The sequence below is a fragment of the Bradyrhizobium sp. Mp27 genome (assembly GCF_029953005.1).
GTDB lineage: Bacteria > Pseudomonadota > Alphaproteobacteria > Rhizobiales > Xanthobacteraceae > Bradyrhizobium > Bradyrhizobium barranii.
In genome coordinates this window covers 1-56,740 of sequence record NZ_JASAUS010000052.1, presented here as the reverse complement: position 1 = coordinate 56,740, position 56,740 = coordinate 1, and the positions used below count along the sequence as shown (strand labels likewise).

Here is a 56,740-nt window from a genome sequence, read left to right as displayed (position 1 = left end):
CCGAAAGTCATCGCCGGTGTAAAGTTCATCGACGGAATCGAAGTCATTCCGAACACTGAAAGCCACGCCGCCTGATCAGGCCGCGTCACCCAAAATCAGCCATAGCTCCCGATGTGGTGGGTAGGCTCAAGCAGCTCGCCGATTACTTCGCGGCCCATGGCACCGGCATGGCGCAGGCGCGCGCGGTCGGCACGCTCGCGGGCCTGGTCCAGCGCGAGGCCAATGTGCTCGCCTATATCGACGGCTTCTGGCTGTGCTTCTGGCTCGCGATGGTCGCGCTCGGCGTCGTCGCGCTGATCACCCGGGCGCCACCGGGCCCGTTCACGCCGGCGCCGTTCGGTTTCGCCAAGATGCTGCTGCGCAAATGCGGGGTGCAGGTGAACTGAGAAGTGAATTGAGAGGTGGGCTGACAGGTGAGCCGAGCGGTCTCACCGCATCTGCCGCGCCGGCTCGATCAGCTCGGGCCGCGGTCCCGACAGGCGCTTGTGCATGTGGACCATGAACGCCATGCCGAAGATCGGCGTCGCCAGATTGACGATCGGGATCGAGACGAAGGCCGCGATGAAGAGGCCGGCGGTGAAGATGGTCGCGGCGTTGTCGCGCCGCATCGCCTTGGCTTCCTCCGGCGAGCGGAAGCGCATCGCGGCGAGCTCGAAATATTCGCGCCCGAGCAGCCAGGCGGCGGCGACGAAGAAGATCAGGAATCCGGCACCGGCGAACAGGACCAGCGGCAACGCCACCAGATAGACCACGATCGTCAGCAGCGCGGTCTTGACGCCCTCGTAGATCGCCTGGCTGAACGGCAGCGCGGCGCCCGGCCGCTCGGCGGGATAGTGCTCGCGCTCGACGATGTCGGCGACGTCGTCGACGAACAGGCTCGCCACCAGCGAGGTGATCGCAGGCATCAGGAACACGCCGCCGAACACGACGCCGAGGCCCGCCGTGATCGAGACGATCCAGGCGAGGACCTCGAGCGAGGAATGCCAGCTCGGCCCGAGCAGGCCTTCCAGCCAGACCTCGCCATAGGTCGCAAACCAGCTCAGGAGCCGCTGCAAGCCGATCGCCAGCACGATGATCAGCATCAGTGCAAGCCCGATCGATCGCCACAGGATCGAGCGCATCGGCGGCGAGATCAATTGCGACAGCGCCTTTACGGCGGCATCCAGCATCGGAGTACCTCTCAGAAAAACCACCCGCGAGAGGTAGACATGCCCGGAAGGTTCGACAAGAGGTCGAGCCTTCCGGGACAGATTGCCGCGCCTGGAGCTTGGGTTCTGAGTGAACCAGAACGGAAGCTCCGGGCTCTTGTTTTGAGGCGTCTTCTTGACGCGAGCAGCCGCTTCGCTTGAAAACGCCTAGCTCACCCTGATGACGAGGGCATAGTTCTGCGGCGCGACGGCGATGGAATGAGCGATGACCGATATCACCGCTTCGCCTGCCGGCAAGTTCTCGAAGCTGACCTGCTCGACATTGTTCCTGCGGTCGAAGTCCTTCGAGCCGGCTGGCATGTTGCCATGGCGTTCCTGCTTGTTGGCCACCACGACGAGATCGAGGTCGCTTTGCAGGCCTTCGCCGGGCGGATCGGTCCAGACCAGCGTGACCTTCAGGCGGCTGCTTCCCGCCGGTATTGTGACCGTGTGGTCTTCGCGGTCGCCGGCGTCCAGCTTCTTCTTCTCGTCGAAGAACTGCAGCTCTTCGTTGGCGGCGTGGGGGCCGACCACGGCCTGAACGTCGACCCGGCCGAAGCCCTGGCTGTTGTTCGCGACGGACCCCGCCTCCGACGGATGGTATTGCCCGGCAAGACTGCGCGCTCCGTTGATGATGAGCGCCTTGAGCAGTGCGGCGCTCGGCGACTTCAGTCCCTGGCTTTTCCTCAGGAAGGCCCGGACCACCGCGACGGACCCGGCCACCAGCGGCGTCGCCATGCTGGTGCCGCCCTCGAACATGTAGAGCGGGTCTTGCGAGAGCTTCCATCCCTTCGATTTCGTGGCGCGAGATCGGGTTGACAGAATGAAGGATCCCGGCGCCACGACGTCGGGCTTGATGCGTTCGTCGTTGGTGGGGCCGCGGCTGCTGAACGCCACCATCCCTTCGGGATTGTTGGCCACACGATCGGAGCTGATCGGTGTGGCCGGAAAATCGTCTGGCCATGCCCTGCCGTAGGTCATGGCCTCGTTGGGACGATTGTTCTCGCAGGCGCCGATGGTGAGGCAGTTCTTGGCGGTCCCGGGCGGCGTCACGGAGTTGGGGTCGACCTGGCCATTGCCATCCTTGTCGCTGCCCTCATTTCCGGCGGCGAAGCAGATCAGCATGTCTCGGTGCGCGTAGACGAACGTGTCGAGTTCGTTGGCCTGCGAGTCATACACGCCGAAATTTCCGACGCTGCCCCAGGAGTTGGAATGGATTCGCGCCTTGTCCGTCTTGTAGGGCGGGCCGAACAGCGCATCGAGGCTGTCGGGCAGGCCGCCGAGATTGCCGCCGCTGTCGAGCACGGATTGCAGAACCAGCTTGGCGCCGGGAGCCGTGCCGCGGATCGGCCCGTCGCTTTTCGACACGCCGTCGCCGAGAGCGGAACCCGCGACATGGGTGCCGTGACCATCAGGATCGTCTTTGCGCCCGGGCCGGCCGAGCGCGTAGAGCTTCTTGACGCGCCCCTTGAAAGCCGGGTGCGTGTTCGTGGTCGATCCCTTGTCGAAACCGGTATCGGCGATCGCGATGATCTCGCCCGCGCCATCGCCGCCATTGCTCGGCGTCGCCGCGGGAACGCGAAGAATTCCCCGCGCGATGTTGTTGAGCAGCTTGCGGGGAAAGACCTTCTCGACGCTGCGTACCTCGTCGAGCGCCGCCACGTCGGCAAGACGGCGCATCTTCAGCGTCACACGCACCTTGGCCGTGCCCGGAACGACGTCGTCGAGCTGCACATGCGCCGCTTCCGCGATCTTCTTTGCGGCGGCTTTCACGCCGACATTGCGGTGGAGCATGACGTCGACGGTCACGCTGGTGCGGTCGAGCGCCGCCGGCTTCGCCGCAAGCGCGCGCGCCGCAGCGACGCCTCCGGGTTGGGTGTCCAGGTTGCGCAGTGCCGGCGCGATCTTCACGATGCCCGGGTAGAGGTCTGCCCATGTCACGAACGGCAGTTTGCGCACCTTGTCGAGCCCGGCCGCCGGAAAGTGACAGATGACGGCGCTGCCCGGGACGGCTTCCAGGATCTCGGCGCCGGCCTTGGCGAGCTGCTCTCTGCGCTCGGCGTTGAGCGGCTGGTTGGTCTGCACGATGATGTAGTCGGATTCCTTCGCATTCGCATGATCCAGCGACAGCGCCGCGCGTTCCGCGTGCGGGGCCGAAGGATCGATTGTGATGCCGTTGATCGTGATCTGCGCCATGGCCGTTCCACTTTCCCTGATTGATCGTCCGTGCTTTGTCGTCTGCGCTGGCCGGATCGCTCGGCTCAGGGCTCCGCCGCGATGCTGGCCCAGCAGGTGATGGCGCTACAGACCGTGCTCCAGCGGCCGAACCCCTTGTAGATCTGGGCGGCGATCTGCTCCTGCTGCTGCAGGGTGCCTTCGGCCTTGATCTGCGGATCGGAGACGTTGCGGATCGCGAGCCAGCGCGGTGCCTTGTCGCCCATCTCCTGCGCGACCAGGCCAAGGATGGCATCGCCCATTTCGGAGACGTCGCCGAGCCCCTGGAGATGGAAGTGGTCGTCCGAGGTGTCGAAGCCGAAGAAGTCGGTGGTGACCACGGAGGAGGACAGGCCGCTCGGCTTCACGACGAAGATCTTCGGCGCCCTCGTATTGTCCTTCGGCAATTGCCCGGCATTGGCCTTGAACAGCGTCTTGGCCTGCGCGAACTTCTTCGTCTCGGCGGTTCTGCTGGAAAAATGCTCCTGTGCGAACGGCTGCTTCTTGAACTTCGACAGGCAGTCGAAGCGAACGATCGGACTGACGACGACGTCGCCGACCTCGAATTCCTTGCCGATGCCGCCGGCCGTGCCCGTGGTGATCACGAGACTCGGCTGCACCTCGGTGATGATCTGACGCCAGACGTCGATGTTCGGCAGTTGCGGGCCGTCCTGCGACATGTGCGAATCGGATTTGAAGATCACGACCTTCTTCTTGCCGATCGTGGTGGTCCAGTAGGTGCCGAGCCGTTTCAGTTCCTTGGCCGGACAGCCGTTGCGCATCTTCTTGGAGATGGCCGCGTAATTGTGCGTATAGGGTACGTAATCGTTGCGGGAGTCCTTGCCCGGCGTCAGCACGCGGCTGAGCGCGTGGCCCTCGTCGACGGTCCAGGTCACGACCAGAACGTCAGCGCGCGGCAGCGGTCCTTTGCCGTTGCCCTTCGGCTTCGGCCCGGTTTGCGGCGCCAGCCCTTTCGGCCAGGTAATGTCGGTGAAGCGCGAAAGCCCGGTCGAGGTCGAGAAGGCCATGAACTCGCGGCCCTCGCTCGATTCGGAATCGAAATCGATGATCTCGCGCAGAAAGTCTTCGGTCGTGACCTTCGCGGATTTCTTCGTCGCACCCTTGGCCACACGTTTCACCACGAAGGTGTCGGGCGGGGGCGGCGTCGTGATCGGATCAAAACCGAGATTTCTCTCAACCCATTTGCGGTCAGCACGCATCGCATTGTCTCCGCCAAATTGATTTTCAATCGTCAGATTTTGACAAGCGTCTTCCGTTGGTCGGCCAGACAAGCCAACGGTTGCAATTTTAAATCGAAATCCTTGTCGTCGAATGGTCGTGAATATTGACCGATTCCGTGCCGATCTGAGCCAGTTGGATGTTGCCTCTGCCAAACAAGAGGTTTGCTGAAAAAATATCGCTCAAATGCCTGAACCAATTTGGGCTTGAGATTACACCTATAGTTGAGGTGCGACAATCTGTCTTCCAATCACAAACGGAGGAAGTCATGGCAAGCTCGACCACGCGCGTGACGCTGGCGAACAGCGCACGGAAATTGCCGAAGGGGGCCAAGCTCGTCGGCGCAGCCGACCCCAAGCAGGAAATCGAGATCAGCGTCCGCCTGCGCGCGAAGCGTGCCGACGATGAGCAGGTGATGGCGCTCGGCGCGCAACCGCCGCGCGAGCGCCAGTATCTCTCGCGTGCCGAGTTCGGCGCAGCGATGGGTGCGGACCCCGCCGACGTCGCCAAGATCGACGATTTCGCGCATCACCACGATCTCAACGTCAAGAGCGTGCATCTGGCGTCGCGCACCGTGAAGCTGACCGGGACGGTGAAGGCAATGAGCGCGGCCTTCGGCGTCAAGCTCAACAAGGTCAGATACGAAGGCGCGACCCATCGCATGCGTAAAGGCAGCGTGCAGATCCCGGCCGAGCTCGCAGGTATCGTGGTCGGCGTGCACGGCCTGGACAACCGGCCGGTGGCGCAACCCCACTTCCGCCGCAAGCTGCCGCAGAAGGGCGCAGCCGCACGCGCCGCGCAGGGCGGCAGCTTCTCGGTCGATCAGATCGCCCAGCTCTACAATTTCCCGGGCGGCGAGACCGGCGCCGGCCAGTGCATCGCCATCATCGAGCTCAACGACATCGACCAGAAGGGTCATCCCACGGGCGCCGGCTACAAAACGTCAGACCTGCGCACCTTCTTCAAGAAGGCGGGCATCCCGATGCCGAAGATCGCACCTGCGAGCGTCGACGGCGGCGCCAACAAGCCCGGCCATTCCGACGCCGACGGCGAGGTCGTGCTCGACATCGAGGTGGCCGGTGCGATCGCACCCGGCGCCAGGATCGTGGTCTATTTCGCGCCCAACACCACCAACGGCTTCATCGATGCGGTCAAGGCCGCCGTCCACGACACCGCGCGAAAACCTTCGGTGATCTCGATCAGCTGGGGCGGGCCGGAAGACCAGGAAGGCTCGCAGCAATTTGTCGACGGCCTGAACGAGGCGATCCGCGACGCCGCCGCGATGGGCGTCACCGTCTGCGTTGCCTCGGGCGACAATGGTTCGGCCGACATGGGCGCGGACTGGGACGGCAAGCCGCATGCAGATTTCCCGGCCTCGAGCCCGTTTGCACTCGCCTGCGGCGGCACCAATCTGAAGGCGCCGAACGGAGATATCAACGAGGTCGTCTGGAACGGCGGGCCGCAGGGCGGCGCAGGCGGCGGCGGTGTCAGCGTCGTTCCCGCGGCCGCAATACCAGGCCCAGGCCCATGTGCCGAAATCACCGACGCATCACAATGGCCGCGGGGTGCCCGATGTTGCCGGCGATGCCGATCCCGCGACCGGCTACCAGATCTTCCTCAACGGTGTCGGCACCACCATCGGCGGCACAAGTGCCGTGGCGCCGCTGATGGCGGGGTTGATCGCCCGCATCAACGAGGCGACGACGAAGAAATTCGGCAAGACCGTCGGCTTCATCAACCCGCTGATCTACGCCGCACACACGCAAGGCGTGTTCCGCGACATCACGGTCGGCAGCAATGACATCACCGGCGATCTGCACGGCATGTACAAGGCCGGCCCCGGCTGGGACGCCTGCTCCGGCCTCGGCGTCCCCAACGGCGAAGCGCTGCAGAATTTGCTCTCGGCGTGAGGTTGTCTTCGCCTCTCCCCGCGTGCGGGGAGAGGCCGGATCGCATCGAAAGATGCGATCCGGGTGAGGGGGAGTCTCCGCGAGTCCAACTGGTACCGCCCCCGCGGAGGCTCCCCCTCACCCCGACCCTCTCCCCGCAAGCGGGGCGAGGGAGAAGAACTACTCGTGCCGGTGCCCGTGCTTGCGCGCCTTCGCCTGCTTCCCTTCACCGGTCGGGATCATCACCACACGGCCGTAGCGGACGCCGCGTTCGGCGATGATGTGGTCGGCGAAATGCCTGACCTCGCCGGCGTCGCCGCGCAGCGCCGTCATCTCCATGCAATTGTTGTCGTCGAGATGGACGTGCAGGGTGGCCAGCGCGAGGTCGTGGTGGCCGTGGAATTCCTGCACGAGGCGCTTCGAGAGATCACGCGCGGCGTGGTCGTAGACGTAGACGAGGCCGGCGACGCAGGGGCCCGTCTGCGCGGTGTCCTCGGTGCTCTGTTGCAGGCCGGCGCGTGCGAGGTCGCGGATGATCTCGGAGCGGTTCTGGTAGCCGCGCGCTTCCGCCGCCGCGTCGATCTCCGCCAAAAGATCGTCCTCGATGGTGATCGTAATCCGCTGCATCAGGTCTCCTCCACGCGTACCGCCGAATGGACCCGTTCTACACGGATTTCGCGCCCCTCACAGCCGGGTCCCGCGCAGCCGCAGCGCATTCCCGACCACGCTCACCGAGGACAGCGCCATCGCCGCCGCGGCGATGATCGGCGACAGCAGGATGCCGAACGTGGGGTAGAGGATGCCGGCCGCGATCGGAATGCCGGCAGCGTTGTAGATGAAGGCGAAGAACAGGTTTTGCCGGATATTGCTCATGGTCGCCTGCGACAGTCTTCGCGCACGCACGATGCCGGTGAGGTCACCGCCCAGCAGGGTGACGCCGGCACTCTCCATCGCCACGTCCGTGCCGGTGCCCATGGCGATGCCGACCTCGGCGGCCGCCAGTGCAGGCGCGTCGTTGACACCGTCGCCCGCCATCGCGACGCTGCGCCCGGTCTTTTGCAGCTTCGTCACCACCGCGCTCTTCTGGTCCGGCAGAACCTCGGCCTCGACCTCGGCGATACCGAGCCGGCGCGCCACCGCTTCCGCCGTCGTGCGATTGTCGCCGGTCAGCATGATGACCTTGATGCCTTCATCGGCCAGTGCCCTCAGCGCTTCCGGGGTCGAGGCCTTGACCGGATCGGCGATCGCGAACAGGCCGGCCAGCTTGCCGTCGACGGCCATGTTGATCACGGTGGCGCCGTCCTGGCGCATCCGTTCGGCCTCGGCATCGAGCGCCCCGGTGTCGATACCGATCGACCCCAGGTATCTTGCGTTGCCGAGCACGATGCTCTTGCCGTCGATTTTTCCGGTCGCGCCCTTGCCCGTCGGCGAGTCGAACTGTTCGACCTGAGCGAGGGTGAGTTGCTTCTCCTTCGCGGCGCGCACGATGGCGTCGGCCAAAGGATGCTCGCTGGCGCGCTCGACGCTGGCGGCAATGCGGAGGATGTCGTCTTCCGCAAAACCGGCAGCCGGAACGATTGCAACCACCTTGGGCTTACCCTCGGTCAGCGTGCCGGTCTTGTCGACCACCAGCGTGTCGATCTTCTCCATCCGCTCCAGCGCCTCGGCGTTCTTGATCAGGACGCCTGCCTGCGCGCCGCGACCGACGCCGACCATGATCGACATCGGGGTCGCCAGGCCGAGCGCACAGGGGCAGGCGATGATCAGCACGCTGACGGCAGCAACGAGTCCGAACGCCAGCCGTGGCTCCGGCCCGAACCAGGCCCAGGCGGCAAAGGCGGCGATGGCGACGGCGATCACGGTCGGCACGAACCAGCCCGCGACCTGATCGGCCAGCCGCTGGATCGGCGCGCGCGAGCGCTGCGCGTCCGCGACCATCTGCACGATCTGCGACAGCAGCGTCTCGCGCCCGACCTTGTCGGCGCGCATGATGAAGCCGCCGGACTGGTTGAGCGTGCCGGCGATCACTTTCGCACCTGGCTCCTTGGTCACCGGCATGGATTCGCCGGTGACGAGGGATTCGTCGAGCGCGGAGCGTCCCTCCAGAATGATGCCATCGACCGGCACCTTCTCGCCGGGACGGACGCGCAAATGGTCGCCGGCGTGGAGCGTATCGATCTCGACCTCGTGCTCGCCGCCATCGGCATCGACGCGGCGCGCGGTTTTCGGCGCAAGCTGCAACAGCGCCTTGATCGCACCCGACGTCGCGTCACGGGCGCGCAGCTCCAGCACCTGGCCGAGCAGCACCAGCACGGTGATCACAGCGGCGGGCTCGAAATAGACGGCAACGGCGCCATCATGACTGCGGAAGGTCGCCGGGAAAATCTGCGGCGCGACAGTCGCGACCACGCTGTAGACATAGGCGACGCCCGTGCCCATCGCGATCAGCGTGAACATGTTGAGGTTGCGGGTGACCAGAGACTGCCAACCGCGGACGAAGAACGGCCAGCCGGCCCACAGCACGGCGGGCGTGGTGACGACGAGCTGGATCCAGTTCGACAGCGCCGGATCGATCCAGTCGTGAGGGCCGGCGAGATGGCCGCCCATCTCCAGCACCACCGCCGGCAGCGCCAGCGCGCCACCGATCCAGAACCGCCGCGTCATGTCGGCAAGCTCGGGATTGGGTCCCGTCTCCAGGCTCGCGACCTCCGGCTCCAGCGCCATGCCGCAGATCGGGCAGCTGCCGGGTCCGACCTGACGGATCTCCGGATGCATCGGGCAGGTGTAGATCGTGCCTGCGGGCATCTCCGGTTCGGGCGCCTTCTCTCTGGCGAGATACTTTGCGGGATCGGCGGCGAATTTGGTGCGGCAGCCGGCCGAGCAGAAGTGGAAGGTCTCGCCGTGATGTGTGTGGTGATGCTTTGAGGTCGCGGGATCGACCGTCATGCCGCAGACGGGATCGAGGACCTTGGTCGCGGCGGCGCCATGGTCATGCGCGCGATGCAGGGCATGATCGCCGTGGCCGCCGCAGCAGGAGGACGCCGCGGGCTTGTCGGTCGGCGGAGCAGCCTTGGGGGCGGTCTCGGGAGCAGCGTTGGCGGAACAGCCGCATCCGGAAGATGTTTCCGACGTGTGATGGTGCCCGTGGTCGGCGTCGTTCATTGCCATGCTCCGGCCTTGCAACATATACCCTAGGGGGGTATATAGAGCGCATGCGCAAGGACATCAAGGCATCCGTCGGAAAACGTCTTGGCCGGATCGAGGGTCAGGTTCGCGGCCTCTCGAAAATGGTCGAGGAGGACCGCTACTGCATCGACATCGTGACGCAGATCTCGGCCGTGCGTGCCGCGCTGCGCCGGGTCGAGGAAGAGGTTCTGAAAGATCACGTCGCCCATTGCGTCGAACACGCGATCGCGAGCGGCGACAAGGCCGATCAGCGCGAGAAGATCGCGGAGCTGATGGCGGTGATCGGGCGGGCGGAACGGTAGGCTCTCACCATCGTCATTGCTCGGCTACGCTCGCAATGACGGTTGTAGATGCGAGATCGCACCACGCCCACAGGTGTCGTCCCTGCGAACGCAGGGACCCGTAACCCCAGGGAGGGGTTTGGCGAAGACTTGAAGTCGATCGCGGGTCGGCACGAAGACTGCCTGCACTCGACGGATTACGCGGTATGGGTCCCCGCGTTCGCGGGGACGACAGCGGGGCTACGCCGCCATCTCCAGCGCGCGTCCCCGCGCGCGGTATATCGCCAGTTCGTTCAGCAGCACAAAATGCTCGGAGCAGGTGGCGCCCATCTCCGCGGGCTGCGCGCTCACTTCTTCAGCCGGAACTTCAGTCGGCGCTTCTTCGTCAACCGTCTCAGGAACGAGCGGCGGCGCACTGAGCGTTTCTGGAAACACACTGAATGTGCCCGCTACCTCCTCGAGCGGCTTCTGCTTGTCGGCCCAGTGCAGCGCTGTGTAGTCGAAGCCGTGCACGATGGTGGGTTTGACGACTTCGAAATAGGGCGAGATGTCGAAGTCGCGGGGCATGTAGAGCGAGGAATCGCGGATGTGCAGGATCTCGCGGCGGGCGGCGCGGCTGCCGGCCTTGGTGATCTTCGGCAGGATCGGATAGCGCACGGCATCGAAGGCCTGCGCGATCAGCGCCGAGCAGATGATTTTTGTCGGATCGCCCGAGCCGATCGAGATCATGCGCCGCCGCCAGCGTTGCGGGATCGGCAGCGGGAACAGGAAGCGCATCAGATCGACGATGTTCTTGGTGTCGTAGCCGAAGCCAATGCGGTTGATCGCATAGCGGCAGACCGTGGTGCGGTCCTCATTGGACAGCCCGACCGGGCGGCAGACGCGGGTGTGATACGGGAAATATTTCGACAGCGGCGCCGAGGTGACGCCCTCGCCGATATTGGCCTCGATCAGCACATGGGGCTCGCCGTTCGGCTCCGTGGCGCCCTCGACCGGACCGACATAGAGCGCGGCATGGGACCAGGTCGACTGCGTCAGATATTTGATGATGCCGGAGATACGGTTGTTGCCCTCGACCAGCAGCACGTCGCCGGGCTCGATGACGCCGCGCAGGTGCTCCGGGTCGCTCGGCGTGAACGGCTCGTAGCCCGGCACCTCCTTCGAGAGGTACGCGGCAATCAACTTGCCGACTGAGTCCAGGACCGTCCCCATTTCAAACTCCCCCCACGGCCTTTTCCGGCCGTCTTTTTCCCTTCTCTATCATGGTCGAAACGTGTTGCAATTCGGTTCATCACTCTGTGAGATCAAGCACGATTGATTCACCATGATGGTTGCCGTGCAACACCAGATGCAGCAAGGTTCGCGGGCTGTTCCCATTCGCCGCAAGTTCCCGGAAACCATGACATGACAATCACGCGCCGCAGCTTCCTATCGGCGTCGGCGGCTCTTGCCGCGATGCCGGTCCTGCGCGCGACTGCCGCACCCCTGCCGCGCGAGGCTGACATCGTCGTGATCGGTGCGGGAGCGGCCGGAATTGCCGCGGCGCGGCGCATCATGGCCGCCAACCGCAAGGTCGTGGTGGTGGAAGCGGCATCCCAGATCGGCGGCCGCTGTATCACGGACAGCACGACCTTCGACGTGCCGTTCGATCGCGGCGCGCGCTGGATGCACAATCCCGAGACCAATCCGATGATCCGGCTGGCGCGCAGTGCCGGGCTCGACGTGCTGCCGGCACCGACCGGCCAGAAGATGCGTATCGGCCGCCGCAATGCGCGCGCGGGCGAGACCGAACAGTTCCTGGCGGCGCTGGTGCGCGCCAACCGCGCCATCGACGATGCCGGGCGCGGCAAGCTCGATACGGCCTGCGCCTCGGTGCTGCCGAAGGACCTCGGCGACTGGGCCGGTGCGGCCGAATTCGTGCTCGGTGCGAGCTTTGCGGGCAAAGACCTCAAGGACCTCTCGGCGATCGACAAGGCGCGTGCGCAGGACCGCAACACCGCGATCGCCTGCCGCCAAGGCCTGGGGACCCTGATCACCAGGCTCGGCGAACAGGCGCCCGTGGCGCTGGCGACGCCGGTCAGCAGGATTGTCTGGAGCAATCGCGACGTCAGCGTGGAGACGCCATCCGGCAGGATCGCCGCGCGCGCCGCCATCGTCACGGTCTCGACCAACGTGCTGACATCGGGCGCGATCAAGTTCGGGCCTGATATTCCCAAGCGCACGCTCGATGCCGCGTCGAAGCTCACGCTCGGCAGCCACGATCGCATCGTGCTGCAACTGCCGGGTAACCCGCTGGGGCTCTCGCGCGACGACATCCTCATCGAGCAGAGCAATTCGACGCGCACGGCGCTGATGCTCGCCAATATCGGCGGCTCGTCACTGTGTTCGATCGATGTCGGCGGCTCGTTCGGCCGCGATCTCTCCGAGCAGGGCGAGAAGGCGATGGTCGCCTTCGCCAGGGAGTGGATCACGAAGCTGTTCGGCAGCGAGGCTGCGGCCGCCGTGCAGAAGACCACCGCGACGCGCTGGAATGCCTCGCCTTTCGTGATGGGCGCGATGTCGGCGGCCTCGCCCGGCGGCCAGCTCTCGCGAAAAATCCTGACCGAGCCGATCGGCAACCTGTTCCTCGCCGGCGAAGCCACGCACGAGACGCTGTGGGGCACCGTCGACGGCGCCTGGGAAAGCGGCGAGCGCGCGGCGGATGCGGCCTTGCGCAAGATCGGCGCGCTCAAGGACGAGTCGGCCGACGTGCCGACGCAGTCGACGAAGAAGCGCCGCGCGCCGCGACAGCAGGGCAATTAAGTCGCCAAACACTCCGCTGTCGTCCCTGCGAACGCAGGGACCCATAACCACGGGGAGTGGTTTGGCGAAAGCTAGCAGTTAGGGGTCCTTGGTCGGTACTGCCACCTGCGCTTATCGACAAATCACGCGGTATGGGTCCTTGCGTTCGCAGGGACGACAGCGGAGATTGTTACCGCAAAATCCCGTCCAGCAACGGCAGCCCCGCGATCACCGCCATCGCGATCAGAACGTAGCAAATCGCGCGAAACACTTTTTCGCTGGCGCGGCCGAACAGCGACGCACCGAACGCGACGCCTATCGCATAGACCGGGCCGACGATCAGCGACAGCACCAGCGATTCGCGTGAGATCAGTCCGGTCGTCGCGTAGCTGACCATCGAGAAGAAATCCGACGCGCCGAAGAACAGCACGACATTGGCGCGCGCGACGATCGGCGCGATGGGGCGGCCGAGCCAGTAGCCGACGATCGGCGGGCCGCCAGTCTGCGCCAGACCGCTACAGAAGCCCGAGAGGCTGCCGATGCCGACCGAGAGCCAGGCGTGGTCCTTGCCGCGATAGCGCCAGCCCGACAGCAGCAGCAGCAACAGCGCAGCGACGAAGCAGGAGATGATCCAGCGCGTGGTGACGGGCTCGAGCACGCTGAGGAAATAAGTGCCTACCGGCACGCCGACCAGCGCGCCCAGCACGATCACCGCGGTGGCCTTGCGGTCCGCCTTCCGCCATGCGTCGGGCAGCAGCGGCAGGGCCGCGACGAAATCGATCACGAGGAGCAGCGCGGCAACGAGACGCGGCGCCGCGATGCTGCTCGCCAGCGGCATGAAGATCAGCGCCGAGCCGAAGCCGGAGAAGCCGCGCGCGGTGCCCGAAACGAAAGCGACGGCGCAGAGCGCCATCGCAATGGTGAGGTTGACGTCCTTCGGAAGAAAATCCGCAAGGATCATCCGCGCAAGACGCCGCCGGTCTTCTTCGCGACTTCCGCCACGATCTTCCCGGCGACGGCCTCGATCTCCTGATCGGTCAGCGTCTTCTCACGCGGCTGGATCGTCACGGCGATCGCGATCGACTTCTTGCCGTCATCGATGCCCTTGCCCTCGTAGACGTCGAAGACATTCACGCCGGTGATCAGCTTCTTGTCGACGCCTTGCGCGGCGCGAACGATGTCGCCGGCCTTGACGGTGCGGTCGACAATGAAGGCGAAGTCGCGCGACACAGGCTGGAAGGCCGACAACTCGATCAGGGGCTTGGCGCGGGTCGGCTTCTTCTTCGCCTCGGGGATGCGGTCGAGGATCACCTCGAACACCATCAGCGGGCCGTCGGCGCCGAGCGTCTCGAGCGCGCGCGGATGCATCTCGCCGAAATAGCCGAGCACGTTCTGCGGGCCGATCTGGATCGTGCCCGAGCGACCCGGATGCAGCCAGGCTGGTCCGCCCGCGACGATCTGCAGCGCCTGCATCGGCGCACCGGCAACGGCAAGCACCGCGAGCGCGTCGGCCTTGGCGTCGAACAATTCGGCCTGCGCCGAACCCGACCAGTGCCGTCCCAGACCTTCGGACGAGGCAAAGCCGCGGCGCACGCCGCTGGCGGCCATGAACTGATCCTGCGGGCGGTCGCCTTTGAACAGCTGGCCGACCTCGAACAGCGCGACGTCGCCGAAGCCGCGATCGGCGTTGGCCTGCGCCGCTGCGATCAGGCCCGCCAACAGCGTCGGCCGCATGTCGGAGAGATCCGAGGCGATCGGGTTTGCCACTTCGAGCTCGCGCTGGCCGCCGCCGAACAAGGTTGCCGCAGACTTCGTGATGAAGGACCAGGTCACCGCTTCGATGATGCCGCGGCTCGCCAGTGCGCGCCTGGCGCGACGGGTGCGCAGCTGGAGCGGCGTCAGCACCGGCTTGCGCGCGTCCTCGCCGCGCTCGAACGGCGTCATCGGCACCTTGTCGACGCCGTAGATGCGTACGATCTCCTCGACGATGTCGGCCTTGCCATGCACATCGGTGCGCCACGAGGGCACCGCGACCTTCACCACCGGACCCGGGCCGGCCATCATGAAGCCGAGATGGGTCAGGATACGCTTCATCTCCGGCTGCGGCACCTCGATGCCGGAGAGCCGCTTGACCTCGGTAACAGGAAAATCGATCACGCGGTCGTCGCCGAAGGCCTTTCCGACCACGACGTTCTCGGACGGCGCGCCGCCGCACGTCTCCATCACCAGCTTGGTCGCGAGCTCGAGCCCCGGCACCATGAAGGCCGGATCGACGCCGCGCTCGAAGCGGTAGCGCGCGTCCGAATTGATGCCGAGCTTGCGGCCGGTCTGGGCGATGTTGATCTCGTTCCACAGCGCCGATTCGATCAGCACGTCGGTGGTGTTCTCGTCGCAGCCCGAGGCCTCGCCGCCCATGATGCCGGCGAGCGATTCGACGCCGTGCTCATCCGCGATCACGCAGATGGCGGGATCGAGATTGTAGGTGCGGCCGTCGAGCGCCAGCAGCGTCTCGCCATCGCGGGCGCGGCGCACCACGAGATTGCCCTTCACCTTCTTGGCGTCGAACACGTGCAGCGGGCGCGCGCGGTCGTAGGTCATGAAGTTGGTGATGTCGACCAGCGCGTTGATCGGACGCAACCCGATCGCGGTCAGCCGCTTCTGCAGCCATTCCGGCGACGGCCCGTTCTTCACCCCGCGCACGAGGCGCAGCGCGAAGCCCGGACACAGCGTGGCGTCCTCGACCGTGACCTTCACGGGGCACGGGAATTCGCCCTTGATCGGCTTGATCGTGGGGTCCTTGAACTTGCCCATGTCGGCGGCGGCGAGATCGCGGGCGATGCCGTGCACGCCGGTGCAGTCCTGCCGGTTCGGCGTCAAATTGATCTCGATCACGGGATCGCCGAGGGCGGCCCATTCGGCGTAACCAGCGCCGATCGGCGCATCTGCCGGCAATTCCATGATGCCGTCATGGTCGTTGGAGATCTGGAGCTCGGCCGCCGAGCACAGCATGCCGCGGCTCTCGACGCCGCGGATGGTGCCGACACCGAGCGTGATGTCTTTGCCGGGAATGTAGGTGCCCGGCGGCGAGAACACGCTGACCAGACCCGTGCGCGCATTCGGCGCGCCGCACACGACCTGCACCGGTGCGCCACCATCGCCGGTGTCGACCATGCAGACGCGCAGGCGATCCGCATTCGGATGCTGCTCGGCCGAGATCACCTTCGCGATGGTGAACGGCTTCAGCGCCTTCGCCTTGTCCTCGATGTTCTCGACCTCGAGCCCGATCATGGTGAGCTTGTCGGCGAGCTTTTCCAGGGGCTCGTCGGTGTCGAGATGATCCTTCAGCCAGGAGAGGGTGAATTTCACGAGCTCAGTCCTCCCGCAAGCGTCGGCACTTCGAGCGGCTTGAAGCCGTAATGGGACAGCCAGCGGACGTCGCTGTCGAACAGCTGGCGCAAATCGGCGATGCCGTATTTCAGCATGGCGATGCGGTCGATGCCCATGCCCCAGGCAAAGCCTTGGTACTCGTCGGGATCGATCCCGCAGGCGCGCAGCACGTTCGGATGCACCATGCCGCAGCCGAGAATCTCGAGCCAGTCCTCGCCCTCGCCGAACCGGATCTCGCCCTTGTCGCGGCGGCACTGGATGTCGACTTCCAGCGACGGCTCGGTGAACGGGAAGAACGACGGCCGGAAGCGCATGTTGATGTGGTCGACCTCGAAGAACGCCTTGCAGAACTCGTGCAGGATCCATTTGAGGTGGCCGAGATGCGAGTGCTTGTCGATGACGAGGCCTTCGACCTGGTGGAATTGCGGCGTGTGGGTCGCGTCCGAATCGATGCGGTAGGTGCGGCCCGGGCAGATCACGCGGATCGGCGGCTTCTGGCTCAGCATGGTGCGCACCTGCACCGGCGAGGTGTGGGTTCGCAGCAGCATGCGCGAGCCGTCCTCCTTCGGATGGAAGAAGAAGGTGTCGTGCATCTCACGGGCGGGATGGCCTTCCGGGAAATTCAGCTTGGTGAAGTTGTAGTCGTCGGTCTCAATGTCGGGACCTTCCGCGACCGAGAATCCCATGTCGGCGAAGATCGTCGTCAACTCGTCCCAGACCTGGCTCAGCGGATGGATGCGGCCGGCTTCAGTCGGCGCATCGCGCAGCGGCAGGGTGACGTCGATGGTCTCGGATGCGAGCCGCGCATCGAGCGCCGCCGACTTCAGCACGTCGCGCCGCACGGCAAGGGCCTGGGTAACCTCGTCCTTGGCCTGGTTGATCGCGGCGCCTTGCGTCTTGCGCTCGTCCGGCGACATCTTGCCGAGCGTTGCAAGCAAGGCCGAGATCGAGCCCTTCTTGCCGAGGGACGCGACGCGGACGGCTTCGAGGGCGGCTTCGTCCCCGGCAGCACTGATCTGCGCGAGGATGGATTGGACGAGACTGGCGAGGTCGGACACGGTCGGATCCTTTCAAAACGCTGCCGGTTGTGGCCGCAGCCGGGCCGGAACGTCAAGCCGTATAGCCGTCGTAAATGCAGGGCATTTGAACCCTATAGGCATGGCTCGCACCAACCTGAAGTCGAGGGAGAAGACGATGCGTTTACGATCCTGGGTGGTCGGCTTGAGCTTGGTTCTCTTGGGGAGCGCGGCTCACGCCGCGGAGGAATGCCCGGCCAAATCGACGTCGATGGATGACATCATCGCGGTCCTGAACGCGGCGCCGAGCTGCGACCGTGCCATGACGCTGTTCGATGCTTGCGCATACGGCGCCAGCGGCGACGTGCAATTCGGCGAAGCGGTCGAGAAGAAGTGCGAGGCCGATTTTGTCGGCCGGCTGAGAACGCCGCAGAAGCTCAGCTATCAGCGCGAGTTGCGGGTCTGCGACCGGAAGTACCGGAACAAGTCCGGCACCATGTATATCTCGGCCACGGCCTTTTGCCGGGCGGAGGTCGCCCTGCGTTACTCGCGACGTGCGCTGAAGGCCGGCGGAGCCGGCCGTTAGTGCTGGGCTTGCTCTGAAGCAGCCGCTTAGGCGGCCAGCGCAGCCTTGGCCTTCTCGGCGATCGCCTGGAACGACGCGGGCTCGTGGATCGCGAGATCCGACAGCACCTTGCGGTCCACGGTGATGCCCGACTTGGCGAGACCGTCGATAAATCGGCTGTAGGTCAGGCCGAACGGACGCACGGCGGCGTTGAGACGCTGGATCCAGAGCGCGCGGAAAGTCCGCTTCTTGCGCTTGCGATCACGGAACGCGTACTGCTGGGCCTTCTCCACGGCCGGCTTGGCGGCGCGGATGGTGTTCTTGCGGCGGCCATAGAAACCCTTGGCGGCCTTGTAGACTTTTTTGTGCTTGGCGTGGGCGGTCACACCGCGTTTGACGCGAGACATGACAAAATCCTTCAGAGATGACTTGGTTTTCGGATCGCCGCGCGAGCGCGGCGGAGGTGGCAATGATCTTCGACGATCTTGGACGCGATCAGGCGTTCGGCAAGAAGTACTTCTTGACGTTGTCGCCGTCGGTCTTGAACAGCACGCGAGTGCCGCGCAGCTGACGGATCTGCTTCTTCGTCCGCTTGATCATGCCGTGACGCTTGCCGCGCTGGGCGTGCATCACTTTGCCGGTGGCAGTCACCTTGAAGCGCTTTTTGGCGCCCGATTTGGTCTTCAGCTTGGGCATTTGGCTCTCCTAATGGCCACAGAAATCCGCCCGCGAAGGCGGCTGGCCGTCAAAAATGCTCGTTAGAGCGTTGATTGTGCTCAGGTTTTACGAACAAGCGCGAAACCCGCACGGACACCGCCACGGCAGCCCTTACTCAGCCGGGCGATGAAGGCTGGGCTTATGACAGAGGACAAGCCAAATGGCAACGCTGAACCGCTGAAACCTGCCCGGCGACTATTTGGAGTTACTACCCATATGTCCAAGCCGTGTCGCCTGGAGCAAGACCAAAATGGCCCATTTTCCCGGATCGCTTTCGTCCTTGACGGACCTCGCCCGCCCGCGCCGCCTGGCGCTGCTTGCCGTGCTGGCCACGGCCGCGCTGCCCTCGACCGCCGACGCCCGCGTCGGCAGCTATGACGGCATCTGGAACGTCACTTTCGCCACCACGCGAGGCAATTGCAGCTCCGGTTACCGCGTCCCCTTCACCGTCACCGGCGGCCGGGTGTCGTCCGCCGGCGGCGGCCGGGTCTCCGGCACGGTCCGTCGCGGCGGCGCCGTCGCAGTCCAGGTCTCGGTCGGCGCGTCCCACGCCAGTGGAGGCGGCCGGCTCGGCGGGCTGGCCGGTGCAGGCTCCTGGAGCGGCGTCATTTCCGGCGACCGGTGCAGCGGCACCTGGCAGGCGACCCGGTCCTGATACACAAACGGCCCGCCGGAAATCCGGACGGGCCGTTGAATTCTCAGTCCTGAAAAGCGCAGTCCTGAAAAGCGGACGTCAGCGCGGCGCCAGCACCATGACGACCTGACGGCCCTCGAACCTGGCATCCTGCTCGACCTTGGCGAGCTCGGCGACGTCGTTCTTGATCTTGTCCAGAAGCTTGGTGCCGATCTCCTGGTGCGCCATCTCGCGGCCGCGATAGCGCAACGTGATCTTGACCTTGTCGCCCTCTTCGAAGAACCGCTGCATCGCGCGCATCTTCACGTCGTAATCGTGGTCGTCGATCATCGGGCGGAGCTTGATCTCCTTGATCTCGACGATCTTCTGTCGCTTGCGGGCTTCGGCGGCCTTTTTCTGGGCGGAATATTTGTACTTCCCGTAGTCCATGATCTTGCAGACGGGAGGGCTGACATTCGGCGAAATCTCGACCAGATCCATGCCAGCTTCCTGGGCCATGCGGATGGCCATGACGGTTTCGACCGTGCCCTTGTTGTCACCGGTCTGGTCGATCAGCTGGATTTGCGCATTGCGAATATCATCATTGATGCGCGGCCCGTCTTTGCTGGCAACGGGCGGGGCTTTATTGGGACGGCGAATGGGTGGTTCTCCAAAATTGTGAAAGAGGCGGCTAGTCTGAAGGAAGATGCGTTTGCGGGCAAGCAAGTCGCGTGCGGGAAGCGAAAAAGCCTCAAATGCGAGGCATTTTGGTCACGCCCATGGGCACGCTGCAGGACATAGACACCTTGCTTCTGTTCCGCAAGCGTCCCAAAGGGCAATAGCGATGCTGGGCTGGGCCTCGGAACGCATCCAGACAGTTCAAACCGAACAACCAGAGTAAACGTTCCATGAGCAATGCAATTCCCGAAGCCGTGCTCGGCTTCATCGATGTGGGCGAGGGCCCGTCCGCACGCAGGATCGCGGTACGCAGCCGCGCCGGTCGAGGACCCGGACTGGTCTGGCTCGGCGGGTTCAAGTCGGACATGCAGGGCAGCAAGGCCGTGGCGCTGGATGCCTGGGCCGCGGACCACGGCCGCGCCGCGGTCCGGTTCGACTACTCCGGCCATGGCGAATCCGGCGGCGATTTCGCCGATGGAACCATCGGAAGCTGGCTCGAGGACAGCGTGGCGGTGTTCGAGCGGTTCTGCGACGGCCCGCAGGTTCTGATCGGTTCCTCCATGGGCGGCTGGATGGCGCTGCTGCTCGCGCGCGAGATCAGGAAGCGGGCCAGTAAAGCGTCGCTTGCGGGTCTGGTGCTGATCGCGCCGGCGCCCGACTTCACCGAGGAGCTGATGTGGGTGAATTTTTCCGCCGCGGTGAAGAAGGAAATCGAGACCAAGGGCTTCTGGCTGCGGCCGTCGGACTATGGCGATGGCTCGCCCTATCCGATCACGCGGAATCTGATCGAGGAGGGCCGCAATCATCTCGTGCTCGGCAGCGCCATCGATCTCGGCTGTCCCGTCCGCATCCTCCAGGGCGCGCAGGATCCGGATGTGCCCTGGCAGCACGCCTTCGCGCTGACGCATCGCCTGCCGGCCGACGACGTGGTGCTGACCATGATCCAGGACGGCGATCACCGCCTCTCCCGTCCGCAGGACATCGCCCGCATTCTTGCCGCGGTGGCCGAGATCGGGTGAGAGTTTTCTTCCTTCCCCCTTGTGGGGGAAGGTGGCGCGAAGCGCCGGATGAGGGGTTGTCTTTGCACGTCCGAATGTGAGTTGGACTCACGGAGACAGACCCCTCACCCAAGTGAATGCGTGTCAACGAGCGGAGCTGCCCTCTCACAAGGGGAGAGGGCACAACAAAGAAACACTGGGAGGCAAATACAATGACCGCCACTGCCATGCTGCGCACCTTTTGCGACGCCGTCGAACAGCGTAACGGAAAAGCTTTCGCGGATCTGTTCACCGAGGACGGCGTCTATCACGATGTCTTCTACGGCGCTTTCGAAGGCCGCTCCAAGATCGCAGCGATGGTCGACGACTGGTTCTATCGCACGGCGACCGATTTCCGCTGGGACATGCATGATCCCGTAACCGACGGCACCACGCTCTATGCGCGCTACACTTTCAGCTATCACTCGACCTTGGCCGAAGCGAACGGCGCGCGGGCGATGTTCGAGGGCGTCGCGATCATGACGCTGCGCGATGGCAGGATCGTGAGCTATCACGAGGTCGCCAACACCGCGCCGGCGTTCGTCGATCTGAAGTTTGCGCCGGAACGGATCGCGAAGATCGTCGGCAAGCAGGGCGCCGAGCTGAAGGCGCGGCCGGAGATGAAGCGGCATCTGGGCTAGCTACATCCCCACTGTCATTCCGGGGCGCGACGAAGTCGCGAGCCCGGAATCCATAACCACGATCGGGAGTATGGATTCCGGGCTCGTGCTTCGCACGCCCCGGAATGACAGCGGGAGCTACCGCTTCGACGGATTCGCCATCGGCTTGCGCTGCGCCAGTGCTGCGACCGTGGCGGTGCCGATCGGACCCTGCTCGTCGTAGAGCCAGCATTCGCCGATCGCGACACCGTCGGTCGCCTGGTGATTGACCACGTCGAAGCCGATCCAGTTCGTCACCGGCAGCCGATGCAGATAGATCGTCACGTCGCTGTTGATGTAGCCGAGCCCCTTGTCGCCGGCGTTCGCAAAGGGGCTTGCGAAATCGGCGCCGACAGCGACATGCACGAACGGCGTCATCGGCACGCCGGCCACGAGCTCGCGCACCTCGCTCATCCAGAGCCGGCGCGGGCCGAGCGAGCCCATATGGCCGACGATCGGTCGCGTCGTCCATTTGCCGTGCATGCCGAGCCTGGGATCGGTCGGCTTGGGAATGTCGTCCGGCTTCGGCACGTCCCAATTCGGCGGCGACCAGACGTTGCCGTCCGGATTCTGCGTTTTGCGCAGCAGCTGGCACGAGGCACGCGCCATGCTGATGCCGCCGGAGACAAATTCGGCCTCGACCACGCGAATGCGGAGTCCGTCGCGCACCAGCCGCGTCGTGACCTCGATCGGCTTGTCGATGGTCGGCAGCCGAAACATGTCGACCGTGAGCCGCGCCGGGACGAATTCGGGGCCGGAATGGCGCTCCTCGATGGCGAAGCCGAGCAGTCCGACGATGACGCGTCCGTGCAGCGATTTCGGATCCCAGGGACCGTTGGCCACTTCCGTCGGATGGAATGTATCGCCGTCGCGGGTGAAGAAAGGCATGTTTGTCATGACGCGCGACTTTGAGGAAACGCGTGAGGAAATCAAGGTCCTCAATCCTTAGGGTGCGGGTCAGACGCAGAGCGCTGTCGCCACAACAACGCTGTCATCGCCCGACTTGATCGGGCGATCCAGTATTCCGAAGCGGTCGTGAGTGAACCGATGGGCCGCAGCGTACTGGATGCCCCGGTCAAGCCGGGGCATGACACCGAGAATTAGGAAGCGGCCTGCCACTCCTCACGCACGCTGTCGTCGTGCTCGTTGCTCGCCGTCGCGGACTTCATTGCATCAAACTCTCTGCGCGACACCAACTGCTCCAGCGCCCACACCGCCGCCCCACGCACCAACGGGCTCGGATCATCCAGCAGCAGCCGTACCTCCGTCGCCAGCATCGCCTCACCGGAATTACCAATCGCGATCAGCACGTTCCGCAAAAAACGGTCGCGGCCGATGCGCTTCACCGGCGACTTCGTGAACAGCGCGCGAAACGATGCATCGTCGAGCCGTGCGAGTTCGGCGAGATCAGGCGCGCGCAATTCTTCGCGCGCGGCGAGCTTTGCCTCGCGTCCCTCCTGCGCGAACTTGTTCCAGGGACAGGCCGCAAGGCAATCGTCGCAACCATAGATGCGATTGCCGATGGCCTTGCGAAACTCGCGCGGGATCGGTCCCTTGTTCTCGATGGTGAGATACGAGATGCAGCGCCGCGCATCGAGCTTGTAGGGCGCCGGAAACGCCGACGTCGGGCAGATATCGAGGCACGCCTGGCACGAGCCGCAATGATCGATCTCGGCGTCGTCGCACGGCAGCTCGAGCGTCGTGTAGATCGCACCGAGGAATAGCCAGGAGCCGAACTCGCGCGAGACGAGATTGGTGTGCTTGCCCTGCCAGCCGAGATGCGCGGCCTGCGCCAACGGCTTCTCCATCACCGCCGCGGTGTCGACAAACACCTTGACGTCCGATGGCGCGGTCGCCACCAGCCAGCGCGCCAATGCCTTCAGACGCTTCTTGATGAGATCGTGATAGTCGTCGCCCTGTGCATAGACCGAGATCGCCGCGCGCGTACGCTGCTGCAGGATCGCGAGCGGATCCTGGTCGGGCCCGTAATTGACGCCGAGCATGATGACGCTGCGCACGTCCTGCCATAGCCCGCGTGGATCGACGCGGCGCTCGGGGTGTGCTGCAAGCCAGTCCATGTCGCCATGGCCGCCCGAGGCGATGAATTCGAGAAAATGCTTTCCGGCGCTTTCGATCGTGCCGGATGCGGTGATGCCGACGCAATCGAAGCCGAGCGCGCGTGCCTCGTTTGCAAGCGCCGCCTTCAGTTCGGTCGGATCCGAGTTCAGAAGTCGAGGTCCACGTAGGTCCGCGATGCCGGCACGCCCGCCAGCCATTCGCTCAGCAGCGGACGGAACGACGGGCGGGATTTCACCCGCGCGTACCACGCCTTTGCTGCGTCGTCCTCGCTCCATGGCACGTCGCCCAGATAGTCGATCGCCGAGAGATGCGCCGCGGCGGCGAGATCCGCGTAGGTGAGCCGGTCGCCGGCGAGGAAGTTCCGCGTCTGCGCCAGCCAGCCGATATAGGCCAGATGATAGCGCACGTTGGCCTTGGCGGCTCGCATCACGTCGGCCGAGGGCGCGCCGCCGCCGTTCTCCTCGCTCATGAAGCGCTTGTAGATGCGCTCGGTGACCAGAGGATGCGAGACCTCCTCGAAGAACTTTTCGTTGAACCAGGCCATCAGCCGGCGCACCTCGATGCGCTCGGCGACCGTTTCCGGCATCAGGCGCTTCGGTCCCATGTCGGCGCCATAGGCCTCGTCGACATATTCGGCGATGATCGCCGCGCCCGGTATGGGCGATTGTTCCTTGTCCACCAGGACCGGCGTGGTGCCGGCCGCGTTGAGCAGCAGAAACGCCTCGCGCCGCTCCCAGCTGCGCTCTTCGACCAGCCGCAGTTCGAGCCCGTATTCTCCCGCGATCAGGCGGATGAAACGCGAATGCGGGCAGAACGGATGATGAAACAGCGTAAACATGAAGCCTTTGACTATTTGATGGTGATTAAGAATCCATCAATGTTTGTGCGGCGCCACACTAGTTCTTCAAAACCGCGAAGCAAGGGTGCGATGCCGCATTTTGCGATTGCGGCAAAGAGGCGAATAGGCGAGAAGAGCCCCGCTTTTCCAGCGGAAATGGACCGTAAATATGTCAGACGCAATACGGGCAGTGATCCTCGGCATCATCGAGGGTGTGACCGAGTTCCTTCCCGTGTCCTCGACCGGCCACCTTCTGCTCGCGGAGCGCTTCTTCCATCTCGGCGAAGGCGCGTTCTGGGATTCGTTTACCGTTCTGATCCAGCTCGGTGCCATCCTTGCGATCGTCGTGCTGTACTTCAGGAAATTGTGGGACGTCGCGATCGGCATGTTCACCGGCGACGCCTATGCGCGCCGCTTCGTGATCGGCGTGCTGGTGGCGTTCCTGCCTGCGGTCATCGTCGGTCTCGTCGCCGGCAAATATATCAAGAGCCTGCTGTTCAATCCGTGGGTCGTGTGCTTCTCGCTGATCGTCGGCGGCGCCATCCTGCTGTGGGTCGATCGGCTGAATCTCAAGGCGCGCGAGCATGACGCCACCCGCTTTCCGCTGCTGATGTATCTCTATATCGGCATTGCGCAGTGCGTGGCGATGATCCCGGGCGTGTCGCGCTCCGGCGCCAGCATCGTCGCCGCGATGTTTCTGGGCGCCGACAAGCGCGCGGCGGCGGAGTTCTCGTTCTTCCTCGCCATCCCCACCATGATCGGCGCGTTTGCCTACGATTTCTACAAGAACCGCTCCGAGATGACGATGGACCACATGGGCGTCGTCGCGATCGGCTTCGTGGTGTCGTTCATCACCGCGATCATCGTGGTGAAGACGTTCTTGAGCTACGTCACCCGCCACGGCTTCGTGTTGTTTGCCTGGTGGCGCGTGATCGTCGGCACGCTCGGACTGATCGCGCTGGCGCTCGGCCGTTAACCTCTCGAAAACTCACTGACGCGCCTCAACGCAATATAAGCTTTTGATCGGTAGGCAGTTTCCAGAGCAGGGCGGCGCACGCCCGGCACAGGAGCAGAGCCATGACCCTCGTCAGCGGCTGGGGGCGTTTCCCGGTCGTCGATAGCGAGCTGCTGCGGCCGCGGTCGTTCGAGGCCGTGGGCGAAGCCGTGGTGACGGGCTCCGTGGCTCGGGGCAACGGCCGCGCCTATGGCGATGCCGCGATCGGCGCCATCAGAAGCATCGCGATGACGGGGTTCGATCGGGTCAGGTCGTTCGATCCCGTGACCGGACGCATCCGCCTCGAAGCCGGCGTGCTGCTGTCGGACCTGATCGACACCTTTGGTCCGCGCGGTTTCCTGCCCTTCGTCGTGCCGGGTACGCGCTTCGTCTCGGTCGGCGGCGCCATCGCTGCCGACGTCCATGGCAAGAACCATCATTGCGAGGGCGGTTTCGGCCGCTATGTCGACAGCATTTTGCTGCGCACCGGGCAGGGCGAGACCATCGAGGCCTCGCGCGAGCAGAATTCCGATGCCTTCTTCGCGACGGTCGGCGGCATGGGCCTCACCGGGGTGATCCTGGAGGCGACGATGCGGCTACGACCGGTCGAAACGGGGTGGATCCGCGAGCGGGTGATCTCCGCATCCGATCTCGATGCCGCGATGCGCGCGCTCGATGCGGGCGATTCCGCGACCTATTCGGTGGCCTGGATCGATTGTGCCGCACGCGGCGGCGATCTCGGCCGCTCGCTGATCTATCTCGGCGAGCACGCGAGGACAGACGAACTTGCCGACGGCGCCGGTGCGTTTCCCGCCGGCAAAAATCCCGGCCTCGCGGTGCCCGTCGACCTGCCGTCGATGACGCTGAACCGCTACAGCATCCGCGCCTTCAACGAGCTCTACTACCGCATGGGTGCAAGGCGCGCCGGGGGCAGTCATGTGGTCTCGCTCTATCCGTATTTCTTCCCGCTCGACAGCCTCAGTGACTGGAACCGCATCTACGGCCGGCGCGGCTTTCTCCAGCATCAATGCGTGATCCCGGAGCTGGGCGCCCGCGCCGTGCTCGGCGAGATCCTCGATCGCGTCGCCCGGCGCGGCGATGCCTCCTTCCTCGCGGTGCTCAAGAAACTCGGCCAGGGCGACGGCATCCTGTCGTTCCCGCTGCCCGGCTACACGCTGGCGCTGGATTTCCCGGTGAAGGGCGACATCCTGAATTTCCTCGACGAGATCGACCACCTGGTCGTCGCCGCCGGCGGCCGGCTTTATCTGGCCAAGGATGCACGCCAGTCGCGCGCCACGTTCGAGGCCGGCTATCCGGCCTTGCGGCGCTTCAACGCGATCCGCAAATCGCTCGATCCCACCGGGACTATCCGCTCGAAACTTTCACAACGCCTGTTCGATGAGGTTTAAGCCGTGACGTCACGCAAGTCCGCAATTGTGCTCGGTGGCTCCTCCGATATCGGCCGCGCGGCCGCGCGCGCCTTTGCCAAGGCCGGATACGATGTCGCCCTCGCGGGTCGTGACGTCGCCGCACTGGAGCCTGACGCCGCCGATCTGCGCGCGCGCTACAATGTCGAGGTTGGCCTTCACACATTCGATGTGCTCGATACCGCTTCGTTCGAGGGCTTTGTGAGCGGCCTTGCTGCGTTGCCTGATGTCGTCATCTCGATCGTCGGCCTGTTGGGCGTGCAGCAAAATGCCGAGAGCGATCTCGCGCACGCCACCACGATCATGCGCTCGAACTACGAGGGCCCGTCGCTGATTCTCGGCCTGTTCGCGGAGAAATTTTTGGCACGCGGCAGCGGGACGCTCGTCGGCGTCTCGTCCGTCGCCGGCGATCGCGGCCGTGCCTCCAATTATGTCTACGGTTCGGCGAAGGCAGGCTTCTCCGCCTTCCTGTCGGGCCTGCGCGCCCGCGCTAGCCGCAGCGGCGTCCATGTCGTCACCGTAAAACCCGGCTTCGTCCGCACGAAAATGACGGAAGGCATGAAGCTGATCGGCCCGCTCACCGTCGAGGCGCCGGTCGTCGGCGATGCGATCCTTGCTGCCGTCGAGAAGAAGACCGACGTCGTCTATGTCAGCGGCAAATGGCGTCTCGTGATGCTCATCATCAAGACGCTGCCGGAAGCGATGTTCAAGAAGCTGAAGTTTTGAGGCGGTTGCGACCCGCACCACAGTCTCGTCATGCCCGGCCTTGTGCCGGGCATCCACGTTCTTGGTGGCCGCGGTGAGAAGACGTGGATGGCCGGGTCAAGCCCGGCCATGACGCTGCGGAAACCTCAAACGCTCATTCGCTGGAACTGGCCCTGCGGGCGGAAACGCCAGAGATATTGCGGGGCGATCGCCTCCAGCGAATCCGCGGCAATGCCGAGGCCTTCCAGCGTCAGCCCCGCCGCCTTGGCCGCGTCCGACACGACATTGTCGTGCTCGAGCAGCGTGACCTGGTCCGGCGTAAGCTTCAGCGCACCCGGCGCGAATTGCAGGAAGTTGGCCTGGAAGCGAGCAAGGCCGAACGACAGCGGGACCACCGCCCGCTTGCGGTCGGTGATGGCCAAAATGGCCTCGATGATCTCGCGCATGGTCAGCACTTCCGGCCCGCCGAGCTCGTAGGTCGCGCCCGCCTTGGCCTTGCCGTCGACGGCATCGGCGATCGCGGTGGCGACGTCGCCGACATAGACCGGCTGCATCCTGGTCTCGCCGCCGATCAGCGGCAGCACCGGCGACATCCGCGCCAGCGCGGCAAAGCGGTTGGTGAACTGGTCCTCGGGGCCGAACATCACGGAGGGGCGGAAGATGGTGGCCGAGGGCACCGCGGCCAGCACCGCCGCTTCGCCGGCCGCCTTGGCCTTGGCATAGCGCGAGGGCGATTCCGCATCGGCGCCGATCGCGGAGACATGCACCAGGCGCGCGCCGGCGGCGGCCGCCGCCTTGGCGACGGTCTCGGCGCCCCTGGCCTGGACGGCGTCAAAGCTCTGCGCGCCGCCCTCGGTGAGGATGCCGACCAGATTGATCACGATATGCGAATCACGCAGCGCCGCCTCGACCGAGGCCGGATAGCGCAGATTCGCCTGCACGGTGTGGACCTGCCCGACCTTGCCGGAGGGCTGGAGGTACCCGGCCAGTTCCGGCCGGCGCACCGCGACCCGGACCCGGTAGTCCCGCCGGCACAGCGCGCGGACGACATTCCGGCCCAAAAACCCCGATCCGCCGAAAACCGTGACGAGAGTTTCCAGATTCGATGCCATGGGATCCATTCCTGGGGTCCATTCCTGCGGAAAGAGTGCGTGTTATCAGGCTTGTATCGGGCCGGTTTGCGATGCGCAATCCGCATCCCCGCGTAGGTGCCAAGCAGCATTTGACAACCGCGTCACCGAACCGTAGTAACCGCCTCCGTGCCCCAAACGGCATGCCCAGGTGGTGGAATTGGTAGACGCGCTGGCTTCAGGTGCCAGTGGCTTAACGGCCGTGAAGGTTCGAGTCCTTTCCTGGGCACCAGCTTTTTCTGGATATCCAGCATTTCCAGATAGATAAATCGCATCCTTGTGTTGCGTGCCCCTTGCCTGTGCAACGAAGGGCTGTGGCCCCGCCGATGCGCCGGAGGGGTCTCTCTCTTGGTCATTCCTGCAGCGCATTCCGGCCGGATTGTCGGCGCCTGCCATCACGGACCTGACGCGTACTTCGGATCCATCCTTGTCGGGCGCGTCGAGATGCGCCCCGACGCGGCACGCGCAATTGTACCGGGAGCGCCGTGGCTCGTGCCCCGATGCCGATGATTCTCAAATCACGCCCGGTGTGAGGCGAGTCACTTTGAGCGCCAATCGCGAGCGGGGGGCGTCCCTTCGCCTGTGACGACCCCTCACCCAAGATTGTCTCTCGACTCAGCGCGGACTTCAGCGATCGCTCATGCAATGTCAGCGCGCATCATTCGTATCGATCGCGAGTTCGTCACTCGCGACGCGTGTGACGTCACCCATCCGGCAATCATCTGCTCGATGTTTCGCCGTTTCCAATTCGCACGACAATCTGCGGAGCCGAACGGCTGATAACAATGATGTTGACGGCGATTGACCGCTTGTTGCGGTAACACGAGCGCGAAGCTGCGTGCACGGCCGCTCCTGCAGATTATGCAACTCAGGTCTGTGATTGATGTCCGGCGCAAAACTCGGATAGCCTTCGGGAAGGCCTAACCCTGACAGGGAGTGTGCTTCGTTGAAGAATGATCAAGCGCCAAAGCTTCTTCGACGCGACTTGCTTCGGCTGACGATTGTCGGTGCCGGTGCGTTGAGTGCCGGCCAGTTGTTGCCGGCGGCGGCTTCCGCAAAGCCCGTTGATCTCGATCAGAAGCGGAAGGCTCGCTATCGACCTGATTCCCAGGAAGTCAGGAATTTCTATCGCGTCAACAGCTATCCCGCTCGATAGGAGACTTCCGTGCTGACCAGGAAGTCCGAACGTCGTCCGGAGCGTGCCAGGCTTTTCGATGCGGCGGCCGACGGAGCATCGGCGAAGCTGGACCGGCGAACGTTTCTGAAGCGCTCTGGAGTGACGGCCGGCGCATTGGCCGCGGTGGGTGAACTCGCGCTGCACAGCGTGCGCAAGGCCGAAGCCGGTCCGCCGCCGCCTGTCGGCGCAACGGTCACGACCCGCAAGAACGTCTGCACGCACTGCTCGGTCGGTTGCTCGGTGATCGCCAAGGTCGCCAACGGCGTATGGATCGGGCAGGAGCCCGACTACGACAGTCCGATCAATCGCGGCTCGCATTGCTGCAAGGGTGCGGCAGTTCGCGACGACGTGTTGAACGAACGACGCCTGCGTTACCCCGTCAAACTCGTCAACGGACAGTGGACGCGCATCTCCTGGGAGACGGCGATCGACGAGATCGGCGACAAGCTGCTGGATATCCGCCAGAAGGCGGGGCCCGACTCGGTCTATTGGCTTGGCTCCGCCAAGTTCACCAACGAGGCCGCTTATCTCAATCGCAAGCTTGCGGCGTTCTGGGGCACCAATAATTCCGATCACCAGGCGCGGATCTGCCACTCCACGACGGTCACCGGTGTAGCCAATACCTGGGGCTACGGCGCGATGACCAACAGCTACAACGACATCCGCAACGCCAAGACCATCCTGTTGATGGGTGGCAATCCGGCCGAGGCCCATCCGGTTTCCCTGCAGCACATTCTTGAAGGCAAGGAGCTCAACCGCGCCAACATGATCGTGGTCGATCCCCGAATGACGCGGACCGCTGCGCACGCGACCGAATATGTCCGGGTTCGCCCCGGCACGCATATCGCCACGATCTACGGCATGCTGTGGCACATTTTCGAGAATGGCTGGGAGGACAAGGAATTCCTCGCTCAGCGCGTCTACGGCCTGGATGAGGTCCGGAAGCAGGTTGCGAAGTGGCCGCCCAAGGAGGTCGAGCGCGTGACCGGCTTGCCGGAGGCGCAGGTCAAGCACCTTGCCGAACTGTTCGCCAAACAGAAGCCGTCCACGCTGATCTGGGCGATGGGGCAGACCCAGTTCACCACCGGCACTGCCAATGTCCGCGCCAGCTGCCTGTTGCTGCTCGCCACCGGCAACATGGGGCTGCCCGGCGCAGGCGCCAACATTTTCCGCGGCCACACCAACGTGCAGGGTGCAACCGATCTCGGTCTCGATGTCACATCGCTCCCGCTGTACTACGGTCTTGCCGAGGAGGCTTGGCGGCATTGGTGCCGGGTATGGGAGGTCGACTACGACTGGATGAAGTCGCGCTTCCCCGACAAGAAGCTGATGGAAACGCCGGGCATTCCGAGCACGCGCTGGTTCGACGCAACCTTGTTGCCAAAGAATCAGATCAGCCAGCCCAATCCGGTGCAGGCCATGTTCATCATGGGGCATGGCGTCAACACCATCACGCGGATGCCGGAAGCGGTGAAGGGCATCGAGAAGCTCGAACTGCTGGTGGTCTGCGATCCCTATCCGACCGCATGGTCGGTGCTGTCGGAGCGCAAGAACGGCACTTACCTCCTGCCGGCCTGCACGAGTTTCGAGATGGAGGGTTCGCGCACCAACTCGAACCGCTCCCTGCAATGGGGCGAAAAGATCGTCGAGCCGGTCTTCGAATCGAAGAACGACTACGACACCATGTACCTGTTCGCCCGCAAGTTCGGATTTGCCGACCTGATGTTCAAGAACATCAAGGTCGAGAACGGCGCCGTCTCGGCGGAGGACATCCTGCGCGAGATCAACCGCGGCGGCTGGTCGACGGGCTATTGCGGCCAGTCGCCGGAGCGGCTCAAGGCCCACATGAGAAACCAGCACAAGTTCGATCTGGTGACGTTGCGGGCGCCGAAAGACGATCCGGAGGTTGGTGGAGATTATTACGGCCTGCCATGGCCGTGCTGGGGCACGCCCGAGTACAGGCATCCGGGCACGCCGATCCTCTACAACACCAATCTTTCGGTGAAGGAGGGCGGTGGCACCTTCCGGGCGCGGTTCGGAGTCGAGCGCGTCGTGAAGCGCAAGGTGATGGAGAACGGGCAGGAGGTGGAGCGGGAAGATCACGATAATCTTCTTGCCGAGGGCTCGTACTCCGTCGGTTCGGAGATCAAGGACGGGTATCCCGAGTTCACCCTTGGCGTGCTGAAGAAGCTCGGCTGGGACAAGGACCTCACGGCGCAAGAACGCGAGGTGATCGAGCGCATCAATCCGGCCGATCCCGACAAGGTGTCATGGTCGACCGATCTGTCCGGCGGCATCCAGCGCGTCGCGATCGAACACGGGTGTTCGCCTTACGGAAACGCCAAGGCCCGCATGATCGCGTGGAATCTTCCCGATCCGGTTCCGGTGCATCGCGAGCCGATCTACACGCCGCGTCCCGACCTTGTCGCCGACTATCCGACCTTGCCGGACGCGAAGCAATTCCGCGTGCCCAATATCGGCTTCTCCGTACAGAAGGCCGCCGTCGATCGCGCGATCTCGAAGCAGTTCCCGCTGATCCTGAGCTCGGGCCGTTTGGTTGAATACGAAGGCGGTGGCGAGGAAACGCGGTCCAACAGATGGCTCGCCGAACTGAAGCAGCACATGTACGTCGAGATCAACCCGGCGGACGCAGCCGAGCGCGGCATCGTCGATGGCGGCTGGGTTTGGGTGACCGGTGCAGAGAACAGTTCGCGGGCTCGGATGAAGGCGCTGGTGACTGAACGCGTCGGCAAGGGCGTTGCCTGGATGCCGTTCCATTTCGCCGGCTGGTACGAGGGCGCCGATCTCCGGGCGAAATATCCGGCGGGAGCCGATCCCATCGTGCTCGGCGAGAGCAACAACACGCTGACGACCTATGGCTATGATCCTGCCACCGGCATGCAGGAGCCGAAAGCCACGCTGTGTCAGATCAGGGCCGCATGAGAGGTTAGACCAATGGCACGCATGAAATTCCTGTGCGATGCGGACCGTTGCATCGACTGCAATGCCTGTGTGACCGCCTGCAAGAACGAGAACGAAGTGCCTTGGGGCATCAATCGGCGGCGCGTCGTCACGATCAATGACGGCAAGCCGGGCGAGCGGTCGGTGTCGATGGCCTGCATGCACTGTACCGATGCGCCTTGCGCGTCGGTGTGTCCGGTCAAGTGCATCTATCCGACCGATGACGGCATCGTCCTGCACGACAAGGATCTGTGCATCGGCTGCGGCTATTGCTTCTATGCCTGTCCATTCGGGGCGCCGCAATATCCCCAGGTCGGGAATTTCGGCTCGCGCGGCAAGATGGACAAGTGCACCTATTGCGCGGGCGGCGGCGGACCGGAGGCACCGGGCAGCGCCGAAGAATATGCGAAATACGGCTCGAACCGCTTCGGCGAAGGCAAGCTGCCGATGTGCGCCGAGATGTGCTCGACCAAGTCGCTGCTCGCAGGCGATGGCGACATCATCGCCCAGATCTACGAGGAGCGCGTCGAGAAGCGCGGCTACGGCTCCGGAGCCTGGGGCTGGACAACCGCCTATCACGAGGACGTCAAGTCATAAGGGACCTGCGCTTACCGCGACGATCAGGGACGAAGATTGGGTATCCGTCATGACGGCTTTCGCACGCATTCGCTTCGCAGCGCTGTTGTTGATGCTGTTCGGTCTCACGACAGCCCCGGTGCTCGCCCAGAAGCTCGGTCCCGACGGGGCGCCCAATCCGACCGCCAGTGTGGCCAATCAGAAGACGCTTCTCGAGCAGGCGCCGCGCATCCAGGGCCGGATCGACATTCCGGATGTCAAAGCCAGCGTGCTGATGCAGCCGGCGGGACGGACCTGGGATTATTTCCACGAGGTCCTGCTGCACTGGGGTGGGGCGGTGGTGATCGTCGGCATGCTTGCGGTGCTCGCGCTTGCCTATCTGATCATGGGGCGGCTTTGCATCGAAGCGGGGCGCTCCGGCCAGACGATCGTCCGTTTCAAGGCTTTCGAGCGGTTCGCGCATTGGCTGACAGCGGTTTCTTTCGTGCTGCTCGGGTTGACCGGCCTGAACATCACCTTCGGCAAGGTCCTGCTGCTGCCCCTCGTCGGCCCGGATCTATTCTCGGACATCTCCCAGGTCGCGAAGTACGTGCACAATTTCACGAGCTTCGCCTTCGTGGCGGGCCTCGTTCTGATCACGGTGCTGTTCTTCCGGGACAATCTGTTCAAGCGAGTCGATATTGACTGGGTCAAGCAGGGCGGCGGCTTCATCAAGTCGAAGCATGCGCCTGCAGGCCGCTTCAATCTCGGTGAGAAATTGGTCTATTGGCTGTCGGTCGCAGCCGGCCTCCTGGTCTCCGCATCGGGATTCGTGCTGCTGTTTCCCTTCTACGGCACCAACATTGCCGACATGCAGATCGCCCAGGTCGCCCACGCCGTCATCGCGATCCTTTTCATCGCGCTGATCCTGGGACACATCTATATCGGCACGCTCGGCATGGAAGGCGCGTTCGAAGCCATGGGTACCGGCGAGGTCGATATCAATTGGGCGAGAGAGCATCACGACCGCTGGCTCGCCGAAAAGCTCGAAGCGGAAGGCCGGCAAGCGTCGGCCACGCCGGCCGAATAGCGCGATCGCGCTCGGACCAACCTGAACCGGGCAATTCAGTTGGAGCGGCCGACCGGGTCGCGCTTCCCGTCCCGGTCACGCAGGTAATCGTCCGTGGTGCGGACGGTCGGGCCTGGTGCGCCGTAAGATTCAAAACCTTGTTCGGCCACGAAGCCGACGCGGCAGTCGGCGCACATCTTGATGGCGTCGAGCCGCTGCGCCGAGCCCGAATACATCCAGTGCTGGCCTTCGAGCTTCGCGACCACACGCTCGATGCTGCTCTTGACGCCGAATGGCTTGCCGCAGCGGATACAGCAAAATGGCTCCTCTTCCTTGAGAACCCGGGTTGGCGCCCGACTGGCACGGAAGTCGATCTGCGGAACCAGGGTGATGACGTTTTCCGGGCACGTCGTCCGGCACAGGCCGCACTGAACGCAGGAGTCTTCGACAAAACGCAACGCCGGGCGCTCGGGGTCGTCGCGCAGGGCACTCGTGGGACAGACCGACACGCAGGACAGGCAAAGCGTGCAACCGGCCGCGTCGACCTCGACTGCGCCAAACGGCGCCCCCTCGGGCAACGGAATGACATCGACGGGTGCAGGCGCCGCGCGGTGCAGTTCGGCCAGCGCGAAGCGCAGCACGTCGCGCTTGCCGCCCACGGCGCGGAAGCTCGCAGGGCGCGGAGTGGGCGCATCGGCCGGCGCGGTACGGAGCGCTTCGATCAGACCGTCCGGATCGTCGGTCGCGATGACGGAAAGCCGGGCCGGGCCGAAGCCGAGCCCGGCAAGGATCGGATCGGCGAGCGCGATCGTCCGCGTCAATCCGGAGACGTCGTGGCGCGGCTTGGCCCGCAGCAGGAAACGCACCGCCGACACGCCATAGGCAAAAGCCGCGGTGATGCTCTCCAACCCGATTTGCGTGACCTCGTTGACCGCGAACGGCAGCACGTTTGCAGGCAAGCCGTCGCCGAACCGCGATAGCGCGTCGATCAGCGGCCCGCCGTGGCTTTCGTCATGGACGAGGACAACGGCCCTCTCGCCGCCCGCCTGACGGTATGCGAGCAGCATGGCACGCAGCTTTCTGACCAGCGCGTCTTCCGCCGGCAGCGCATAGGACGCGGCGCCGGTGGGACAGGCCGTCGCGCATTGGCCGCAGCCCGCGCAGATGTCGGCGTCGATCGCCACATAGTTGCCGGCAGGTGTGATCGCGCCGGCCGGACAGGAATCGAGACAGCGGGTGCAGCCGGTCCGCTTCGAGCGCGAATGTGCGCAAAGCCCGGTGTCGAAGGTGATGTAACGCGGCTTCTCGAAGGTCCCGACGAGGTCGCGCGCTTTCAGCACGGCCTGGAGGATTGCTGCGGGACTGCCGGGATCCGCGCGCAGATAGCCGTCGCGCAAGTCGGCAGGAACCAGCGCCGGCCCGCCGGTCAAGTCGAGGACGATGTCGCAGGTCGAACGGGCGTTGTTGCGCGACGCGCCAAACGTCAGGGCTCGACGCGAGGACGGTGCGGCTTCGGCGAAATCGTCGACCACGACATCGAACGCGCCCAGGTGTCCCTTGACACTCGTTATCCGGCCCTTGGCAATCGGATAGTCGGCGTTACGTGGCGGTGCGATCGCGGCTGGTGGCGCAATCAGCACGGTGACGTCGAGATGTTCCTTCAGCAAGTCACCAGCCTCGATCGCGGCCTCGTCGCGGCCGTAGATCAGGATGACTCCGCCGCTTTCCAGCTGGACCGTCGGCGTGGGTGCGGCGACTTCGGCCGCGGCGGCCAGCAGCGCGGCCATTTTCGGCCCCGCGCGGTCGGCATCGCCAGACCATCCGGCGGTCTCGCGGATGTTGGCAAACTGTATCGAATTCGCACGATTATTTTCGGAAGCAACCTGCGAAAACAGTGCTGCCTGCTGCGTGCAGGCCACCGTGAGCGGACCATCTTCGGCGGCGACAGCCTTGAATCGCCCGAGTTCGGCGCCGCAGAGCTGCGTCGCTGCCGTCACTTCACCGCGGCAGCCGCGGCGAATTGCGTCTGCATCGAGCGGCATCGTCCCTTCGCATGAACAGATCAGGAGGCGCCTGCCGGTGTCAGATATGACGGTCACAATATCTCGCGGCTCCCAAAATAGAGCGGCCACCTACTGGCCCGTTCACCCCCGAAGTATATACTCCGCGTATCGGAAAAGACGACGCCCGTATCATGAGCGCACGATTATCGCTCTCGCCGGGGGCGAGCGCGCAGCGTCGCTGGATTGGCTTCGGAAGCAGGAACCACGTCTCGATCGCGAGAGGGTACATTGGTCTCGACAAGTCTTGCACGCATTGCTGTCGGTGTCGCAATCGAACGGCGCAAGGCGAAGAGCGCGTGGGCCGATTTTCTGTGGCGGCCCGTCTCCGTGTTTGCGGGAGAGCCGACTGCGAAGCCGTGGACTCCGATTGGAGGCGAGGGCGAGGTCACGTTGTTCTATGCCGGTGATGCCGTGATCGAACTGCACCGGACCGAAACCACCAACTATCGCGAAAATCTCACGTCAGGCTCGCCCACGCTGTGGGTCAATTTGCGCCCGACCGGTTCCGAGCCGCCCTACGAGCTGCTCGCGGTCACGGCCGATCCGGCGGAGGGCGAGGCGTTTACCGATGCAGGCAGCAATCTGGTCGAAGCCGTGCCGATGCCACCAGGCATCTCCGAGATCGTCGGCCGGTTCGTCGCCGAGCATCATGTCGAACGACCATTCGTCAAACGGCAGCGCAATCGTTAGCAGCGGCATGAAAGAGATCGATGTCAGAGACTAACGTCTTCGTTCGCTGGGCGCGGCTCAAGCAAGCTTCGAGAAGCCAAAACGCTGAACTTGCCCCGGCCGACAAGGAGCAGGCTGCCGAGCCGTCCGTAGCGAATGACAGGAACGACCGGCCTTTCGATCTCGCCAGTTTGCCGTCGATCGAATCGATCACCGCTCACACCGACATTGCGGCGTTCCTGCAGACGGGCGTTCCGGCCGAACTGACGCGCCTGGCATTGCGCCGTGCCTGGGCGGCCGACCTTGCGATCCGCGACTTCATCGGGATCGCGGAGAACCAGTGGGATTTCAACGATCCCAACGCAATCCCAGGATTTGGCCCGCTCGACCCGGCGGACAACGTCGCCGATCTCGTCGCGCGGATGTCGAAGGGGCTGGAGCAGGTGGGTGACGCGCTTGCGGACGTGCCGCCGTCAACCGAGCTCATTCCGCAAGGGCGGCCCGATGCCGAACAGCCCATTCTCGAACCGACGATATTGGCAGCTAAATCGCTGCCCGATGATGCCACGGCACGACCGGACCAGGGCTGGAATGAGAGCATGCAGTCCGTCAGTCCTGCTGCCGGAGAGCCGCCCTCCCGGCGAGCACGACGTCATGGCAGCGCATTACCTCGCTAGCAACCGGCAGGATGATATGTCTTGCGCGATCGAACAATGATGGATCCAACTTCAACAACCGCTTCAGTGCGTATCGTCGATGAATTCGACCTCGCCCGGGCGCAGGAATATGCGCTGTTGGCGACGTTGCTGACGCGCAGCCCGGACACACCGCTGCTGCACCGGCTCTCTGCATTGCACGGCGATGCCAGCCCGATGGGCGTGGCGCACATGGCGCTGGCGGATGCAGCGCGCCGGACCAATGAGCAGGCCGCATCGCGCGAGTTCTTCGCCCTCTTTGCAGGGTTGGGCAAGGGGGCACTGCTGCCTTATGCCTCACACTACCTGTCCGATACCCTGTATGGCCGTCCACTCGCGCGGTTGCGGGAAACTCTCGGGGGGCTCGGCATCGAAAAGGCTCCGGAGCGTACGGAGCCCGAAGATCACGCGGGATTTCTCTGTGAGATCATGGCAGGCCTTGCCGGCGGGAGCATTTTGGCGCCAGCGGGCGCCGAGCGCCTCTTCTTTGATCAGCATGTCTCACGCTGGATGAGGCGCTTTTTCGTTGATCTCGAGCGGGTGCGTTCGGCTGACCTCTATGCCGCCGTTGGCGCGATCGGGCGGACGTTTCTCGATATCGAGGCGGAGGCCTTCGCGCTTCCGGGCTGAACACGGTGTTTTGTACGGGCGCTGCACAAATCCGTTTGGGAGCGTGCTAGATTATCAATGTAGGGATCAACAGGATGCGTATTTTCATCATTGCCTGTCTGTTCGCCGCTTTTGTCGCACTCGGTGCCGCCGGCATCCTTGATCATTTCGTGCAGGAGTCCGCGACGACGGCGTTTGCCGAGTCGAGTGCCCGCGTTTAGCGGTCATTATTGTTTGTTAAGCTTTCTGTTCTCCACATAGACGTGGGAGACGCCATATGCGTCGGTCGCTGATCGCTTGTTTCGTCGTTGCAGCTCTGATCGCCGCTTCTGCCCTGATCTTCAGGACGCAACCTCGCGCGATAGAGCTGTCCGCCGCGGCCATGCCGTCCTTGGTCGAGCTGCACGCCATGGCGGGCGTCCATCAGCTCCCGGATCAGGAGATCGACGATCAGTCGCTCATTTTCCCGGCCAGCGTAACGCAATAACCTGGCTCCAGACGATCCTGCTCCCGGCCCGGCTAGATCGGCATCTCGAACGAGAAGGTCGTTTCGCGTGCGGTCGATATCGCACTCAATTTGCCGCCATGGGCCTGGGCGATTTGCGAAGCAATGTAGAGACCGAGTCCCAGGCCCTGCTGACTGGGCCGGTCGCCTCGCGTGTATGGCTTGAAGAGGTTCGCCAGCGCCTTTTCGGAGATTGGCGGGCCCTCGTTGGAAACCGTCAGCCCGAACGTTCCGTCAAAGGTTCTGGCTACGACGTGGATCGGTCTATCCTGGTCACCGTACGTAATTGCATTCCCGAGCAGGTTTGAGAACAGTTGTCCCATCTTGCTCCGATCGCAGCTGATGGGTTCTTCGATCTGGACCGATGAGCTGATCGTCACGGTCGGCCAGGCCGTCCTGAACTCCGCGATGATTTGCTCCAGCACCGGCGTCAACGGCAGCGTCGCATCTCGCTTGATCGTAAGGCCTCCGCCGAGCCGGCCTCGCGCGAAGTCCATGACGTTTTCGACGATCCCGGCCATGCGATAGACGGCCTTTTGAACGCCAAGCGCGATTTCCGGCGCCCGCCCGGTGTCGAGGTTCTTGAGCAGCAGGCGCATGCCAGCATCGACGGCCGCGAGGGGATTACGAAGATCGTGTCCCAATACGCCGATGAACTGCTCGCGAAGCTCCGCCGTTTTTCGCTCGTCGATGAGATCGGCCTGGCTCCGCTCCAGACGTTGATTGAGTTCGAGCTGTGCCGCGATCAGTTCGGCCAACAGCTGAAACGTGTCGAGGATTTCAGGTGTGCGAAGTTGTCGAGGCGTGGGGTCGATGGCGCACAGCGTTCCCCACACAGCTCCGTCGATCAGGACGATGGGAGCTGAGATGTAGCTGCGAAATCCATACATGGCCGGTGTCGGATGATTGCAGAAGATGTCGTCCGTCTGCACATCGTTGATGACCACCGTGTTGCCGTGCTGCCGGATCTCATTGCAGATGGTCGTCTCGACACGGAGTTCTCCGCCCGGCGCGAGGCCAAAGGCGATGCTGTCCCGAACGGCGCAGCAGATCCATTGATCCGAAGTCACGCGCGCGATGGCGACGAAGCCCATGCCCGTAATACGTGCGGCCAAATCCAGGACCTTGGGAACCGCCCCGATCTGCTGGACGGCATCGACGTCCGCCTTGATGTCAATTGCCATGGTGAACCCTAAAGCCCTGTTCCAACCAACGCGAATCTTCGCAAGACGTTCGGCGGAACAAAGAAGCCGTTCAAACCTTACGCTTGGTTATGCCGGAGAATAAGTGTCCAATCTCGGTCAGCATAGGGACGTGATCCTCATCGTCGAAGATGACCTTCTCATCCGCATGAACGCGGCTGACATGGTGCGGGATATGGGCTTCGATATCTTCGAGGCGGCCGACGCGGACGAGGCTGTCAATCTGTTGGAGACGGAACCGGCGATCACCGTCGTCTTCACCGACATTCAGATGCCCGGCTCGATGGATGGCCTTCGGCTGGCGGCGGTGATCAGAGACCGATGGCCGCCCGTGCGGCTCCTCATTACGTCCGGCCAAGTCAGCCCGGCAGCGGATGACATCCCACTCGGGGCGAGGTTCATCCGGAAGCCGTATCTTCCTGCGCAGCTGCACGACCAGCTTGAACTGCTGGCCGGCGGGCGGGCATAGCGGGCTTTTTCAAGTCGAGCCCTCAGACCACGCGTCGCCCGGTTCGCTCCGCCACCGCCTTCTGCACAAAGTACATCGCCACCAGCGAGACGATTGCCGACGCGACGACGACGTAGCCGATCCGGTCGAAATGGAGCAGCGAACCATCCGGTTGTTGCGCGATGATGGCGGCGGCGAGGACCGAACCGAGCCCCCCGGAGAGCTGCTGAAGCGACGCGCTGACCGCGCTGAACGAGCCGCGCTGGCTGGGGTCGGGGATCGCCGACATCAGCGCCTGCGACGGAATCATGCGCGAGAAGATGCCGACGAACATCAGCACGTTGACGAGGATCGCGGTCGCGAGCGAGACGTGGCCGAGATGGGTGTAGATCAGCACCATGATGACAGACACCACGCTGCCGAAGACGAAGGTCGGGTACTTGCCGAACGCGTCGCTGGCCCTGCCGACCAGCGGTCCCGTGACGATGCTGAACAGGCCGGAGACGAGATAGATCGTCGGCAGATGCAGGATGTCGATGCCGAGATTATGCACGGTGAAGGCGCTAGAGAACGGCATCAGCATGTACCCGCCGGTCGCCAGCAGCGTCGTGACGGCGAAGGCCAGCGTATAGCGCGGCTGTCCGACGGTCGCGATCAGATGGCGGAACGGGTTTCTGTCCTGCTTCAGTTTCAGATGCGCGTCGACCGGCTCCATCGCGAAGGCGATGATTGCGATCGCGACGATCGACAGGCCGACGATCGCAATGAAGCAGACATGCCAGTTCCAGTGATTGGCGAGAAACAGCCCGGCGGGAATGCCGAGCACCTGGCTGGCGGCGAACGCCGTCTGGACGAAGCCCATCACGCGGCCGCGCAGGTGCAGCGCGAACAAATCGGTGATGATGGCCAGCACGACCGAGCCGATCACGCCGCCGAACAATCCGGTCACGATCCTGCCGAGCAGCAGCACGTGGTAGGTCTGCGCGGCGGCGCAGAGCAGGGTCCCGAGCGTGAAGCCGACATAGAAGAACAGCAGCAGGCGCTTGCGGTCAAAGCGATCGGCAAAGCCCGCGGCCAGGATTCCCGACAGTCCCGCGCTGAACGCGTAGGCCGAGACCGCGACGCCGAACTGCCCGGCCGTGATGTCGAGCGCCGGCATCAGGATGGCGCCGAGCGGCGACATGATGATGAAATCGAGAATGATCGTGAACTGCGTGAACGCGAGCAGTGCGATCAGGAGCGCCTGATAGCGCGTAAAGCCGCGCTGGCGTTCCTGTTGGTCGTCGATAGGCGCAGCGAGCGTCTGTTCGGTCATGACACCTGATTTCATTGTAGGCGGGGCGGGCAAGCGCGCGAAACTCGCAGATGGGGTCGGCCGGGAGGATTTTCACGGGGCGGGCGGCAAAAGCCCTGCCGGAACATGAAGCTGGCGCCGGGTTGTGGGATCCATGCAACAGTCTGCCGGCGAAGAACCGTCCGTCATCTATCGCGACCTCAATCGTGTGAGATCCCGCGACGCGCAGCCCTCATCGCCGCTCACTCTCGCAGCAGCAGAGACTCCGGAAGTCCGCTCAACTCCGCTTCGGCCTGCTCCAACCAGAACCGCATCTCCATCTCGCGGAACATCGTCGTTGCGGTGACGAGCTCGTTGCGACTTTGATCCGGACGGCCAGCGTGCAGATACAGTTTTCCGAGGCCGTGATGGCAGCGCGCGGCGAGCGGGCGCAGGGCGAGTTCATCGGCCAGCAAGAGCGCCGTCCTGTAGTAACCTTCGGCTTGGTCCGGAGAGCTATCGCCGCTGGAAGCGTCACCCAGAAGACGCAGCGCGGCCGCCTCGCCGCTGCGCTGGCCGTTTTCACGCGCCATGGCCAGCGCCCACCCGGCAGATCTGAGAGCATCCGCCTGCCGGCCTGCGAGCAGGTACGCTTCCCCCAAAGGCGACAGGAACAACGCCTGGGCAAATCGATGTCCCATCTTCTCGAAAACCCCCAGCGCCTGCTCCATCAGCGGCAGGCCTTCGGCAGTTCGCCCCAGCAAGGAATAAGCGTGACCGAGGCTGCCGGAATTGCCTGCAACGAGGAACGGCAGGTTCCACTCGCGCGCCACTGCCAGTCCGCGCTCCAGCACCACGACCGCACGGCTCAGCTCTCCCCTGGACGCCAGCAGATCGGCAAAGCACCAGCTGACGATGCCGAGGCTGTAGGGGTGATCGACCGCCTCGGCGAGGCGGATACCTTCCTCGCCATGAGCGGTCCCGCGCGCGAACTTGCCCTGGTCGGCATAGATGCGGGTGAGAAAGCCATGGGCGGTGACCGCCGGAAATCCGGCAAGGGAAAATTGCTGGAGGCTCAGCTCTCCCTCGAGCAGCTCCAGTACGTTGAGATAGTGAGATTCGGCCTCCCCGTAATGCAGCGTCGAAAAGCACGCCAACCCGAGAAACAGCGATGCCGAGACCCGGAGCGAAAGTTCACCGAGCTTCTCTGCAAGAAGGTGGGCGTCCCGGCCGAACTTGACGGCGTCCTGCGGATTGCCGCTCAGGCTGAGCGTCTGGCACATGTGAACGAAGGTCAGGCAAAGCCGCCGGGGATCGTCGAGATTCCTGGCCAACGCTTCGGCCTCACGAAGATAGCCGACGATGCGCGCGAACTGACCGAGTGGAAAGAGTGAGTTCTTCAGGTCGATGCGAAGATCGATCGCCTGTTCCAGCGTTGCACGGGTTTCAGGCTCTGTCTCGAGGGCACGCAGCGCGCGCTCGAGGAAACTGGCCGCCTCGCGGTTGGCCCATCGCGCCCGCGCAAGCCGCCCGGCCTTGATCCAGTGGTCGGTCGCCTCGCGGACACGCCCCGCCTCGGTGAAATGATGGGCGACGATCTCGGGCTGGCTTTCGGCCAGCGCTGGAAAGCTTTCGATCAGCCGGCTTCCGATATCCTCATGCAATTGCCGCCTGCGGCTCCTCAGCATCGTGACATAGGCGGCGTCCTGCACCAGCGCGTGCTTGAACGTGTAGTTCGCCTGGGGCGGCGAGCCGCGGCGGCTGACGAGGCCGGAGGTTGACAACCGTCCGAGGGCGGCGTCCAGATCCGCAGGGGGTAATGCCGATATTGCGGCGATCAGCTCGTAGGAAAATTCCCGCCCGATCGCCGCGCCGATCGAGGCGACATCCTTCGCCGCGCCCAGCAGATCGAGGCGAGCGGCCAGCGAGGCTTGCAAGGTCGCCGGAATGGCGAGCGATGGCCGCGATTGCTCCGGACCATCGCTGTCGGATGCCTCGCGCAACAGCTCTTGCTCGAGCAGCGTGCGGGTCAGCTCCTCGATGAACAATGGTATGCCGTCGGTGCGCGACAGGATCTGCTCGACGATGGCCTCGGGGAGCGGCTTGTCCCCCGCGACGTCATCAATGATGCCGGCGCTGTCGCTGCGGCCAAGACGGCTGAGCGGCAGCAACGTCACATGTGGATGGCCGATCCAGGAAGGCTGGAATTCCGGCCTGATGGTGACGAGCAGCAGCAGCGGCAGATTTGCGGCGCGGGCCGCTATCGCGTCGAGCAGATCGAGCGATGTCGGGTCGATCCAGTGCGCGTCCTCGATCACGATCAGCCTGGGCGCCTGCGCCGTCCCGGCTAAAAGCTGATTGAGCAGTGCGTTGAGAGTCTTCTCCCGCTTCTCCTGCGGGCTGAGCGCCAGGGACGGATAGCGTCCGTCCAGGAGCACGCCGACGAGCTCGGCGATCAGTGCGACGTCGCGCGGCAGATTCGTCGTCGCCGGCGCGAGCAGGGCTTCCAGCCTGTCTATCCGTGCGCCGGCGCTGCTGCCCGGCTCGAAATTCGCGACCCGTTCGAGCTGGGTGATGAACGGGTAGAGCGCGCTGTGCGTATGATGCGGCGAGCAATAATAGCGCAAGCGGCTGTGCTGCTCGTCCTCCAGACTCGCGAGCAGGCTCTCGACGATGCGCGATTTGCCGATTCCGGGCTCGCCCGAAATCAGCACCACGCGGCCCGCGCCGGACTTCGCCTGAGTCCAGCGGCGCAGCAGCAGCTCGATCTCTTCCTGGCGGCCGACAAGGACGGACAATGAATCGGCGCGCCGTGCATCGAAGCGGCTGACGCCCATGGCCTCGCCAAGCACCTGCCACGCGGACACCGGCTGCGGCAGTCCCTTGACCTCGATATCCGGAAGCGCGCGCGTGTCGAACAATTGCCCGAGCAGCCGCCGCGTGCTCGCTGCGATCGCGACCTCGCCCGGCCCGGCTGCGCTCTGCAACCGCGTCGCCAGGTCCGGCGTCTCGCCGATCGCAACGTGCTGGTGCAGGTCGCCGGGCCCGGGCCTTTCGCCGATCACGACGAGGCCCGTCGCGATCCCCGCTCGCCCGCGGTGCTGTGCCGGCCGGCGCGTTCAAGGTACGAACCGCATCGACAATGGCGAGGCCGGCGCGTACGGCGCGTTCGGCATCGTGCTCGCGGGCCGCGGGATAACCAAAATAGATCAGGACGCCGTTGCCCTGGTGCTGGGCGACGAAGCCATGGAATTGCGCTGCGATCCTGGCTGCGACCTGATGAAAGGCGACGATCTGGTCGTGGACGTCCTCGGGGTCGCGCTCTGCGGACAGGGTCATCGCGCCGATCAGATGGCAGGCCATGATCGTCAACTGGCGCTGCTGGCGGCTGCCCGGGCGGAGCGATCCTAAAGGGGCATCGTCGTCGCGTAGCGCGACGGCTGCGACTTCGGTCTTGCGCGCGTGGACGCCATCCAGGGGCTCGTTCGCCCGCGCTGCATCGGATGGTCTGGCGCTGCGGAGCTCCGCGACGAGCGACTGGGTGACCGCATCGGGCTCCGTGTTCAGCTCGCGCTTGAGCAGCGCGACGAGATCCTGATAGCGCTTGAGCGCCTCAGCCCTGCGTCCGGTGGCGGTGAGCGCCTCGATGATCAGCCGATGCGCGTCCTCGCGCAGGCCATTCACCGCAATGGCCCGGTTGGCATTCCTGAGCGCGGATTCCGCATGTCCGGACTGCAGCGCGTACCGGCCGTGTCTGACCATGGAATCGACCGCCATGCCGTCCAGCCGCTCCCGCTCCTGGTCGCGCCATTCCGACCATGCGTCTTCTTCGATATTCAGATCCGTCAGCAGCGGATTGCGATAGAGATCGGCGGCCGCGGCCAGCGACGCGCGGCTGCCCTCGACGATCAACGTCTCGAAGCGGACCACATCGCAATCGATCACGCCGGGCGCGAGCCAGACGTCGTTGTCGTCGCTGAAAATGGAGTCTTGGCCGAGAATCCGCCGTAACCGCACAAGGCTCTGGCGCAGATTCTGCCGCGCCTGGGTCTCGAAATGCGAGCCCCACAGCAGGTTCGCGAGCCTTTCGCGCGGCTGGGGGCGCGGCGCTGTGCAGGCCAGATAGGCCAGCAATCCCGCAAGCTTCCGGCCCGGCAACGGAACCACGCCGTCATTTGTCGTCAGCTCAAAGCGCCCGAACAGCGAAAGACCAAATCTCGGAAGCGGCACGTAGTCTCTCACTCCAATGGCGAACGTGGCTCGGCGATAGTATCCCCGGAGCCACACCTTACATGCTTTGACATACTTTGAATGTCACGCGTGCAGGAGTCACGCTGCTGTCACGCTGGACCGACGCCGGCATTGACGGCGGTCTGCCTACAAATTCCCCGCGGCGCGCGCTCCCCAATGGCCAATTGGGGGATGGTGGGGGGCTAAACATGAATATTTCAGTCGTATTCCGGACGCGAGCAGCCGCTTTACTTGCAACCGCACTCATTGCCGCGCTCGCGACTGGTGCGGGCGCTCCGCAAGCCCGGGCGCAGTTCGTGTGCGTCGATACTGCCGCCTCTGCGCAAGGTGCAACGGCAACCGGATCAGGCGGTAATTTCGCCTGCGGAACCAATGCCAATGCGACCGGCACAGGCGGCAATAACAGCGCGATCGGGTTTGGCGCCAACGCCAGCGGCAACGTCAGTGGCAACATCGCCGTTGGTCTCGCCAACGCCAGCGGTAATAGCAGCGTCAATACCGCGGTCGGGGACAACGCCAATGCCAGCGGCAACAACAGCATCAACACCGCGACCGGGGAAGCTCTTGCCAACGGCAACAACAGCTCCAACACCGCGAGCGGGTTTGACGCCATTGCCAGCGGTGACGGCAGCAAGAACGTCGCGGTCGGATCCAGCGCCCACGCCAGTGGCACCGGCAGCCAGAATATCGCGACCGGGGCGAACGCCAATGCCGTCGGCAACACCAGCAACAACGTCGCGTCCGGAACCAACGCCAACGCCAGCGGCAATGTCAGCTCCAATGTCGCGACCGGCTTGAACGCCAACGCGAGCGGGGCCGGAAGCCGAAACGTCGCGACCGGCGACGGCGCCAATGCCAGTGGCGCCGGCAGCTTCAACGCGGCGAACGGTTATCTTTCCAACGCGAGCGGCGCCAATTCCGGGAACACCGCGAGCGGGGCTGGCGCCCTGGCAAACGGCACCGGCAGCGCAAACGTCGCGATCGGCACCGACGCCAACGCGAGCGGAAACGGCGTCGCGAATACCGCGGTGGGCAACGTTGCCACCGCCACCGGTGCGAACGCGTCGGCCTTCGGCGCCGGCGCGTCGGCGACCTTTGCGAACTCCACCGCGATCGGCGCTGGCGCCACTGCGACGCGCGCGAACCAGCAGGTCTTTGGCACCGCGACCAACACCTACACGATGGCCGGCATCGCCTCGGCCGCGAGCACGGCCGCACAATCCGGGCCGACCCAACTCGTCACCACGGACGCCGCCGGCAATCTCGCTTCCACGTCGCTTGCTGCGCTCGGGCTCGCCAGCTCCGGCGACATCGCAGGCATCAACAATCAGCTCGCCGGCATCAATGCCCGCCTCAACGACCTCGACGGCAGGACCGGCAAGGCGATCAACGGTGTCGCGATGGCCTTCGCGATGTCCGGCTCGCCGTGGCTGATGCCGTCTGAAAAGGTCGCGGTGACCATGAACTGGGGCACGTTTCAGAACACCAACGCGCTCTCCATGAGTGCCGCGCTCCGCGTCAGCGAGCACGTGCAGGCCAGCGGCGGCCTGACCTACGGCACGAATGGCGGCGGATTGGGCGGACGCGTCGGAATGCGCGTCGGCTGGTGACGGTATGCGTGGTCATTCCATGCAGCCGGTGGCGCGTGCCCTGATTGCGCTGGCGCTACTGTTTTCCTGCGGGAACCACAGGGCGGCAGCACAACAAAAGGCGCCTGCGCCGGCGGCCGCTCCCGTGCAACCGTCCCTGCCCGTGACGCTGGAGCAGGCGCTCTATCTGATCCGCTCGACGCTGCTCACGCTCAACGATGCCAACCGCACCGGCAATTACACGGTGCTGCGCGATCTCGCCGCGCCCGATTTCCAGGCGCGTAACACCGCCGCCGATCTCGGGCTGAATTTTCTCGACCTGCGGCGTCGCAATTTCGATCTCTACGGCGCGGCGTTGCTGGCGCCGCAATTCGCCGATGCACCCGCACTCGATCAACGGGGAATGCTGCGCCTCGCAGGTTACATTCCAACCCAGCCGCAGCAGATCAAGTTCAATCTCACATTCCAGATCGTGGCCGGGCAATGGCGCCTGTTCGGAATCGCCATCGCCACGCCGGAAGCATCCGTGCAGCCGCAGGCTCAGGCCCAGACCCAAGCCCAGACCCAAGCGCCTCCCGCCAAGCTGGCCGCACCTCTGCAGAAGAAATCGCAATGAACCGCTCAGCCAACAGATTCTCAGTCGCGACCGTCATCGGCTGGAATTTTTCACTGCTCCCCGACGGATCTTGAAGAGGAACAAAGATCATGATGTATCGAATGATGATCGCCGCGGCGTTGTTCGCAGCGGTCAGCGCCGCCCCGGTCATGGCTTACAGGAATTCTCCGTCGCTGGGCGACGCGGCAGTACGGAAGAACATCCCGCCGCCGCCGAAGCCCACTCCGGCGCCCCCCAAGCCGCCAGCACCCACGTCCGGAAAGAAGCCGTAACCGCGGCTTGATTGCGTGTCCAGTAGCGAGGTCGCCGTGCATCCGGCGATCTCGCTGCTGTCAGTGTTCTCCAACGGCATGTCGTATTAGCTCATCATGCGCGCGCGCCTCTGCGATTATGTTCGAGACGTATGGAAACGCGCGCGTGTGGCCATGGCCTGCCTTACGGTTTCCTCGCTCGCGAATGCCGACGAGCCGAACTGGTCGCTGAGCGCCGATCAGGAATTGCGCTATGCGAGCTGGAGTGGCACGCGAGGTTTTCCTGCCAGCGGCTCGACGGCGGCAGGCGCCGGTACGCAGGTCTATGCGCCACTGACGATCCAGGCGAGCGGGCAGCCGCTCGAAAACTTGAAAGTCGATCTGCTCGGCAGGGGCGGCTATGTCTGGTCGTGGCAATCGACGCCGGGGCTGACCGGTAGCGTGACGACCACGACCGACACGGTCGTATCGGGGACCGCGACCTATCTCGGCATTCCCGGAATTCAGCCCTTCATCTCGATGAACGTCAACCTCCCCTCGGGGACGACGGCTCTTTATGGCAGCGCGGCGAATGCACGGATGGATCAGGACATCGTCGACATCGCAACATTTGGCGAAGGCTTGAACATAGGGCCGACCGTCGGCGTCAACCTGCCCATCGGCGAGCAACTCATCCTGACGTTCAGCTCCGGCTATACGTGGCGCGGCGCATATCGAATGGAAGCGCTGCTCGATCCCGCAAGCGTGGAGCCGCAGGCAAGCACATTGGTGGGGCCGGGACGGGTTGAAACGCAGAGTGCGTCGCTCGGTTACCAGCTGGCAAACCTGACGCTGCTGGTTTCGGCGTCCTATGCCCACGAAACCGCGACCTATCTGGATCAAATTTCATCCTACGCGCTTGGCGACCGCTACACGCTATCAGGCACGGTCGGATATGCATGGACGACATCGTCGAGCACGACATTCACGGCGTCGTGGACGAACGCCGAGAAGAACAGGGTTCTCGATCCGGACCTGATGAAAATCATTCCCGAGTCGTTTCGCTCCAACAGCGCCGTGTATCGGTATCGCCTCGAGCAACCCTTCACGAGCGGCAACTGGACCGTCGCACCGATGGTAAACTACATGCGGCGCGATCAAAATTCCTACAATCCGATCACGCAGCAATTCATTCCGGCAAAGACCCGCATCGGGACCGGAGGCTCTGCGCAATATTCGCTACGCGAGGGCATGTCCTTGAAAGCGAGCGCGGAGCATTTCTGGATCAGCGAGAATCTCACCGAGCTGACGCCCGATTTGCGCGTTCGCGGCTGGATTGCGATGTTTGGCGGGAGTATGAAATTTTGACGCGCATCATCACTGGGTTGAGCGGCCTTGCTCTTGCCATGGCATTCGCCGCCGGCTTGTCGCTTTTCGATCGGGCGCAGGCGCAGACAAGATGCCCTGAGGGCAGGACTGCCGGCGGCGAATGCGTCAATGGCGGGCTCGCCAGGTCGATGCGCCAGCGTGCAATCATCTTCACACAGCCAAAGTTGTCTTATACCGGCGCGCCGGTTTCGCAGAGCCGCGGCGAGAGCCAGGACACGGGCACCCCGAGATCGATTGAGCGGTCTTACGACAAGTATGGACCGCCCCCTCCGCAGCCCCTACCCGCAGTGGTGACTGCGCCGCCACCACCGCCTCCGCCACTACCGCCCGTTACATCCGACAGGCGGCTCAAGCGCGATGTCTTGCTGATCCGGTGTCTCGACAGCGGGATTTGCCTCTACCGTTTTCGCTACCTCTGGGACGACACCTTCTATGTCGGTGTGATGGCCCAGGCGGTTGAGCGGATCGCGCCCGATGCCGTGGTGCACGGTCCGGACGGCTACCTTCGGGTCCGCTACGACCTGCTCGGACTGCAATTTCGCACCTGGGGCGAGGAAGGCCGCTTGACGCTATCCCCGTCCTTATCTCCTTAACGAGACTGTGGTTTTCGTCATATCTGCAGGTGCTTTGCGCCCGCTTTCGGCCGCTCTTTTGCCCCGGTTAAGTCGCCCTTAGCGAATGCCCCCTAGGCTCTCGGCCGTCCATTTCCCTGCTCCCCGGCCTCAGGGCCGGTCATGTTGCGGCCAATAGAGCGTTTTCGGATGGAGCAGCCTGCCTGGCACTACGATTCGGGCGTCCCCACACCGTCGGCGGTCCCCGCTGCGGCGCGGACGCTTGTCATCGATCTCGAGGGTGCCCTGCTCCGTTCCGAGCTGCTGCTGGAAGCGCTGTTCTCCAGCCCCGGCCGCCTGCTGGCCCGCTTCGGCGCGGGCGGACGTCCGGGCATGGCTGCGCTCACGGATATCCTGGCGCAAGCCGAGCTCGACTACGCCCATCTGCCCTATGATGCCGACGTGCTGAACCAGGCGCTGGCGGCGCGGGCGCGGGGCGAGGCAATCTATCTGGTTGCCGGCCGGTTTGCGCATCATGCGGCGGGCATTGCCGCGCATCTCGGGTTCGACGGCGTCGTTGCGCCGGCCGATCTCGCGGCGGGTGACCGGCTGCCGTTCGACCGCGCCTCCATGGAGCGCATCGAGACGCGCGGCAGCAGCCGTGCCAGCCTCAAAACCTGGGCGCAGGCGCTGCGCGTCTATCAATACGCCAAGAACACGCTGGTGTTCGTGCCGGCGATCACGGCGCATCAGATGAATCTTGCGACGCTCGGCTACGCATTACTGGCGTTCCTGGCGTTCTCGGCCTGCGCGTCGGGTGCCTATCTGATGAACGATCTGCTCGACCTCGCCGCCGACCGGCAGCATCCGACCAAGCGCCATCGCGCGCTGGCGGCAGGTCGGCTGCCGATGTCCTCGGCGCTGCTTGCGATCCCCGCGCTGTGGCTGCTCGCGGTTGCCGCCAGCCTCTGCATCTCGCCTCTGTTCCTCGGTGTGCTCGGCGGCTATCTCGCCACCACGATCGCCTATTCGCTCGCGCTCAAGCGCAAGATGCTGGTCGACGTCGTGACGCTCGCCGGCCTCTACACGCTGCGCATCATCGCCGGCGCGGTCGGCGTCGGCGTGGTGCTGTCGGAATGGCTCTTGATCTTCTCGCTGTTTGTGTTCACCTCGCTGGCGCTGATCAAGCGCTTCAGCGAGCTCAGCATGCGCGAGAGCGCCGGCCTCGCCGATCCCTCCAACCGCGATTACAGGATCACCGACCTGCACATCATCGGCGCGATGGCGGCGGCGAGCGCCATGAACGCGGTGACCGTGTTCTCGCTCTACGTCTCCTCCTCCGCGGTGACGCCGCTCTACAGCCGTCCCTGGATGCTGTGGCTGCTCAACCCGCTGCTGCTCTACTGGTTCGGCCGCGCCCTGATGATGGCGCATCGCCGCGAGATGCCCGACGATCCGATTCTCTACACTTTTCGCGATGGCGCCAGCCGCGCGACGGTGGCGGCGATGATCTGCATCATGCTGGCGGCGATCTGACCGCGCCCCGGCGGGACCAGCTGCCGCTTGCGCGGCCCGCCGCCAGTGGCTACATCGCGGGCAATCCGATTAGCTTATGATGCCGACCGACCAATTCGATTGAGGTTTTGAAACGCCATGACCGTACGCCTGCATCGCGGCGACCTGCCCGACCTGTCCCGCTACACCGGAGCGGTGGCGATCGACACCGAAACCATGGGGCTGAACCCGCATCGCGACCGGCTCTGCGTGGTGCAGCTCTCGCCCGGCGACGGCAGCGCCGACGTGGTGCAGATCCCCAAGGGTCACACCGACGCGCCGAACCTGAAGGCCCTGCTGGCCAATCCCGGGATCACGAAGATCTTCCATTTCGCGCGGTTCGACGTCGCGGTGCTGTACGAGACGTTTGGCGTCATGACCGGCCCGATTTATTGCACCAAGATTGCCTCGCGCCTGACCCGCACCTACACCGACCGGCATGGCCTCAAGGACCTCGTGCGCGAGGTGCTCAATGTCGACCTCTCCAAGCAGCAGCAATCCAGCGACTGGGGTTCCGACAGCCTGACCGAGCCGCAGCTCGCCTACGCCGCCTCCGACGTGCTGCACCTTCATGCCCTGCGCGAGCGGCTCGACGCCATGCTGGTGCGGGAGGGCCGCACCGCGCTGGCAAAAGCCTGTTTCGACTTCCTGCCGACCCGCGCCCTGCTCGACCTCCAGGGCTGGCAGGAAGAGGATATCTTTGCGCATTCCTGAGGCCTTCCGCCGCCCCGGACCGAGGCCTGCCGCCCCGTTTCGGACACTTTCGTAACGGCGTGTCGCGGGCTGCATGTTGCGGCGGAGCCGGGTACAATGGCGCGCCATCGACGTGAAAAGGTGAGCTACCACCCTGGAGCAGCGGTGAATTCGGCCCAGAGCCCAACCTACGACGCCACGCTTGCGGCGAAGTTTGCCAGCGCGGCGCGCCACAGCCGCCTGGTGCGGATTCTGCGCATCGCGGTGCCGGTAACGGTGGCTGCGTCGATGGCCGCGATCGTCGCCGTCTCGACCTTCCTCAATCCCTTCCAGATCCCCGTGAAGCTCGACTCCGGAAATCTCGTGGTGACAGGCACCAAGATCACGATGGAATCGCCGCATCTGGCGGGCTTCACGCCGGACCAGCGGCCCTACGAGCTCTGGGCCAAGACCGCGACACAGGACATCACCGATCCTGACCATGTCGATCTCAATGATTTGCGCGCGAAGGTGCTGATGGAAGACAAATCGACGCTGCTGCTCGATGCCCGCACCGGCCGCTTCGACAACAAGCAGCAGCAGCTCGACCTGCACAAGGACATCTTCCTGCGCACCTCGAGCGGCTACGAGGCGCGGCTGAACTCGGCCTTCGTCGACATGGGTAAGGGAACGGTCTCCTCGGATGAGCATGTCGACGTCAAGCTGACCAACGGAACGCTGACCGCCGACCGGCTGCGGATCACGGAAGGCGGCGACGTCATCCGCTTCGAGGGCAATGTGGTGATGCATCTGGACAAGCTGGATGACCCCGCCGCTGCCCAGCCTGCGCCGGCCGAGCAGCCCGCGCCGCCTGTGAAGACACGCACGCCTCAGAACAAGTCTGCCAATTCGAAGTGATTTTCATGATGGGATTCTTTTCGCGCAACGAAGACAAGCGGTGTGCCATTCTCGGTGTGGCCGCGCTCGCCGTCACCGTCGCGCTGGCCGCAACCGGTGCGGCCGTCGCGCAGAGCACGATGCAAGGCGTGCCCAACGCAATGCAGGGCTTTTCGCAAAACCGCGACCAGCCGATCCAGATCGAAGCCGCCTCGCTCGAGATGCGCGACAAGAAGAAGGAGGCGACCTTCTCCGGCAATGTGAAGGTCATCCAGGGCGACACCACCATGACCTCGAAGACGCTCGTGGTGTTTTACGACTCCGGCGGCGGCGACAAGCCGGCCGCGCCGCAGCCCGCGGCGAAGGGGACCAAGGGTGCGCCGATGCAGTCGGCGCAGCCGGGGCCGGGCGGCAGCTCCTCGATCAAGCGGTTGGAGGCGCGCGGCAATGTCGTCGTCACCCAGAAGGACCAGGTGGTGACCGGCGAGACAGCCGTGTTCGACACCAAGACCAACCTCATCACCATGCTCGGCGGCGTCGTCCTCACGCAGTGCAGGAACGTGCTGCGCGGCGACCGTCTGGCGGTCGACATGACCACGGGCGTCTCGCGGGTGGAATCCGACAGCGGCAGGGTGCAGGCATTGCTGCCGCAGGGCGGCAGCAATGATTGCGGACCGGGGAGCCCGGGCAAGCCCGCTCCGGCGCCGCCTCTGCAATTGCCCGGCGCAGCCAAACAAAAGTAAATTCCTGAAGTAACTTCAAGCGCTTGGGCCAGATTCTCCCGATCCGAGGTTGAAGCTTGCCCGGCGAGGCTGTATCTAGCGCGAAGGGCTTTCCAAGCGGGGTCCGCCGCTTTTCGGGCGTGTTTCACTGGGCATGAGACATCCCTTCACTCATGCTGTGCTGGCGAATCGCAAGGCCGGTGCGGCAGATCGCGGGATCACGCGCGGATCATCGCGCGGGATTGTCGTGAAAGGCTAGAAGGCGGGATGGTCGATCTCTTCAGCATGTTCCGTCGGCGCCCCGCCAAGCGCGGCCGGCCAGGATTTGCGCGCCAGGACATCACCGCCCTCGGTGACAGCGTCGGCGGTCTCGTGCCCAGCCCGGTGCGCGATGCATCGCCGATCGCCCGTGACCAGCCGATGCGCGCGCCCGACCATTTCCAGGCCGATTATCAAGCCGACTACCAGACCGAGCCTCCGCGTGCCCAGGCGGTGCATCCCGTGAGGGCCGCCAGCAGGCCCAACGGCGCCGGCGGGCCGCAGCTTCTGAAGCGGCCGGGCTTCCTGGCTGTGCATAGCGTGGAAAAGAGTTTCGGCAGCCGCCAGGTGGTGCGCGGCGTCAGCATCTATGTGCGCCGCGGCGAAGCGGTCGGCCTGCTCGGCCCGAACGGCGCCGGCAAGACCACCGTGTTCTACATGATCACCGGCCTGATCAAGCCCGATCGCGGCGCTATCGAGCTCGACGGCCACGACGTCACCAAGCTGCCGATGTATCAGCGCGCGCGGCTCGGCATCGGCTATCTGCCGCAGGAAGCCTCGATCTTTCGCGGCCTCACCGTCGAGCAGAACATCCGCGCCGTGCTCGAAGTGGTCGAGCCCTCGCGCAAGAAGCGCGAGCAGCAGCTCGACTCGCTGCTCGACGAATTCAACATCACGCGCTTGCGGAAATCGCCGTCGATCGCGCTGTCGGGCGGCGAGCGCCGCCGCGTCGAGATTGCGCGCGCGCTGGCGACGCGTCCGAACTACATGCTGCTCGACGAACCTTTCGCGGGCATCGATCCGATCGCGGTCGGCGACATTCAGGACCTCGTCCGCCATCTCACCAACCGCGGCATCGGCGTGCTGATCACCGACCACAATGTCCGCGAGACGCTCGGCCTGACCGATCGCGCCTATATCGTCTATGCCGGTGAAATCTTGACCGAGGGTAGCCCGGATGAGATCGTCGCCGATCCCGACGTTCGCCGGCTTTACCTTGGCGAGGAATTCCGCCTCTAGCCCTTTTTTCCCGTTCGTCAAGCCGTGTACATAGGGCCTGGACTAGGATAAGCAAAAATCGGACCAACTTTTGGGATCGGTTCTTGCTTCATGGCGCTCACGCAGAGATTAGAGTTCCGGCAATCGCAGTCGCTGGTCATGACGCCGCAGCTGATGCAGGCGATCAAGCTGCTGCAATTGTCCAATCTCGATCTCACGACCTTCGTGGAAGAGGAGCTCGAGCGGAACCCCCTGCTGGAGCGGGCCAACGACGAGCCGCCCGCGGGTGAAGCCCCGGCCGAGACCGGCCAGTTCAGCGATTCCGACGGGGGCCACAACGACGAGCCGGGCGGCGGTCCGGGCGAGCCAGGCCAGGAAGAATGGATGAGCAAGGATCTCGGCACCCGCGCCGAGATCGAGCAGACCCTGGATACGGGCCTGGACAACGTCTTCTCCGAGGAACCGGCCGAGGCCGCCGCGCGCACCGCCCAGGATGCGGCGCCGACCACCTATACCGAATGGGGCGGCGGTGCCTCCGGCGACGAGGACTACAATCTCGAAGCCTTCGTCGCCGCGGAGATCACGCTCGGCGACCATCTTGCCGAGCAGCTCTCGGTCGCCTTCACCGGCCCGGCGCAGCGCATGATCGGCCAGTATCTGATCGACCTCGTCGACGAGGCCGGCTATCTGCCGCCGGATCTTGGCCAGGCCGCCGAGCGCCTTGGCGCATCGCAAGCCGATGTCGAGGACGTCCTTGCCGTGCTGCAAAAATTCGATCCGCCTGGCGTCTGCGCGCGCAATTTGAGCGAATGCCTGGCGATCCAGCTCCGCGAGCTCGACCGCTACGACCCGGCGATGCAGGCCCTCGTCGAGCACCTTGATCTCCTGGCCAAGCGCGACATCGCGTCGTTGCGCAAGCTCTGCGGCGTCGACGACGAGGACATTGCCGACATGATCGGCGAGATCCGCCGCCTCAATCCCAAGCCCGGCATGAAGTTCGGCTCGGCGCGGCTCCAGACCATGGTGCCCGACGTCTATGTCCGCCCGGGCCCGGATGGCGGCTGGCATGTCGAGCTCAACAGCGACACCTTGCCGCGCGTGCTGGTCAACCAGACCTATTATTCCGAGCTGTCGAAGAAGATCGGCAAGGACGGCGACAAGTCC

The 56,740-nt window shown here is 64.4% G+C and carries 52 protein-coding genes, 1 tRNA gene and 2 pseudogenes; 33 read left to right on the top strand and 22 right to left on the bottom strand.

What is annotated here, in order from left to right; genetic code table 11:
* Nucleotides 1-110: 110 nt before the first annotated feature.
* Nucleotides 111-386, top strand: a pseudogene (locus tag QJT78_RS24930) (arabinose ABC transporter permease); the annotation flags it as partial.
* A gap of 42 nt (nt 387-428) precedes the next feature.
* On the opposite strand, the gene QJT78_RS24925 reads toward QJT78_RS24930, so the two are convergent.
* From QJT78_RS24925 to QJT78_RS24915, 3 genes are all read right to left on the bottom strand, one after another.
* Nucleotides 429-1,169, bottom strand: coding sequence for a sulfate transporter family protein (locus QJT78_RS24925; protein ID WP_028148812.1), 741 nt, complete (start codon nt 1,167-1,169; stop codon nt 429-431).
* A gap of 186 nt (nt 1,170-1,355) precedes the next feature.
* Nucleotides 1,356-3,383 (bottom strand): S8 family serine peptidase, encoded by a 2,028-nt coding sequence (locus QJT78_RS24920; RefSeq protein WP_038943510.1) that lies wholly within the window; start codon nt 3,381-3,383, stop codon nt 1,356-1,358.
* A gap of 65 nt (nt 3,384-3,448) precedes the next feature.
* Nucleotides 3,449-4,621, bottom strand: a complete 1,173-nt coding sequence (locus QJT78_RS24915) for a hypothetical protein (RefSeq protein ID WP_038952273.1) — start codon at nt 4,619-4,621, stop codon at nt 3,449-3,451.
* Nucleotides 4,622-4,908: 287 nt separating this feature from the next.
* Between QJT78_RS24915 and QJT78_RS24910 the strand changes: the two genes are divergently transcribed.
* Together QJT78_RS24910 and QJT78_RS24905 are read left to right on the top strand one after the other, a co-directional pair.
* Nucleotides 4,909-6,441, top strand: coding sequence for a S53 family peptidase (locus QJT78_RS24910; RefSeq protein WP_240537596.1), 1,533 nt, complete (start codon nt 4,909-4,911; stop codon nt 6,439-6,441).
* A complete protein-coding gene (locus QJT78_RS24905) occupies nt 6,410-6,550 on the top strand; it encodes a hypothetical protein (RefSeq protein ID WP_240537597.1) in 141 nt (46 codons plus the stop codon). Before QJT78_RS24910 ends, QJT78_RS24905 begins: the two co-directional genes overlap by 32 nt.
* A gap of 159 nt (nt 6,551-6,709) precedes the next feature.
* Here QJT78_RS24905 and nikR read toward each other — a convergent pair whose 3' ends face one another.
* Both nikR and QJT78_RS24895 read right to left on the bottom strand, forming a co-directional pair.
* Nucleotides 6,710-7,156, bottom strand: coding sequence for a nickel-responsive transcriptional regulator NikR (nikR, locus tag QJT78_RS24900; protein WP_028148816.1), 447 nt, complete (start codon nt 7,154-7,156; stop codon nt 6,710-6,712).
* A gap of 57 nt (nt 7,157-7,213) precedes the next feature.
* Complete coding sequence (locus QJT78_RS24895; protein ID WP_028148817.1) at nt 7,214-9,691, bottom strand: heavy metal translocating P-type ATPase; 2,478 nt, start codon at nt 9,689-9,691, stop codon at nt 7,214-7,216.
* 50 nt (nt 9,692-9,741) lie between these two features.
* Here QJT78_RS24895 and QJT78_RS24890 point away from each other — a divergent pair, with 50 nt between their 5' ends.
* Complete coding sequence (locus QJT78_RS24890) at nt 9,742-10,017, top strand: metal-sensitive transcriptional regulator (protein WP_007598521.1); 276 nt, start codon at nt 9,742-9,744, stop codon at nt 10,015-10,017.
* A 219-nt stretch (nt 10,018-10,236) separates the two neighbouring features.
* Here QJT78_RS24890 and QJT78_RS24885 read toward each other — a convergent pair whose 3' ends face one another.
* On the bottom strand, nt 10,237-11,208 hold the full coding sequence (locus QJT78_RS24885) for a YiiX/YebB-like N1pC/P60 family cysteine hydrolase (RefSeq protein WP_028148818.1): 972 nt from the start codon (nt 11,206-11,208) through the stop codon (nt 10,237-10,239).
* 192 nt (nt 11,209-11,400) lie between these two features.
* On the opposite strand from QJT78_RS24885, the gene QJT78_RS24880 reads away from it, so the two are divergent.
* The gene (locus QJT78_RS24880; protein WP_028148819.1) at nt 11,401-12,798 is read left to right on the top strand and encodes an NAD(P)/FAD-dependent oxidoreductase; all 1,398 of its coding nucleotides are present in this window, start codon (nt 11,401-11,403) and stop codon (nt 12,796-12,798) included.
* A 169-nt stretch (nt 12,799-12,967) separates the two neighbouring features.
* On the opposite strand, the gene QJT78_RS24875 is transcribed toward QJT78_RS24880, so the two are convergent.
* Genes QJT78_RS24875 through pheS form a run of 3 tightly spaced genes read right to left on the bottom strand, consistent with a single transcriptional unit; the run spans nt 12,968 to nt 17,222 of the window.
* Nucleotides 12,968-13,738 (bottom strand): sulfite exporter TauE/SafE family protein, encoded by a 771-nt coding sequence (locus QJT78_RS24875; protein ID WP_028148820.1) that lies wholly within the window; start codon nt 13,736-13,738, stop codon nt 12,968-12,970.
* Complete coding sequence (gene pheT, locus QJT78_RS24870; protein WP_028148821.1) at nt 13,735-16,143, bottom strand: phenylalanine--tRNA ligase subunit beta; 2,409 nt, start codon at nt 16,141-16,143, stop codon at nt 13,735-13,737. Before pheT ends, QJT78_RS24875 begins: the two co-directional genes overlap by 4 nt.
* Nucleotides 16,140-17,222, bottom strand: a complete 1,083-nt coding sequence (pheS, locus tag QJT78_RS24865) for a phenylalanine--tRNA ligase subunit alpha (RefSeq protein WP_028148822.1) — start codon at nt 17,220-17,222, stop codon at nt 16,140-16,142. Before pheS ends, pheT begins: the two co-directional genes overlap by 4 nt.
* 136 nt (nt 17,223-17,358) lie before the next feature.
* Here pheS and QJT78_RS24860 point away from each other — a divergent pair, with 136 nt between their 5' ends.
* Complete coding sequence (locus tag QJT78_RS24860) at nt 17,359-17,766, top strand: hypothetical protein (protein ID WP_038943514.1); 408 nt, start codon at nt 17,359-17,361, stop codon at nt 17,764-17,766.
* Between the two features lie 26 nt (nt 17,767-17,792).
* On the opposite strand, the gene rplT is transcribed toward QJT78_RS24860, so the two are convergent.
* Both rplT and rpmI read right to left on the bottom strand, forming a co-directional pair.
* Nucleotides 17,793-18,152, bottom strand: coding sequence for a 50S ribosomal protein L20 (gene rplT / locus QJT78_RS24855; protein WP_014490867.1), 360 nt, complete (start codon nt 18,150-18,152; stop codon nt 17,793-17,795).
* Nucleotides 18,153-18,240: 88 nt separating this feature from the next.
* The gene (rpmI, locus tag QJT78_RS24850) at nt 18,241-18,441 is read right to left on the bottom strand and encodes a 50S ribosomal protein L35 (RefSeq protein WP_008539890.1); all 201 of its coding nucleotides are present in this window, start codon (nt 18,439-18,441) and stop codon (nt 18,241-18,243) included.
* A 271-nt stretch (nt 18,442-18,712) separates the two neighbouring features.
* On the opposite strand from rpmI, the gene QJT78_RS24845 reads away from it, so the two are divergent.
* The gene (locus tag QJT78_RS24845) at nt 18,713-19,117 is read left to right on the top strand and encodes a hypothetical protein (protein WP_028148824.1); all 405 of its coding nucleotides are present in this window, start codon (nt 18,713-18,715) and stop codon (nt 19,115-19,117) included.
* Between the two features lie 78 nt (nt 19,118-19,195).
* On the opposite strand, the gene infC is transcribed toward QJT78_RS24845, so the two are convergent.
* Complete coding sequence (infC, locus tag QJT78_RS24840; protein ID WP_071917037.1) at nt 19,196-19,735, bottom strand: translation initiation factor IF-3; 540 nt, start codon at nt 19,733-19,735, stop codon at nt 19,196-19,198.
* A 248-nt stretch (nt 19,736-19,983) separates the two neighbouring features.
* Here infC and QJT78_RS24835 point away from each other — a divergent pair, with 248 nt between their 5' ends.
* Together QJT78_RS24835 and QJT78_RS24830 are read left to right on the top strand one after the other, a co-directional pair.
* Entirely contained in the window at nt 19,984-20,772 is a 789-nt protein-coding gene (locus QJT78_RS24835) for an alpha/beta hydrolase (protein WP_028148826.1), read from the top strand.
* 191 nt (nt 20,773-20,963) lie between these two features.
* Complete coding sequence (locus QJT78_RS24830) at nt 20,964-21,431, top strand: nuclear transport factor 2 family protein (RefSeq protein WP_028148827.1); 468 nt, start codon at nt 20,964-20,966, stop codon at nt 21,429-21,431.
* Nucleotides 21,432-21,548: 117 nt separating this feature from the next.
* On the opposite strand, the gene QJT78_RS24825 is transcribed toward QJT78_RS24830, so the two are convergent.
* The 3 genes from QJT78_RS24825 to QJT78_RS24815 form a co-directional block, all read right to left on the bottom strand.
* Complete coding sequence (locus QJT78_RS24825) at nt 21,549-22,346, bottom strand: acyl-CoA thioesterase domain-containing protein (RefSeq protein ID WP_028148828.1); 798 nt, start codon at nt 22,344-22,346, stop codon at nt 21,549-21,551.
* Between the two features lie 203 nt (nt 22,347-22,549).
* Complete coding sequence (queG, locus tag QJT78_RS24820) at nt 22,550-23,725, bottom strand: tRNA epoxyqueuosine(34) reductase QueG (RefSeq protein WP_028148829.1); 1,176 nt, start codon at nt 23,723-23,725, stop codon at nt 22,550-22,552.
* A complete protein-coding gene (locus QJT78_RS24815; protein ID WP_014490874.1) occupies nt 23,674-24,366 on the bottom strand; it encodes a glutathione S-transferase family protein in 693 nt (230 codons plus the stop codon). The genes queG and QJT78_RS24815 overlap by 52 nt, the downstream gene beginning before the upstream one ends.
* 169 nt (nt 24,367-24,535) lie before the next feature.
* Here QJT78_RS24815 and QJT78_RS24810 point away from each other — a divergent pair, with 169 nt between their 5' ends.
* The 3 genes from QJT78_RS24810 (at nt 24,536) to QJT78_RS24800 (ending at nt 27,513) form a co-directional block, all read left to right on the top strand.
* Nucleotides 24,536-25,342 carry an undecaprenyl-diphosphate phosphatase gene (locus QJT78_RS24810; RefSeq protein ID WP_028148830.1) on the top strand — a complete coding sequence of 269 codons (807 nt, stop codon included), beginning with the start codon at nt 24,536-24,538 and terminating at the stop codon, nt 25,340-25,342.
* Nucleotides 25,343-25,443: 101 nt separating this feature from the next.
* On the top strand, nt 25,444-26,769 hold the full coding sequence (locus QJT78_RS24805; protein ID WP_028148831.1) for an FAD-binding oxidoreductase: 1,326 nt from the start codon (nt 25,444-25,446) through the stop codon (nt 26,767-26,769).
* A gap of 3 nt (nt 26,770-26,772) precedes the next feature.
* Nucleotides 26,773-27,513, top strand: a complete 741-nt coding sequence (locus tag QJT78_RS24800; protein ID WP_028148832.1) for an SDR family oxidoreductase — start codon at nt 26,773-26,775, stop codon at nt 27,511-27,513.
* 125 nt (nt 27,514-27,638) lie between these two features.
* Here QJT78_RS24800 and QJT78_RS24795 read toward each other — a convergent pair whose 3' ends face one another.
* Nucleotides 27,639-28,604 carry a complex I NDUFA9 subunit family protein gene (locus QJT78_RS24795; protein ID WP_028148833.1) on the bottom strand — a complete coding sequence of 322 codons (966 nt, stop codon included), beginning with the start codon at nt 28,602-28,604 and terminating at the stop codon, nt 27,639-27,641.
* Between the two features lie 163 nt (nt 28,605-28,767).
* On the opposite strand from QJT78_RS24795, the gene QJT78_RS24790 reads away from it, so the two are divergent.
* The 4 genes from QJT78_RS24790 (at nt 28,768) to QJT78_RS24775 (ending at nt 34,405) form a co-directional block, all read left to right on the top strand.
* Nucleotides 28,768-28,854, top strand: a tRNA-Leu gene (locus tag QJT78_RS24790).
* Between the two features lie 933 nt (nt 28,855-29,787).
* A complete protein-coding gene (locus QJT78_RS24785) occupies nt 29,788-32,742 on the top strand; it encodes a formate dehydrogenase subunit alpha (protein ID WP_038943517.1) in 2,955 nt (984 codons plus the stop codon).
* 12 nt (nt 32,743-32,754) lie between these two features.
* Entirely contained in the window at nt 32,755-33,357 is a 603-nt protein-coding gene (fdh3B, locus tag QJT78_RS24780) for a formate dehydrogenase FDH3 subunit beta (protein WP_038943519.1), read from the top strand.
* A 49-nt stretch (nt 33,358-33,406) separates the two neighbouring features.
* Nucleotides 33,407-34,405, top strand: coding sequence for a formate dehydrogenase subunit gamma (locus QJT78_RS24775; RefSeq protein WP_028148836.1), 999 nt, complete (start codon nt 33,407-33,409; stop codon nt 34,403-34,405).
* 35 nt (nt 34,406-34,440) lie between these two features.
* On the opposite strand, the gene QJT78_RS24770 is transcribed toward QJT78_RS24775, so the two are convergent.
* Nucleotides 34,441-36,426 (bottom strand): 4Fe-4S binding protein, encoded by a 1,986-nt coding sequence (locus QJT78_RS24770; protein WP_028148837.1) that lies wholly within the window; start codon nt 36,424-36,426, stop codon nt 34,441-34,443.
* A 249-nt stretch (nt 36,427-36,675) separates the two neighbouring features.
* Here QJT78_RS24770 and QJT78_RS24765 point away from each other — a divergent pair, with 249 nt between their 5' ends.
* The 5 genes from QJT78_RS24765 to QJT78_RS24745 all read left to right on the top strand — a co-directional run bounded on the left by QJT78_RS24765 (nt 36,676) and on the right by QJT78_RS24745 (nt 38,907).
* A complete protein-coding gene (locus QJT78_RS24765; protein ID WP_028148838.1) occupies nt 36,676-37,137 on the top strand; it encodes a DUF3305 domain-containing protein in 462 nt (153 codons plus the stop codon).
* 20 nt (nt 37,138-37,157) lie between these two features.
* Nucleotides 37,158-37,793 (top strand): DUF3306 domain-containing protein, encoded by a 636-nt coding sequence (locus tag QJT78_RS24760; protein ID WP_038943520.1) that lies wholly within the window; start codon nt 37,158-37,160, stop codon nt 37,791-37,793.
* Between the two features lie 21 nt (nt 37,794-37,814).
* On the top strand, nt 37,815-38,441 hold the full coding sequence (locus tag QJT78_RS24755) for a molecular chaperone TorD family protein (protein WP_281460342.1): 627 nt from the start codon (nt 37,815-37,817) through the stop codon (nt 38,439-38,441).
* Between the two features lie 74 nt (nt 38,442-38,515).
* Nucleotides 38,516-38,641: a hypothetical protein gene (locus tag QJT78_RS24750; RefSeq protein ID WP_264653573.1), complete on the top strand. Its 126-nt coding sequence runs from the start codon at nt 38,516-38,518 to the stop codon at nt 38,639-38,641.
* A 56-nt stretch (nt 38,642-38,697) separates the two neighbouring features.
* Nucleotides 38,698-38,907, top strand: coding sequence for a hypothetical protein (locus tag QJT78_RS24745; protein WP_028148841.1), 210 nt, complete (start codon nt 38,698-38,700; stop codon nt 38,905-38,907).
* A 32-nt stretch (nt 38,908-38,939) separates the two neighbouring features.
* On the opposite strand, the gene QJT78_RS24740 is transcribed toward QJT78_RS24745, so the two are convergent.
* Nucleotides 38,940-40,109 carry a GAF domain-containing sensor histidine kinase gene (locus QJT78_RS24740; RefSeq protein ID WP_038943522.1) on the bottom strand — a complete coding sequence of 390 codons (1,170 nt, stop codon included), beginning with the start codon at nt 40,107-40,109 and terminating at the stop codon, nt 38,940-38,942.
* A gap of 130 nt (nt 40,110-40,239) precedes the next feature.
* Between QJT78_RS24740 and QJT78_RS24735 the strand changes: the two genes are divergently transcribed.
* Nucleotides 40,240-40,596, top strand: a complete 357-nt coding sequence (locus tag QJT78_RS24735; RefSeq protein ID WP_264653572.1) for a response regulator — start codon at nt 40,240-40,242, stop codon at nt 40,594-40,596.
* Between the two features lie 22 nt (nt 40,597-40,618).
* On the opposite strand, the gene QJT78_RS24730 is transcribed toward QJT78_RS24735, so the two are convergent.
* Both QJT78_RS24730 and QJT78_RS24725 read right to left on the bottom strand, forming a co-directional pair.
* Nucleotides 40,619-41,890 (bottom strand): MFS transporter, encoded by a 1,272-nt coding sequence (locus tag QJT78_RS24730; protein ID WP_028148844.1) that lies wholly within the window; start codon nt 41,888-41,890, stop codon nt 40,619-40,621.
* A gap of 221 nt (nt 41,891-42,111) precedes the next feature.
* Nucleotides 42,112-44,913 carry an AAA family ATPase gene (locus tag QJT78_RS24725; protein ID WP_244433182.1) on the bottom strand — a complete coding sequence of 934 codons (2,802 nt, stop codon included), beginning with the start codon at nt 44,911-44,913 and terminating at the stop codon, nt 42,112-42,114.
* Between the two features lie 112 nt (nt 44,914-45,025).
* On the opposite strand from QJT78_RS24725, the gene QJT78_RS24720 reads away from it, so the two are divergent.
* Nucleotides 45,026-45,259 (top strand): hypothetical protein, encoded by a 234-nt coding sequence (locus tag QJT78_RS24720; protein WP_240537602.1) that lies wholly within the window; start codon nt 45,026-45,028, stop codon nt 45,257-45,259.
* Between the two features lie 165 nt (nt 45,260-45,424).
* Here QJT78_RS24720 and QJT78_RS24715 read toward each other — a convergent pair.
* Nucleotides 45,425-45,778: pseudogene (locus tag QJT78_RS24715) on the bottom strand (BTAD domain-containing putative transcriptional regulator); the annotation flags it as partial.
* 509 nt (nt 45,779-46,287) lie between these two features.
* Between QJT78_RS24715 and QJT78_RS24710 the strand changes: the two are divergent.
* Both QJT78_RS24710 and QJT78_RS24705 read left to right on the top strand, forming a co-directional pair.
* Nucleotides 46,288-47,709 carry a YadA-like family protein gene (locus QJT78_RS24710; protein WP_028148845.1) on the top strand — a complete coding sequence of 474 codons (1,422 nt, stop codon included), beginning with the start codon at nt 46,288-46,290 and terminating at the stop codon, nt 47,707-47,709.
* A 124-nt stretch (nt 47,710-47,833) separates the two neighbouring features.
* Nucleotides 47,834-48,304 (top strand): hypothetical protein, encoded by a 471-nt coding sequence (locus QJT78_RS24705; RefSeq protein ID WP_080586606.1) that lies wholly within the window; start codon nt 47,834-47,836, stop codon nt 48,302-48,304.
* A gap of 154 nt (nt 48,305-48,458) precedes the next feature.
* Here the strand turns inward: QJT78_RS24705 and QJT78_RS24700 are convergent, their stop codons facing one another.
* Entirely contained in the window at nt 48,459-48,650 is a 192-nt protein-coding gene (locus QJT78_RS24700; protein ID WP_155257775.1) for a hypothetical protein, read from the bottom strand.
* A gap of 79 nt (nt 48,651-48,729) precedes the next feature.
* Between QJT78_RS24700 and QJT78_RS24695 the strand changes: the two genes are divergently transcribed.
* The 8 genes from QJT78_RS24695 to QJT78_RS24660 form a co-directional block, all read left to right on the top strand.
* Complete coding sequence (locus tag QJT78_RS24695) at nt 48,730-49,902, top strand: hypothetical protein (RefSeq protein ID WP_038943524.1); 1,173 nt, start codon at nt 48,730-48,732, stop codon at nt 49,900-49,902.
* Nucleotides 49,899-50,516 carry a tail fiber domain-containing protein gene (locus QJT78_RS24690; protein ID WP_038943525.1) on the top strand — a complete coding sequence of 206 codons (618 nt, stop codon included), beginning with the start codon at nt 49,899-49,901 and terminating at the stop codon, nt 50,514-50,516. The genes QJT78_RS24695 and QJT78_RS24690 overlap by 4 nt, the downstream gene beginning before the upstream one ends.
* 168 nt (nt 50,517-50,684) lie before the next feature.
* The gene (locus QJT78_RS24685) at nt 50,685-52,010 is read left to right on the top strand and encodes a UbiA family prenyltransferase (protein WP_028148850.1); all 1,326 of its coding nucleotides are present in this window, start codon (nt 50,685-50,687) and stop codon (nt 52,008-52,010) included.
* 117 nt (nt 52,011-52,127) lie between these two features.
* Complete coding sequence (locus QJT78_RS24680) at nt 52,128-52,742, top strand: ribonuclease D (protein ID WP_028148851.1); 615 nt, start codon at nt 52,128-52,130, stop codon at nt 52,740-52,742.
* 144 nt (nt 52,743-52,886) lie between these two features.
* Nucleotides 52,887-53,618, top strand: a complete 732-nt coding sequence (gene lptC, locus QJT78_RS24675; protein WP_028148852.1) for an LPS export ABC transporter periplasmic protein LptC — start codon at nt 52,887-52,889, stop codon at nt 53,616-53,618.
* A gap of 5 nt (nt 53,619-53,623) precedes the next feature.
* Entirely contained in the window at nt 53,624-54,340 is a 717-nt protein-coding gene (locus QJT78_RS24670) for an LptA/OstA family protein (protein ID WP_028148853.1), read from the top strand.
* A 246-nt stretch (nt 54,341-54,586) separates the two neighbouring features.
* Nucleotides 54,587-55,597: an LPS export ABC transporter ATP-binding protein gene (gene lptB, locus QJT78_RS24665; RefSeq protein ID WP_028148854.1), complete on the top strand. Its 1,011-nt coding sequence runs from the start codon at nt 54,587-54,589 to the stop codon at nt 55,595-55,597.
* 90 nt (nt 55,598-55,687) lie between these two features.
* On the top strand, nt 55,688-56,740 hold a 1,053-nt coding region (locus QJT78_RS24660), incomplete at its 3' end, for an RNA polymerase sigma-54 factor (protein ID WP_281460341.1).

What these genes read in the sequence shown, in the direction of transcription:
- QJT78_RS24925 (WP_028148812.1), bottom strand. Translation starts at nt 1,169, where the DNA reads ATGCTGGATGCCGCCGTAAAGGCGCTGTCGCAATTGATCTCGCCGCCG.
- QJT78_RS24920 (WP_038943510.1), bottom strand. Translation starts at nt 3,383, where the DNA reads ATGGCGCAGATCACGATCAACGGCATCACAATCGATCCTTCGGCCCCG.
- QJT78_RS24915 (WP_038952273.1), bottom strand. Translation starts at nt 4,621, where the DNA reads ATGCGTGCTGACCGCAAATGGGTTGAGAGAAATCTCGGTTTTGATCCG.
- QJT78_RS24910 (WP_240537596.1), top strand. Translation starts at nt 4,909, where the DNA reads ATGGCAAGCTCGACCACGCGCGTGACGCTGGCGAACAGCGCACGGAAA.
- nikR (WP_028148816.1), bottom strand. Translation starts at nt 7,156, where the DNA reads ATGCAGCGGATTACGATCACCATCGAGGACGATCTTTTGGCGGAGATC.
- QJT78_RS24895 (WP_028148817.1), bottom strand. Translation starts at nt 9,691, where the DNA reads ATGAACGACGCCGACCACGGGCACCATCACACGTCGGAAACATCTTCC.
- QJT78_RS24890 (WP_007598521.1), top strand. Translation starts at nt 9,742, where the DNA reads ATGCGCAAGGACATCAAGGCATCCGTCGGAAAACGTCTTGGCCGGATC.
- QJT78_RS24885 (WP_028148818.1), bottom strand. Translation starts at nt 11,208, where the DNA reads ATGGGGACGGTCCTGGACTCAGTCGGCAAGTTGATTGCCGCGTACCTC.
- QJT78_RS24880 (WP_028148819.1), top strand. Translation starts at nt 11,401, where the DNA reads ATGACAATCACGCGCCGCAGCTTCCTATCGGCGTCGGCGGCTCTTGCC.
- QJT78_RS24875 (WP_028148820.1), bottom strand. Translation starts at nt 13,738, where the DNA reads ATGATCCTTGCGGATTTTCTTCCGAAGGACGTCAACCTCACCATTGCG.
- QJT78_RS24860 (WP_038943514.1), top strand. Translation starts at nt 17,359, where the DNA reads ATGCGTTTACGATCCTGGGTGGTCGGCTTGAGCTTGGTTCTCTTGGGG.
- rplT (WP_014490867.1), bottom strand. Translation starts at nt 18,152, where the DNA reads ATGTCTCGCGTCAAACGCGGTGTGACCGCCCACGCCAAGCACAAAAAA.
- rpmI (WP_008539890.1), bottom strand. Translation starts at nt 18,441, where the DNA reads ATGCCCAAGCTGAAGACCAAATCGGGCGCCAAAAAGCGCTTCAAGGTG.
- QJT78_RS24845 (WP_028148824.1), top strand. Translation starts at nt 18,713, where the DNA reads ATGGCCCATTTTCCCGGATCGCTTTCGTCCTTGACGGACCTCGCCCGC.
- QJT78_RS24835 (WP_028148826.1), top strand. Translation starts at nt 19,984, where the DNA reads ATGAGCAATGCAATTCCCGAAGCCGTGCTCGGCTTCATCGATGTGGGC.
- QJT78_RS24830 (WP_028148827.1), top strand. Translation starts at nt 20,964, where the DNA reads ATGACCGCCACTGCCATGCTGCGCACCTTTTGCGACGCCGTCGAACAG.
- QJT78_RS24825 (WP_028148828.1), bottom strand. Translation starts at nt 22,346, where the DNA reads ATGACAAACATGCCTTTCTTCACCCGCGACGGCGATACATTCCATCCG.
- queG (WP_028148829.1), bottom strand. Translation starts at nt 23,725, where the DNA reads ATGGCTGGCGGGCGTGCCGGCATCGCGGACCTACGTGGACCTCGACTT.
- QJT78_RS24815 (WP_014490874.1), bottom strand. Translation starts at nt 24,366, where the DNA reads ATGTTTACGCTGTTTCATCATCCGTTCTGCCCGCATTCGCGTTTCATC.
- QJT78_RS24810 (WP_028148830.1), top strand. Translation starts at nt 24,536, where the DNA reads ATGTCAGACGCAATACGGGCAGTGATCCTCGGCATCATCGAGGGTGTG.
- QJT78_RS24805 (WP_028148831.1), top strand. Translation starts at nt 25,444, where the DNA reads ATGACCCTCGTCAGCGGCTGGGGGCGTTTCCCGGTCGTCGATAGCGAG.
- QJT78_RS24795 (WP_028148833.1), bottom strand. Translation starts at nt 28,604, where the DNA reads ATGGCATCGAATCTGGAAACTCTCGTCACGGTTTTCGGCGGATCGGGG.
- fdh3B (WP_038943519.1), top strand. Translation starts at nt 32,755, where the DNA reads ATGGCACGCATGAAATTCCTGTGCGATGCGGACCGTTGCATCGACTGC.
- QJT78_RS24775 (WP_028148836.1), top strand. Translation starts at nt 33,407, where the DNA reads ATGACGGCTTTCGCACGCATTCGCTTCGCAGCGCTGTTGTTGATGCTG.
- QJT78_RS24770 (WP_028148837.1), bottom strand. Translation starts at nt 36,426, where the DNA reads ATGCCGCTCGATGCAGACGCAATTCGCCGCGGCTGCCGCGGTGAAGTG.
- QJT78_RS24760 (WP_038943520.1), top strand. Translation starts at nt 37,158, where the DNA reads ATGTCAGAGACTAACGTCTTCGTTCGCTGGGCGCGGCTCAAGCAAGCT.
- QJT78_RS24750 (WP_264653573.1), top strand. Translation starts at nt 38,516, where the DNA reads ATGCGTATTTTCATCATTGCCTGTCTGTTCGCCGCTTTTGTCGCACTC.
- QJT78_RS24745 (WP_028148841.1), top strand. Translation starts at nt 38,698, where the DNA reads ATGCGTCGGTCGCTGATCGCTTGTTTCGTCGTTGCAGCTCTGATCGCC.
- QJT78_RS24740 (WP_038943522.1), bottom strand. Translation starts at nt 40,109, where the DNA reads ATGGCAATTGACATCAAGGCGGACGTCGATGCCGTCCAGCAGATCGGG.
- QJT78_RS24730 (WP_028148844.1), bottom strand. Translation starts at nt 41,890, where the DNA reads ATGACCGAACAGACGCTCGCTGCGCCTATCGACGACCAACAGGAACGC.
- QJT78_RS24710 (WP_028148845.1), top strand. Translation starts at nt 46,288, where the DNA reads ATGAATATTTCAGTCGTATTCCGGACGCGAGCAGCCGCTTTACTTGCA.
- QJT78_RS24695 (WP_038943524.1), top strand. Translation starts at nt 48,730, where the DNA reads ATGGCCTGCCTTACGGTTTCCTCGCTCGCGAATGCCGACGAGCCGAAC.
- QJT78_RS24685 (WP_028148850.1), top strand. Translation starts at nt 50,685, where the DNA reads ATGGAGCAGCCTGCCTGGCACTACGATTCGGGCGTCCCCACACCGTCG.
- QJT78_RS24680 (WP_028148851.1), top strand. Translation starts at nt 52,128, where the DNA reads ATGACCGTACGCCTGCATCGCGGCGACCTGCCCGACCTGTCCCGCTAC.
- QJT78_RS24670 (WP_028148853.1), top strand. Translation starts at nt 53,624, where the DNA reads ATGATGGGATTCTTTTCGCGCAACGAAGACAAGCGGTGTGCCATTCTC.
- lptB (WP_028148854.1), top strand. Translation starts at nt 54,587, where the DNA reads ATGGTCGATCTCTTCAGCATGTTCCGTCGGCGCCCCGCCAAGCGCGGC.